Below are 56,380 nucleotides of genomic sequence, written 5' to 3'. Positions count from 1 at the left end.
CTCCCGCCCGACCCCGTGCGAGGGGTGGGATCTCGGGACGCTGCTCGCGCACATGACGGTGCAAAACCAGGGATTTGCCGGGTCCGGGTCGTGGGAGATGCCGCCGGGTGGTCGCTTTCCCGATTCCGTACGCACGTACGCCGCATCCGCCGAGCTCGTGATGGCCGCCTTCGCGGTGCCGGGAGCGCTCGACCGGCCGGTGTCGCTCCCCGAGATCAGCCCGCAACCGTTCCCCGGGCGGGTCGCGATCGGGTTCCACCTGGTCGACTACGTGGTGCACGGGTGGGACGTGGCGACCGCCCTCGGGGTGCCGCTCGAGCTGCCTCTTTCTGTCGTGGAGGCGACGCTGCCGCTGGCGCGGGCCGTGCCGGACGGGCCGCTGCGCCTGGAGCCGGGCGCCGCGTTTGCTCCCGCACTGCCCGTTCCCGCGGATGCCGAGCCGCTCACCGAGATCCTGCTGCGGCTGGGGCGCAAAATTGTCGGAGGGTCCTGATAGCAAGGACGCATGACTCTTCGGTTCGGTGTGATCCTCCCCGGCGGCACCGCCCCCGAGCAGCTCGAGCTGGCCGTCCAGGCCGAGCGGGCGGGGTGGGACGGGGTGTATGTGTGGGAGGCCGGCTACGGCGTTGATGCCTGGTCGCTGCTCGCCGCGATGGCCGTCCGCACCACCCGCGTCCGCCTGGGCACGATGCTGACGCCGCTGCCGTGGCGCCGCCCGTGGAAGGTGGCGAGTCAGGTGGCCACGCTCGACCAGCTCTCCGGCGGCCGGGCCACGCTGGCGATCGGGGTCGGCGCGGTCACCGACGACCTGCCGGTCACCGGCGAGCCGACCGACCTGCGGCTGCGGGCGTCGATGATGGATGAGGGCATCGACCTGATCCGCGGCCTGTGGTCGGGCGACCGGTCCTACCACGGCGAGCACTACCACTACGAGGTCCACAGCGACGCCGCGGCCACGGCCGTCCACCCGGTGCAGGAGCGCATTCCCATCTGGGTGGTGGCCATCTGGCCGCGCCCGAAATCCATGCGCCGGGTGCTCCGGTGCGACGGCGTGATCCCGGGCCACGAGCCGAGCACGTCGGCGGTCGTCGAGATGCGTGCGTGGCTGGATGCGCAGGGCGCGTCCCCCGACCTGGACATCCTCTCCGAGGGCGAGACGCCGGCCGACGACCCCGCCGAGGCCGCGTCACTGGTCAAGCCCTGGGCCGACGCGGGCTGCACGTGGTGGATGGAGACCCGCTGGGAGATGCCCGACCACACCGGCGATCGGCTGGCCGAGATCCGGTCCCGCATCGCGGCCGGCCCACCAAGCCCATGAGCGGCGTGTTCTTACGCTCCGGCCCTCTTGTTCTGAGGCGTAGGCGCTGTCGTTCTTAGGCTCCGGCCCTCTCGTTCTTAGGCTCCGGCCCTCTCGTTCTTAGGCTCCGGCCCTCTCGTTCTTAGGCGCGGGCCCTCTCGTCGCCTTCGTGCGGTTTGAGAGCGAGGACGGCGGTGCCGCCGTGATGCTCGGCGACGGCCGGGTGCGGGGTGCCCATCACTTGAATGCCGTTGCCGGAACCGCGGCGGGCGTCCTGGCCGTGCTGGGCGACCACAACGAGAAGGACGGCGAAGGCGGCGAGGAGGACCGCGACGACCGCCACAACCGCGCGGGCCAGTTGGCGGGCGGGGCGCGTTTCGGGCGCGCGGGCGGGGACGGGCCAGCTGGGTGGCCCGTAGCTCGCGGGCGGCCAGCCGGCCGGTCCGTTGGCCGCGGGCCAGCCAACGTGTCCGTCGCCTGCGGGCGTCCAGTCCGCCGATCCGTTACCAGCGGGCCGCCAGCCAGCCGGCCCGTTGGCTGTGGGCATCCAGTCCGCCGATCCGTTACCAGCAGGCCGCCAGCCAGCCGGCCCGCTGGCCGTGGGCGGCCAGCGGGCCGATCCGTTGCCGGCGGGCGGCCAGCCAACTGATCCGTTGCCGGCGGGCGGCCAGCCAGCCGATCCGTTGCCGGCGGGCGGCCAGCCAGCCGATCTGTTACTTGCGGGCTGGAGCCAGCCTGCGGCGCCCCCCGCACCCGGCACGGCATAGGCCGATGTCACCGGCAAGGCGGCTTGCCCGATCGGGGCAACGCCGTTCACCCACGGCGGCGCTGGGAGGGCAGTGGCGATGGTCGGCCCAACAGACGGCGTTGTGGTCTCGCATGAGGGCGGCGTTACGGTCTCGCCAGCAAGCGGCGTTACGGTCTCGCCAGCAAGCGGCGTTACGGTCTCGCCAGCAAGCGGCGTTACGGTCTCGCCAGCAAGCGGAGCAATCGTCTCGCCGGCCGCTGGTCGCGGCGCGGGAATCGTCGGCGCCGTGGAAACGTCCTCGTCGTCCCGCACCGTTCCTCCCGGGGTCACCGAGCCGGGCCGCCTTCGGGACGGCCGCCGGCTGCGACACCGGCGACGGCACAGTACACGCGGTTCGCACCCGATCAGCCGCTACGCCGGTCATTCCCGCCTATCGCGTGACCCGCCGAGCCCGAACCACGTCCCGCGGTGCCACGGGCCGCAACGCCAACCGCAGGCCGCAACGCCAACCGCAGGCCGCGCCGCGTGGGCAGGTGCCACGGGCCGCAACGCCAACCGCAGGCCGCAACGCCAACCGCAGGCCGCGCCGCGTGGGCAGGTGCCACGGGCCGCAACGCCAGCCGCCCGACGGTGCCGCGCGAGAAGTGCCGCGGGCGCAACGCCGCCGCAGACTATGCCCCCGAGAGATGCCGCCGGCCGCGAATGCCAACCGCGGCCCGCGCCCTGCGAGAGGGGCCACGGGCGCAACACCAGCCCCTGAGGGTGCGACGGGAGGGCGCTGCGGCGGTTATGCCAGGCGTGGGAGGTAGGCCGACCACACCTTTTTCGGGACTACCATGCGCCAGGCGTCTAGGACCAACTCGGTCATCTGGTCTTCGGTCAGCTCGGACATCCAGGCCTGGACCCAGTTGAACCGGAGGTCGGACTGGCGTGGCAGGTGGAAGGTGCCCGGGTCGGCGGAGACCAGGGCCAGGCGCTCCTCCTTGGGGAAGCCGAAGCCCATGACTGTCTCGTCGCGGGAGAAGGCGACGTAGACAATCTTTCCCACGCGGAACTTGACGCGGTCGCGGATCAGATGTTCCTCACTGCGCGGCAGGTCGCGACAGACCTTGCGCACCTCGTCGACGGTGACCATGCCGGAAAGGTACGCCGGGGGTACGACAACCTTTCGCCGCTTGATCAGGACTGACGGGGCTTGGGAACCCAGATCCGAGTGGTTGGTTCCTCGGGCAGGGTGGGGCGGTCGGTCGACTCCGGAACCTTGGCCCGGAACACCCGGTCGGCCGGCAGCCGATAGGTGGCCGAGCGCACCAACTCGTCGGGCACGGTGTGCCGCCCGGTCGACGCCGGCTCGCCCTCCGCCGCCACGGTCGACGGTTCGGTCGCGGAGGCGGTCGCCGCAGTGGACCCCGTGGACGCGGGCGTCGCGGTGAATGTCGTGGGCGCGGGCGCCGCCGTGGGCGCGGGCGCCGCCGTGGGCGCGGGCGCCGCCGCAGTGGATGCCGCCGCCGTGGAGGGGGTCGCCGCGGTGGAGGGGGTCGCCGAGTTGGGTGCTGCGGGAACTGAGGGGTGCGAACGCGGGTACGGCACGCCGTGCCGGGGGCCTCGGTCGGCGGGTAGGGGCTCGGAGTTGCCGATCAGGCGCGGGTCGGGGAACGGGCGGTAGACGACCCCGCCGAACGCGGCCGGCTCGCCGATGATCTGGGGTGGCGCGGGTGGCGGGACCGGGAAGCCGAGCGAGGTCGCGTTGTACTCCGAGGGGGGCCGCGAATGGCGGGCGGTCGGCCGTGGCACAGCCGGTCGCCGGAGTGGGGCGGCGCTGTCCGGGTATGCCGTTCCAGGCGGCGAGGAAGCGGATGCGGGCAGGGCAGAAGTGGGCAGGGCAGAAGCGGGCAGCGCAGAAGCGGGCAGCGCAGAAGCGGGCAGCGCAGAAGTGGGCAGAGCGGAAGCGGGCAGAGCGGAAGCGGGCAGCGCAGAAGTGGGCAGAGCGGAAGTGGGCAGAGCGGAAGTGGGCGGGACAGAAGCAGGCAGGTCGGAAGTGGGCAGGACGGAGGCGGGTGAAGGACCGACCGGCGAAGGGTCACCGGCGAGTGGATCCACATCGGAGCGGGCCGCTCGGCGGCGGGCCACCAAATGCGCTGCCAGGCTGAACGTGCGGCGTGCGGCGTTGTCGTACCCCTCCTGGTACGCGTCCTCCCGGTCGCGGTCCGTCTGGCGTCTCTGGTGCAAGCGGCCGATGGCGTAGGCCGCGCAGGCCACGAAGACGGCCATCAGGCTGATGACCAGAGCTGAGTTGCCGGGAGCCGTCATGGGGCTGATTGTGGGCAGATTGATCGACAAACAGCTATTGCCCGTTTGACGTACCCCGATCGAAGGAACGCGGTTCAGCCGAGCCCGGCCACCCAGGCGGCGATCTGGGCGCGCCGGGAGACGCCCAGCTTGGTGCGGATGTGCTCGACGTGCGCGGCCGCGGTCTTCGGGGCGATGGTGAGTTCGGCGGCGATCTCCCGGTTCGTCATCCCGGCCGCGACCAACCGCGCCACCTCCAACTCCCGGGCTGACAAAGCGGACAAAGAATGCATAACCGATAAATCAGAAATGGGTGGTGAGACGGGCGATGCCGAAGCATCGGGGGACAACAGGTGAGCGGGAATCGGCGCGCCGCCCCGAGCGTACGACTCCTTGGCGTTTTTCATGAAGGCCGCGGCCTCGGTCGGCCGACGGCTGCGGGCGGCGCACCGGGCCTGGTCGACCAGCGCGGCCGTGCCCTCCCAGAAGCGCCGCCGGCCGCGCCAGAACTCGGCCGCCCGACCGAGCTCGTCGCGCGCCTTCCCGGTCTGCCCCTCGTGCAGGTGCACCAAGCCCTCGGCATGCACCAGCGCACCCAGCGTCCCCGGAATCCCCCGCTCCCTGATCAGCTCGCCGCTGCGCTTGAGCCACTCCCGCGCCGCCGTACTGCCCGACCGGTTGAGATGGGCTCTGACCCCCGTCAGCACGTACGGAAACAGATAAGCCGCATCGCGCACCCGCTCCGACGCCGCGAACCCCTCCTCGCACCGGTCGATCGCCGTGCCGAGATCTCCGCTCTGCAGCGCCACCTCGGCCAGCCCCCACCAGGCCGGCGACACCCGCTGCAGCTCGCGCATCCCGGCGCCCAGCGCGGCCGCCTCGCCCAGGTGCTCGGCCGCGGTGGCCAGCCCGCCCCGGCCCATCGCGACGAAGCCGAGCACGTGCAGCGCGGTGATCCGGGTGGTGATGCTGCCGCCGCCGTCGGCGAGGGCCTGGCGGGCGGCCGCCTCCGCGCCCGCCCAGTCGCCGGTCGCCCAGAGGACGTGGCCGAGGTGGGCGGTCAGGTAGTTGCGGTCGTTGAACTGCTCGGCCCGGTCGGCGTACGCAATCCCCTCGGTCAGCCACCGCAACGCCGGCTCGTACTCGACCAGCATCGACATGCTCGACCCGAGCATCCGGTAGCCGCGTGCTGACTGCCCCTCGAACCGCCAGTCCTGCGCCCGGGCGATCGAGCCCTCGAGCAGCGCCACGCCCTCGTCCAGCCGGCCCGCGAAGAGGAACACCGAGCCGAGCGTCGCGTCCAGGTTGCAGCGCATCGCCCGGTCGCAGTCCTCGACGGCGATCGAGCGGGCCGTCTCGCCGTCCTCGATCGCCTCGGCCAGGCGCCGGTCCAGCATGTACGCCGCCGCCAGCGCCGCGTGGATGTCGGCGCGCACCTCCTGCGCCGGGCCGTCGGCGCGGAACGCGATCAGCGGCAGGGCCCCGCGCAGCATCGCCGCCCGCTCGTCCAGCCCGGCGCCGAGCAGGTGCCGCGCGGCCACCCAGTTGGGCACCAGCGCCGCGGCGGCGAGCGGATCGTCGAGTCGCAGCCGCAGCCGGTACGCCGACTCGAAATGGGCGGCCGCGCCCTCGTTGTCGTCGACCGCCGCCAATTCCGCGGCCAGCGCGGTGTGCAGCGCGGCCCGATCCGCGGCCGGCAGGGTCGCCGGTGCGGTTCGCTCGGCCCGGCGATACAGCTCGACCGCCTCGCGATGCGCCGACATTCCGGCCGCCTCGATCGCCGCGGTCATCGCGTATCGGTACGCCGGATCGGGCTGCGCCGCCCGCTCGTACTGGTCGCTCACGAACGCCGCCGGGAACGACGCGGAAACGGCGGCCGCCGCGGCTCGGGCGTGCAATTCCCGGCGCCGATGCGGGGTCAGGTCGCCGTACAGCGCCTCCCGGATCAGCGCGTGCCGGAAGTCGAACGTCGACCGATCGGGACGCGGCCGCACGAAGAAACGCTCGGTCAATTCCCGCAGGCCTTCGTCGACGGCGGCCGGCCCGTCGCCGGTAATGGCGGTCAGCAGGTCCAGGTCGAACGAGCGGCCGAGCACCGACGCCACTCCGGCCAAGGCCCGCGCGCCCGCGGAGAGCTGTTCGGCGCGGGACAGCACCGCGTCCGCCAGCGTGTCCGGCACGCTCTCCCGGGCCGCCAGGAACTCCTCGACGTGCAGCGGGATGCCGTCACTGCGCGCGAACACCGCCCCGGTCACCGCGCCCGGCAGCGCACTCCCGGTGATGGCGGCCGCCATCGTGCTCGTGTCGGCGAGGCTGAGCCGGGCGAGCCGCACCTCCTCGGCGTAGCGCTGGGTCAGCAGCCGGGCGCGCCACGCCCGCATCGGCACCCGCGGATACAGCTCGTCGCTGCGGTACGTGCCGACCAGCAGCAACGGCAGCGACGGCGCCCGCCGGCCGAGCCGCCCGAGCACGTCGAGGGTGACGTCGTCGGCCCAGTGCAGGTCCTCGATCGCTACCAGGAGTGGCCCGGACGCGGCCACGGCGATCATGTCGGTCAGGTCGGACACCAGCAGGCGGCGCTGACGCTCGGCGTCACCGTCGGCGAACTCCCGCAGCCGCCGGGACACCCGGTCACCCACCTCGGCGATCGCCGCGCAGTGCCGCAGCTCGGCCGCCAGATCGGCGAGCAGGCCGCCGGCCACCTCGGCATCGCCGGGCGACGCCGCCACCGAGATCACGGTGAAGCCCGCGGCCCGCCGGACGATCTCGGCGAGCAGCCGGCTCTTGCCGATCCCCGCCTCGCCGGCGAGGAACAACAGCTCGCCGCGCCCCTCCGCCGCGGTCGCGAGCCGCCGGTCGGCGAGCGCGACCAGATCGTCCCGCCCGACCAGGACCGGACTGCTCAGCGCGCTGTCCACGCCGCGACTTTAGGTCATCGGAGCAGGTCTCCCTAGGTGCAATGACCGATGTCCGACTGCCCGCGGCCCGGCAGTCTTCACACCGACGAGACCGACCGCAAGCGAACGAGAAGGAGCAGGATCGTGGCGAAATTCATGGACGTGCACAACGGGTTCATCGGCGTCACCCCGGAGCAGCTCGCCGACGCCCACGAGGCCGACCTGAAGATCGAGGGCGAGGAGGGCGTACATTTCGAGCGGGCCTGGCTCGACCCGGAATCGGGCAAGGTCTTCTGCCTCAGCACGGCCCCGAGCAAGGAGGCGGTCATGCGCGTCCACGAGCGCGCCGGCCACCCGACGACCGAGGTATACGAATTGACCGCGGAAGTCTGACAACGCTCCTGGTAGGCAACGGCGACATCGATGTCATACTGGGGGCGGTTCCCACCGTCCTAGACCTCGGAGCGCCATGCCCGCCGACGATGCGAACGTCCGCCGGCCGACGTTGACCGAGGTGGCCGCGCTCGCCGGGGTCAGCCTCAAGACCGCCTCCCGGGCGCTCAACCGCGAGCCGAACGTCGCACCCTCCACCGGCCGGCGGGTGCGCGACGCCGCCGACTCGCTCGGCTACCGCCTCAACGGGATCGCCCGCGAGCTGCGCCGGGGGGCCACCAGCTCGCTGGTCGGGCTGGTCAGCGGCGACCTGGCCAACCCGTTCTACTCGGCGGTGGCCAGCGGGATAGAGCGCGAGCTGCGCCAGCACGGCCTGCTGCTGATCACCGCGAACAACGACGAGGACGGCGAGCTCGAGCGCAGCTTGGTGGACGCGTTCCTGGAGCGGCGGGTCCGGGCCCTGCTGGTGATCCCGAGCGCCGACGACCACGAGTACCTGGCGATCGAGGGCAACCGCGGGGTGCCGTTCGTGTTCCTGGACCGGCCGCCGGACGGTCTCGCCGCCGACGCGGTGCTGATCGACAACGCCGGCGGGGCCCGCTCGGCCGGCGAGCATCTGCTGGCCGGCGGGCACCGGCGCATCGCCCTGGTGTCCGACCTCCGGCGGATGGCCCCGCAGAAGGGCCGGATCGACGGGTTCGTGGGCGCGATGCGGGCGGCCGGCAACGACGCCTGGGAGCCGTATCTGCGGACGGATGTGCATGATGTACGCCACGCGGAACGAACCGTACGAGAACTTCTCGCGCTGGACCCACCACCCACCGCGATCTTCACCACCAACAACCGGCTGACCACCGGCGCCCTGCGCGCCCTGCGTGACCAGGAAACCCTCCCGGCGCTGGTGGGATTCGACGACTTCGATCTCGCCGACCTCCTCGGCACCACAGTGGTCGCGCACGACTCGACCGCCATCGGGCGGGAGGCCGCGCGGCTCGCGTACGAGCGGATCAGCGGGCATACTGGCCCGGCTCGCACGATCGTCATCTCGACGTCGATCATTGCCCGCGGCTCGGGTGAACGTTCACCGCACTGACCACATAGGTCCGCTGGTAACGACACGGAAACAGCCGTTGACACGTGCGCGGTCCAGACGGCACGGTACTCCCCGACGTATTTGACAACGATGTCAATCTCTCGATGGGAGATACCTATGCGCTTCACTCGACGGGCCGTTGTGGCCGCTGTCGGAGTCGCCGCTCTGCTGACGGCCACGGCCTGTGGGTCGAGCGACAACAGCAGCAGTGGCGGGTCCGGCTCCAAGAAGGTGGAAGTCTTCACGTGGTGGGCCGACGGCGGTGAGAAGGCCGGTCTCGACGGCCTCGTCGCCCAGTTCGGCAAGGACTGTGCCGGCCAGGAGTTCGTGAACGGCGCCGTCGCCGGTGGCGCGGGCGCCAACGCCAAGCAGGTCCTCGCCTCCCGCCTGCAGACGAACGACCCGCCGGACACCTTCCAGGCGCACGCCGGCGCCGAGCTGAAGGACTACATCAAGGCCGGTCAGATCGAGGACCTCAGCGCCGACTACGCGACCTGGGGCCTGAAGACCGCGTTCCCGCAGGGCCTGATCGACAACCTGACGATCGACGGCAAGATCTACTCGGTGCCGGCGAACATCCACCGGGCCAACGTCGTGTGGACCAACAAGAAGGTCCTCGCCACGGCCGGCATCACCGAGGACCCGAAGGACCTGGCGACCTTCATCGCCGACCTGGACAAGCTGAAGGCCAAGGGCATCAAGACCCCGCTGGCCGTCGGCAAGGACTGGACGATGCTGATGCTGCTCGAGTCGGTGCTGATCACCGACCTGGGCCCGGACAAGTTCATCGGCCTGTGGAACGGCTCGACCGACTGGAAGGGCGCGGACGTCACGAAGGGCGTCACCGACTTCAAGACGCTGCTGTCCTACACCAACACCGACCGCGACGCCCTGGACTGGACCGACGCGGAGAAGCTGGTCATGGACGGCAAGGCCGCGTACCAGCTGATGGGTGACTGGGAAGCCGCCGACATGGACGCGAAGAAGTTCGCCGACTACGGCTGGTTCACCTTCCCCGGCAACGGCCAGACCTACCAGTGGCTCGCCGACTCGTTCGTGCTGCCGAAGGGCGCCAAGAACGTCGACGGCACCAAGTGCTGGCTGAAGACGGTCGGCTCGGCCGACGGCCAGAAGGCGTTCAACACCAAGAAGGGCTCGATCCCGGCGCGTACCGACGCGAGCCCGGCCGACTACCCGAAGTACCAGCAGGCCGCGATGGCCGACTGGAAGACCTTCAAGCAGGTTCCGTCCTGCGCCCACGGCTCGGCCTGCTCGCAGGGCTTCCAGGGCGCGGCGAACTCGGCGCTCGGCGCCTTCTCCACCAAGCAGGACATCGCCGCCCTGCAGTCGGCGATGGCCGCGGCGGCTGCCCAGTTCGGCAAGTAAGCACGTAATTCTTTGATCCGGATCCCGGGCGGGGCGGCCAACAGCCGTCCCGCCCGGGGTGCATTCAAGAAGGAGCCCTGATGCGCCGCCTGAGGCACTGGGGACCGGGTTTGCTCCTGCTCTCCCCCTCGCTCATCCTGCTCGCCGTCTTCGTGTACGGCCTGATCGCGTGGACCACGAAGCTGTCCGTCTCGGACCAGCACGACGCGCTGGGGTCGAAGGGCTTCGTCGGGCTCAAGAACTACCAGAACCTGTTCACCAACGACATCCAGGACCGATTCACCCACTCGCTGAAGAACCTGCTCATCTTCACGGTGGTCTTCCTGGTCGGGACCATGTTCTTCGGCCTGCTCTGGGCGTTCCTGCTGGAACGAGGGGTACGCGCCGAGGGCTTTTTCCGAACGGTCTACCTGTTCCCGATGGCGGTCAGCTTCGTCGCCTCCGGCGTGGTGTGGCGCTGGCTGATGAACCCGGTCGAGGGTGACGGCGCGGGCGGCATCAACGGGCTCTTCGCCGCGATGCACCTCGACTTCCTGCAGAACAAGTGGTGGACCAACCCGAACTGGGGCATGGCGGCGATGGCCATGCCGGCCATCTGGCAGCTCTCCGGGTACGTGATGGCGCTGTTCCTCGCCGGGTTCCGCGGCATCCCCGCGGAACTCAAGGAGGCCGCCGCGGTCGACGGGGCGAGCACCTACCGGCTGTACCGGAACGTGATCTTCCCGCAGCTCACCCCGGTGGCGCTGTCCGCGCTGATCATCATCGGCCACATGTCGATGAAGATGTTCGACCTGATCATGAGCGTCTCGGGCCCGCAGTGGCTCACCGAGGTGCCCGCGGTATACGTCTGGCAGACGCTGCTGACCAGCGACTACGCCAAGGCCGCGGCGATCTCGATCGTGCTGCTCGTGCTGGTCGCGCTGGTCATCGTCCCCTACCTGATCTACACGAACCGGGCGGAGAAGAACTCATGACCACGGTTGCCGCTCCGCCCGCCGCGGTCGAATCGCTCGCCCCGCGGCGCAAGACCCGCCGCCCGTTCGGACCGGGTTCGATCGTCAAGTACGCGCTGGCGATCCTGTTCCTGCTGATCGTGCTGATGCCGCTGTACGTGCTGATCGTGACCAGCTTCAAGTCCGGCGGCGACATCGGCGTGACCAGCCAGTGGAACCTGCCCGACCACTGGACCACGGCGTCCTGGGTCAAGGCGTGGTCGTCGCTGCGGGACTCGTTCTTTCGCACCTTCCAGCTGGCCATCCCGGTCGCCCTGATCTCGTCGGTGATCGGCGCGGCCAACGGCTTCGTGCTGTCCCGGTGGCGCTTCCCCGGCGCCGACGTGGTGTTCACGCTGATCCTGTTCGGCATGTTCATCCCGTACCAGGCCGTGATGATCCCGCTGCGCGAGATCGTCACCACCATCGGCATCGCGCCGGGCATCCCCACCCTGGTGTTCGTGCACTGCATCTACGGCATCCCGATCTGCACGCTGATCTTCCGGAACTACTACGCCACCACGGTGCCGGAGGAACTGGTCGAGGCGGCCCGGGTGGACGGTGCGGGGCTGCTGCGCACGTTCGGCTGGATCATCCTGCCGATCTCGATCCCCGGCTTCGTCGTGACGATCATCTGGCAGTTCACCTCGGCGTGGAACGACTACCTGTTCGCGATCTTCCTCTCCAACACCCGGAACGGGCCGATCACGATCGCGCTCAACGCGCTGGCCGGCGCCCAGTCCCCGGACTACGCCGCCTCGATGGCCGGCGCGCTGATCACGTCGCTGCCCACCCTGATCGTGTACGTGCTGCTCGGCCGCTGGTTCATCGGCGGCCTGATGGCGGGCTCGGTCAAGAGCTGATAAAGACTCGCCCGGCACGTCGGTAACGGCGTGCCGGGACGGGTGAATTGCCCGTAGCGAAGGAGGCGCGAACCGGCCCGGACCAATAGGGTCGAACTCGTGACCACCGAAGACCAGCCGGCCGAGGGCTTCGCCGCACGGATGGACTTCGCGCTGCGGAAAGACCCGCTCGAGGCCCCGCGCCGTACCCACCTGCACCTGAAACTGATCGCGATCACGCTGGCCTGGCTGGTGGCCGTGCCGCTGCTGGTCGTCTACGGTCTGACCGGCCCCGGCCGCACCGACGACGTGCTCGACCTGGCCGCCTTCGGCACGCTGCTCGGCCCGTTCGCGGCCGCGGTCCTCGCCACCAAGAACCGCCGCTTCGGCCTCGGCGGCGGCTACATCGTGCTGACCCTGCTGATGGTCCTGCCGGCCGCCGCGATCAGCCGGCTGTGAGAGCCGCGGTGACCTCCGAGCGGTGGGCGGTCCACCAGCGCAGATAGTCGCCGCGCCGGGCGAGCAGGTGGTCGCCGCTCCGGTCGTCGTGCTCGTAGTGCCGCTCGAGCTGCCACGTCTCGGTGAGCAGCGTCCACCATCGACGGTCCGCGGCGTCGGCCAGCTCGGCGTCGCCGATCGGGACCTGCGCGCGATAGCCGGCGACGAACGCGGCGATCCGATCCAGCGCATGGCCATACATGATCGTCGCGGTCCGGACCACCTCGAGGCCGTACGGGCGCACGCCGAGCCGATCCCAGTCGAGAATGCCGGAGACCCGCCCGTCCGCGTCCACCAGCAGGTTGAACGGCTGCAGGTCGCCGTGGGTCCAGCCGCAGGGCGCGAGCTCCGCGTCGGCGGGCCGCTGATCGGCCAACTCGGCCAACATCTCGCGACGCCACTCGATCTCCTCGGCGGCGCAACGATCGAAATCGTCGGCCGGCGGCCTTCCGGCGTACACCGCAAGCTTTTTTATGCTTTTGAACGGATTTTCCGGGACGTCGGGCAGGCGCCTCGGCGCCGGCGGGCAGAGCGTCGCCAACGCGACATGCAGGCGTCCGACCAGGTCTCCGAGATCCTCACGCAGGGTCGCGTTTTCCGGGTGTACGCCGTCGAGCCAGGCGGTCGCGGTGTACCAATCGCCGCCGATGCGCACCGGATCGCCGCGCGGCGTGGGCACCGGGAAGCCTTCGCCGGCCAGCCTCGGCAGCAGCTCGTTGACCACCCGGACCTCGTCGGGGGTGCGGTCGCGGAGGCGCTTGACCGCGAAGACCCCGGCGTCGGTGGTGAGGCGCCAGCTCTGGTTCATGACGCCGGTGGCGATGGGGCGGCAGTCGCGCACCCGCCCGAGCCCCAGCGCCGCCCACTCCACGGGACGAGCCTAGAGGCTCCACTCTGAGGCCTTTCGGAGGGCGCCGCTCAGCCACCGGTCGGCGGCGGCGTGGCCGCGGAGGCGGACGATGGGCAGATCCGGGCGGCGGATCCGCAGCTCCTCGACGCGGGTTGCGGTCGTGGCGCGGGTCTGCCACGCCCAGCGCACGATGTGCTCGCGGTCGGTCAGGACGGTCCACAGCGGCGGTTCGGTGTTGCCGTTCCACAGCTGTTGCCGGCGCAGGCGGCGCACGAGGGTGCGCCACGCGACCTGCCGCATGACCGTGGCCACCGGCGGGTCGATCCACACCATCAGGTCGGCCCGGTCAGCGAGGTGGTCCCGCACCGAGCCGTACTGCCACTCGGTCACCCAGGCCGGGGTGGCGCTGAAGCGGTGGACGTCGTCCTCGAACGAGGGGCGCTTCACCCAGCCCGGCCCGTGGAAGAGACTGTCGATCTCGATGTGCGGCGCGTCGAGCACGGCCGCGATCCGGGCGGCGAGCGTCGTCTTGCCGGATCCGGAGGTGCCGGCCACGAGCACCCGGCGCGGGGCGAGCGGCAGCGGGTCGGCGGCGCCCAGCAGCGTCACGGCCGGCCCGCGCGAATCGATAATTGGTGCGACCGCACACGAAGACTCCCGGTCATCCGCCGACCGTAGCGGGCGTCGGGCCGCGCCTTCACCCGATATCCGCGAGGATGGGGCCATGGCGGACAAGGAGGAGCGGGACGGCGTCTCGCTGAGCAACCTCGATCAGGAGCTGTTCGACGGCGCCGAGGCGACCAAGCGCGACCTCATCGACTACCTCGACGCGGTCAGCGGGCGCATCCTGCCGGTGCTGCACGACCGGCCGCTGTCGGTGATCCGGCTGCTGCGCGGGCAGGACGCCTTCATGCAGAAGAACCTCCCGAAGTACACCCCCGACTGGGTGCCGCGCGCCCAGGTGTGGGCCGAGGCCTCGCACCGGAATGTCAGCTACGCGCTGTGCAACGACCGGCGGACGCTGATCTGGTTCGGCAACCAGCGGGCCATCGAGTACCACCCGGCGCTGACGCACGCGGGCGACCACCACCCGACTCACCTGATCATGGACCTGGATCCGCCGGAGGGCGGCGGCTTCGGCGCCGTCGTCGCGGCGGCTCGGCTGATCAAGCAGGTGCTCGACGACATCGGCATGGCCGGCGCGGTGAAGACCAGCGGCTCCAAGGGCGTGCACGTCTTCGTACCGCTGGACGGGAAGTCCGCGCCGGAGGACGTGGCCGCGGCGACCCGGGCGGTGGCGGCCCGCGCCGAGCGGCTCGACCCGGCGCTGGCGACGACCGCGTTCATCCGCGAGGACCGGCACGGCAAGGTGTTCCTCGATGCGACCCGCTCGGGCGGCGCGACCGTGGTGGCCGCGTACAGCCCGCGGATCCGGCCGCATCTGCGGGTCTCGTTCCCGCTCGCCTGGGACCAGTTGGACGACGTGACGCCGGAGGACTTCACCATCCGCACCGCGCCGGGCCTGCTCGGCGACCGGGACCCCTGGGCCGAGAGCATGCCGGGGCCGCAGCCGCTCGACCCGGGGCTGGTCGCGGAGGGACACACCGTCCCGGTCGCCCGGGTTGCCGCCATGCACGAGGGCAAGCGCCGGGCCCGGGCCAAGCGCGCGTCAGAGCAGGTCGCGCCAGAAGGCGACGCTGGGGCGGACGGCTGAGGCGGCCGGCGAGCCCAGGCCGAATTCCCGGTTCAGCCAGTCGAGCAGGTCATTGCCGTACGTGATGACGTCGGTCTGATAGATCGACAGCACCGGGTGCCCGGCCAGGCCGGCCGGCAGGTAGCGGTGGGCGTAGACCGGGATCACGCGGGGGACGGTCATCAGGTGGCGGCGGGCGGCGACGACCGCGTCGGCGGACGAGTGCGGGCGGGGGCCCCACCCCTCGTACCAGAAGGAATTTTGTCCGACGTCGTAGAGCACGCCCTCGATCGGCGTCGCCAGCAGCGATCGCAGCGCGCCTCGATCAGGCGTGCGCCAATCCGGCCAGCCGCGGCCGCACGGGACGCCGCCGGCGAGGAATGCCCGGTGGTCGGCGGCGAACGAGAAACCGAACTCCCGCTCGATGGCCGTCAATTCGTCATCGCTGAGGCCGGGCGCGAGCGGAAAGCGTCCGGAAAGGGCGAGTAGTTCCGCGGCGGTCACCCGGCTACCTTATCGATGTCGGCTACACCGAAAGGTGTACGCGGGTAGTCGGGAGGCGTCGATGACAGTGACGACCGCGGGACGACGCGGGCCCGCCCCGGCCGAAATTAGCGTCCGGGGCATGACGAAAATCGCTGTTGCCCTCACTCTCGTCGGGGTTCCGGCCGGACTGGCGATCACCGGCGGAAACCTGCACACCGAGATCACCATGGCGCTGGCCATTCTGCTGGCCGTGTTCGTCCTCCTCGTGCGGCGGTGGCCGCTGACCGTGTTGATCGTGTCGATATTGACCGTCGTCGTCGCGCGTGGCGCCCTGCTGATCGGATCGGGCTGGGTCTGGCCGGCCAGCGTCGCGGCCGTCGTGCTCGCGCTCGGCGGGCGCCTGCGGGCTGCCACGATCACCGTCGGCGTGGCCTTGCTGTACGGCTTCCTGTGGGACGGCTTCGTCGATTTGCGGCACCCCGGCGGCACCTGGGCGCTCGCGCACGTCGGCGGCGAGACACTGTGGATGGCCGCGCTGCTGGCCGCCGCGACGGCGTACCGGAACACGGCGCGCTGGCGCGACGAGGTGGCGCACCGGCTCGCGCAGGACGAGCACGAGCGGGAGATCGACGCCCGCCGCCGCCGGGCGGAGGAGCGGGTGGAGATCGCCCGCGACCTGCACGACGTCGTCTCGCACACCCTCGCCGTGGTGGGCGTGCACCTGAACGTGGCGCTCGACGCGTTCGACTCCGACCCGGACGAGGCGCGCGAGTCGCTGCGGCTCGCCCAGGAGGTGCGCGGCCGCGCGATGACCGACCTGAAGTCGCTGGTCGGCGTGCTGCGCGAGGGCGCGCCGATCGACGACCTGGACGGCCTGGAGCGGCTCGCCGAGCAGGTGCGGGCGGCGGGCATCGAGGTGTCGCTCAACGAGTTCGGCGACCGGGCCGACGTGCCCGCGCCGGTCGCGACCGCGGTCTACCGCGTCGTGCAGGAGTCGCTGACCAACACCGTGCGGCACGCGCGGGCGAGCCGGGTGACGGTGACCGTGCGCTACGCGCCGGCCAGTGTGGTCGTCGACGTGCAGGACGACGGGTCGGGCGCCGGCCCGATGGCCGACGGCCACGGCATCTCCGGCATGCGGGAGCGGGTGGCCGCGCTGGGCGGTGCGCTCACGGCCGGTCCGGGCAAGACCGGTTTCGCCGTACGGGCAACCATCCCGATCACAGCGTGACCGCAACGCGAAGGGCACCCCGATGACGATCTCCGTCCTCCTCGCCGACGACCAGCACCTCGTCCGCGCCGGGTTCCGCAGCCTGCTGCGGCGCGACCGGGACATCGCGGTCGTCGGCGAGGCGTCCACCGGCGACGAGGCGGTCCGCACCGCGCGGCAGCTGCGACCGGATGTGATCCTGATGGACATCCGGATGCCCGGCATGGACGGCATCACCGCCACGAAACTGATCCTGACCGAGCTGCCGGCGACAAGGATCGTCATCCTGACGACCTTCGAGACCGATGAGTACGTGTTCGCGGCGCTCGCGGCCGGGGCCAGCGGTTTCCTCACCAAGGAGATCGGGCCGGATCGACTGCGCGAGGCGGTACGGGTGGTGGCCGGTGGGGACGCGCTGCTCTCGCCGAGCGTGACCCGCCGGGTGGTGGGCCAGTTCGCGCACCGGCCGGTGCCGGCGGCCGCCGCCGGGGGCGATCGCCTGGCGGTACTGACCGACCGCGAGCGGGAGGTGGTACAGCTGGTCGCGACCGGCCTGTCCAACGAGGAGATCGCCCGCGAGCTGGTGATCAGCCCGCTGACCGCGAAGACGCACATCACCCGGGCGATCGCGAAGCTCGGCGTCCGCGACCGGGTCCAGCTGGTCATCATCGCCTTCGAGGACGGCCTGGTCAGGTGATCGCCGCGATCCCGCCGACCAGGACGCTGCCGTCGGGCTGGGCCGAGGCGGTGACCGTGGCCGGGCTGCCGAGGCTGTCGCCCATGTCGACGCGCAGGTCGGTGCCGAGGTGGGCAGCCAGGCAGGCGGTGCTGTTGGCGTTGGCGATGTCCTCGGGGACGCCGATCGACGGGGCGAACATGCGGGCGGCGGCGCGGCCCTCGGCATCCGGAACCGTGTAGACATAGCAGCCGAGCAGGCCGAATCGATCCGTCGCCGCTCGTAACCGGTCGATGTCGGGCCGCAGCGCCGCCAGCTTTTCCCGGTCGGCGATCGGGAGGAGCATCCGGGGCCGCCCGAGCGTGGCGACGCAGGCGTTTCCGGTCGCCTTGATCATCGCGCCTATTTCCGACATTTCTGATTTATCGGGTGGGCGAATCGTGATCGCCCCGGGGTCGAAGGCGGCGTCGAACAGGCCGTCCCCGATCGGAATCGCCCGACCCCAGAAGGTACGGCCGGAAACGCGCAGCAGGTGTTCCGACCGGCCCGTCCGCTGGGCGAGCAGCGCCAGCGCCGCCACGGTCCCGTGCCCGCACGCCGGCAACTCGCCCTCGGCGGTGAAGAACCGGACACCCCCGTCCGGCGCCACGAAGACCGCATGCGACGCCCCGGCCCGCCCCGGCGCCGACCGGCGCTCCTCATCGGACATCGCCGATTCGTCGAGCACGGCGGTCGGGCTACCGCCGCGGCCGTCCCGCAGGCAGGCGTGGACAACGGTGAGCACGAGAAAATCGTACGGTCGCCCCTCAGGCCCCGGCCAGCCGTAGCCGATCGACGGCCTGGGAGGCCACCGCGTCCAGGGCGATCGGCGTGCTCCCACGCAGCGCCTCGGCCCGCGCGTTGTGCAGCGCCGGCCACAGGCTCGCCGCCCAGGCCACCTCGATCTCCTCGGCGGTGAACGGCCGCCGCGCCCGCTGGTACGCCTCCAGGAACGCCGCCGACGACGCGACCGGCGCGAGCGTCGGCTCGGCATGGCTGGCGAACGCGCCGGAGGCGGCCCCGGCGATCGCGGCCTCGGGCAGCCAGGCCAGGCTGTCCCAGTCGTGCACCGCCCAGAGCGTGTCGCCGTGCCAGCGGAGGTTCTGCGACTCCCAGTCGGCGTGGCCGAGCACCCGCGGCAGGTAGATCCCGGCGAGCCGGTCGCGCAGCCGCTCGCCGGCCTCGACCACGAACCCCGGCACCCGGGAGTGGTCGTACCCGTCCAGGTACGGGATACGCGGCCAGACGCCCGGCTCGTCGTGGTCCCAGCGGGTCCACTCCGGGTTGGGCAGCGGCGGCTCAACCGCGCCCGGCTCCGTCCCACCCACCTCGATGTCGGCGGCCAGGTCGACCAGCCGGGCCAGCGGCGCCGCGAACGCCTGGGCGGTCGCCGGATCGTCGCCCCGCCGCGTGTCCCCGCCGGGCCGCCACTCCTCGGCGTGCACCGCCTTGCCGCCGTGCAGCGTCACCCCGGTCAGCGGCGCGGCCGCCGGATAGCCGTTGAGCACGGCGAAGCGCTGCACCTCGACGCAGGTGGCCTCGCGACCGCTCCGATCGGGCCGGGCCTTCACGGCCACCTCGCGCCCGTCGGTCAGGCGTACGCCGTAGACCTCGGACATGTGCGCCGACTCGTGCAGCACGTCGGCCGGGACCGCGCCCAGGTGGGTACGACACCACGACACCAGCCACTCAGGGACCATGCCGGAGAAACTACCGGTGGACCGACAGCGCGGCCGGGAGGCCGGTGATCGTGGTGTCGGTGCCGTGGGTGACGTCGATCGCGTGGCCGGCGATCTGCAGGCCGCGCGCGGTGACCGGGCCGAACGGCGAGCCGGGTAGCGGGTTCAGCCGGACTCGGCCGTTGGGTACGTCGGGTTCCAGGCCGAGGATGGTCTGCAGCAGGAGGACGACGGCGGCGGCCGACCAGGCTTGCGGCCGGCAGGCGGCGGGGTAGGGCATGGGCCGGGCGTACGCGGCGCGCGCATCTCCGGCGTGCAGTTCGGGCATGCGGTAGTCGAAGGCCTCGGCGGCGGTCAGGAGCCCGTCGATCAGGGTGGTGGCCTCGGTGGGGAAGCCGGCCCGGGCGAGCCCGGCGGCGACGATCGCGGTGTCGTGGGTCCAGACCGAGCCGCAGTGGTAGGACAGCGGCGCGAAGCCCGCGTCACCGGTGGACATGGTGCGCAGCCCGTAGGCGCCGGACATGGCGTCGCCGCCGAGGACGGTGGCGACGGCTCGTTCCTCCGCGGGGTCGAGGAGGCCGGTACCGAGCAGGTGGCCGATGTTGCTGGTGAGCGAGTCGACGGGGCGTTTGTCGCGGTCGAGGGCCAGGGCCGGGTAGCCGCCGTCGACCCAGAATTTCGCGCGGAAGCGGTCGGCAAGGACGGCGGCGTAATCGCGCCACCGGTCGGCGCCGGGCCGGCCGAACGCGTCGAGCAGGGCGGCGCCGTCCAGGGCGGCGCGGTGGGCGTATCCCTGGACCTCGGCCAGCGCGATGGGCGGTTCGGCGAGCCGGCCGTCGTGGTGGCGTACGGCGTCGCCGGAGTCTTTCCAGCCCTGGTTGGCCAGGCCGTGTCCGCTGGTGTCGAGGTATTCCAGGAAGCCGTCGCCGTCGGGGTCGGCGTCGCCGGCGAGCCAGTCGAGTGCGGCTTGCAGATGCGGCAGCAGCGCGGCGACCTGCGCCTCCGCGAGTCCCCAGCGCCAGGCGTCGTGCAGCAGGCTGATCCAGAGCGGGGTGGCGTCGATGGTCCCGTAGTACGTCGCCGGCAGGTGCGGGCCGCCGGCGAGGACGAACTCCTGCCGGCGCAGCTCGTGCAGGATCTTGCCGGGCGCCTCGCCGGAGGCCGGGTCCACCTTGGTGCCCTGGCGGCGGGCGAGGACCCGCAGCGTCCCGGCGGCCAGGTCGGTACCCAGGGGCAGCAGCATGCGGGCCGCCCAGATGCTGTCCCGACCGAACAGGGTGAGGAACCAGGGCACCCCGGCGCCGAGGAAGGTGTCCTCGCCGTCGGTGAGCCGCAGCGCCTGGAGGTCGTCGAGGGAACGGGCGACCAACCGGCCCAGACGCTGGTCGCCGGAGCTGACCCGCGCGGCGCTCCAGTCGCGGGCCCGGACGGGCGGATGCACCACGGCGGCCGGGTCGTCCGCCCGTACGGTGAAGGTCAAGGTTTGGGAAGTGCCCGGGGCGAGGGTGACCGGCCAGTTCAGCTCGGCGGTGGCCGTGACGGTGATGTCGTCGCGCTTCCAGATGAGGACGCCGTCGGCCGTGGACGCGGGCAGGGGTGCCGCCCGGCCGCCGCTCTTGACCACCTCGATCGGGGCGAGGTCGGCCGCCAGCTCGACCGTGACGGTGGTGCTGACCTGCGCCGACGCGGTCGAGGTGAGGGTGATGCGCTCGTCGATTCGGCCCGGGGTGACCGTGCGGGTGCGCTCGACGCGCAGGGTGGGGTCGGGGCCGGGGTCGCCGAGCCAGCGGGCCAGCGAGACGAAGTGGGTGGTGCCGGCGCCGGCGCTCGCGTGGCCGATCGGCTCGGTCTCGCGGCCATCGAGGCGCAGCACCGCCGCGGAGAGCACGCGGGCGTCGCCGTGGTAGGCACCCTGCACTCCGGCCGCGCGGATCTGCCCGTCGGGGCCGGCCAGCACGGTGGTGGGCGCGGCGATGGTGGCGACGAGGTCGTGCAGCAGCGGCTGTAGCCGGTTCATGGAGTTCCCCTCGTGATCGGGCTGATGGCCGTGCCGGGCGTGCGCGACGCCAACGAAGGCGCCGAAAAGGGCTAGCCATCCTCGCGGAGGATTTCCACCCGCGGGTCGTAGCCGAGCTCGCGGATGATCGCCGCGATGCGCGCCGGCTCGACGAATGGCATGACCTGGCAAGCGGTGTAGCTACTCACGTTCTCCAGGACGACGGCCGCGACCACCGGAGCCGCCCAGCCGAGGAACCGGGCGATACTCAGGGTGTCGTGACCCCGCAGCAGCTGGACCACGTACCGCGTGACCACCGGGTCGTCCAGGAGGGCGACGTCCTGCACGAGCCACTTCACGACCGCCGCTCGCCGGGTCCGCTCGAACCCGTCCAACACGACATGGAGCCAGTAGCCCTGCGGCCTCATCGCGAGTATCAGGGCGGCGATCTCCTTCGAGCGGAAGTGGTTCTCCAGCCGGGCTCGGGCTATCTGCGGGTGGAGCTTGCCGATCGAGCGCGCCACCTGGGCCAGATCGCCCGGCGTCGGCTGATCGGGCTGCGGCGATTGCTGGGCCGTCCGGCGCATCGCGTCCGCTTCCTGGTGGCGGCCGGCCGCGGCGAGGAGGTCGGCGCCGATCGCCCGCGCGGTCAGGATCAGCCGGTCCCGAACGCTTTGGTACCGGGGCGCCCGGGCCATCTCGATCGCCTCGTCCAGGGCGCCGAGGGCCGCCTCGGTCCGGGTTCCCGCGTCGCGGCAGATGCCGGCGAACCGGATCAGCGCGCGGATGAGGCCGAGCCCGTGCCACTCCGCGCTGATCCGGGCCAGGCGGCGGTGGATGGCGACGGTCTCGGCCTGCGCGTCGAGCGCCTCCCGCCACCGCGACCGCCCGGCCAGCACGTCCGCCTGCACCTGGCGGGCCTGCGCCAGGTCGTGGTCGTAGCGGACGTTCACCTCGGCCAGCCGCCGGAACACCGTCACCGCGCCCGAGGCGGCGAACTCGGCCTCCTCGAGCCGGTCGAGTGACTGCAGCGTCTTCGCCCGCCCGAGCAGGGTCGCGGCGAAGTCCAGCTCGAGCCCCGAGCCGGCGCTTCCGGCGACCGCCTTCAGCAGCTCCAGGGCCTCGTCGAGCGCGTCGAGGGCGTCCTCGTTGCGGTCGCCGCGGCGTAGCTGGTCCGCCTGCTGCACCAGCACGCGGATCAGCGTCGTCCGGTGCCGGCCGTCGACCGCCACCAGGCGGCGCAGCTGGGCGATCGCCCGATGCCGGGTGGACAGCGAGGACGCGCCGCGGCCCTGGTGCCACAGCGCGAGGCTGAGATCGGCCAGGCAACTGGCGACGTCCTCCGACGGCGGCGTGCACCGGCCCCCGTTGTCGGCCCACAGCCCGACCGCCTCGCCGAGCGCCTCGGCGGCCGGCGCCCAGTCCTTCGCGCGGGCGTGGGCGCGGCCGAGGCTGCGCAGGGCGAGCTCCAACTGGGCGACGTGCGCGGCTTGATCGCCGGCCGCCAGCCGCCGCGCGATCGCCGCCGCCTCGGTGAGCAGGGCGATGCCGTCCTTGACGCGGCCGGAGTCGAGCAGGCGCCAGCCGAGCTTCAGCGCGAGGGCGGCCGCGCGCCCCGGATCGTCGGTGTGGCCGGCCAGCTCGGTCGCGAGCCGCTCGGTGATCGCGGCGACGCCCGCGTGCAGATCGGCCGGTGGCTCGGCGGGAAACGCGGACTCGATCGCCACCAGCACGTCCAGCGGCATCGTCGGGGCGGAGGCGATCGCCGACAGCGCCGCCGCCCCGGCCCGGACGGCGAGCTCGGGCCGCTCCCGCAGGACCGGCAGCAGTTGGTTCGCCGCAAGGTGGGGCCACCGGCGCGCGGACTCGATCAGCAGCGGCAGCGCGGTGCCGGCGCTGCGGGCGTCGTGGGCGAGCAACGCGGCGAGCGCGCCGCCGGCCCAGGGGTCGGGCCGGAACTCGCCGATCGCGTGACCCGGGGTCTGCAGCGCGATGAAGTCCTCGGCCAGCCGGTCCGGGTAGAGCGGTTCCAGCACCGTCCCGGGATCGTGCGGCGGGTAGCACATGGCGTGGTCGCCGAGCACTCGACTGGCGTCCTCGGCACCGTCGGCGACGGTCACCGCCTTCAGCACCGGGACGGCGGACGCGTAGTCGAGCGAGCGGGTCAGCGCGGCCACGTACACCGCCCGGCCCAGCACCTGCGGGGTGGACTCGACGCGCCGGTCGTTGTCGTACATCGACTGCCAGTGGCTGCGCTCCCGGGACAACAGGTACGCCGAGAGCTGAGCCGGATCCGTCGGCGGTGTCTCGCCGTGCCGGACGGCCAGGACCTGGGCCAGGGCCGCCATGTGCACGGTCAGGAAGGAGCCTTCGAGCTCGGGCGCCGGATGACCGGGCTCGGCGATGCCCAGAGCCGTCGCGAAGCACGCGCGGGCGACCTCGAACACCTCCCGCGGGCCGATCCGGGCGGTGTCGAACGCGGCCAGTTCGGTGCTGTCGGCGCGCACCCCGAGCGCCTCGGAGAGGCGGTACGTCAGCGCGTCCCACCAGGCGCCGAGCGGCCGGGCCAGCAGGAGCACCCGGAGCGCCCGGCCGGCGTGCAGGCGCCGGTCGAGCAGCAGCGCCAGCAGGTCGGACAGCGGCCAGCGCTCGGCGTAGTCGACCAGCACGAGCAGCGGCTTCACCTCCACCAGGGCGTTCCCGGCGGCCACCGCCACCGGCTGCACCACGGCGTCGCGGCTGTGCCGGGCCCGTACGGTGATCCACCCGGCCGCGTGCGCGAGCTCGGCGAATCGGTGCGCCAGCCGGGTCTTGCCCTGCCCCGCGCCACCGTGGACCAGCCGGACGGCCATCGCGGCGCCGCTCTCCCGCCACCCGGTCAGCTCGGCCAGCTCCTGCTCCCGGCCGATGAAGCGGACGACCCGGTTGCCCGCGTTGAGCAGCCGGCTCGGCTGCTCGCCGGAGGGCACCGCGACCGCGCCGAACGACAGCTCGTCGATGAAATGCGTGCCGATCCGCTGGTGCACATGCAGGTCACCATTCTGGACGGCGAGCAGCGTCGCGGCGTCGCCGGCGATGTTGACCTGCCGGGCCGACACCTCACGTCTCATCGGGGCCCGTCACTCCCCCAGTATGGCCGACCGGGCCCCACGAGGAACCCGGCCGGCTTCGCGGATCGGTCGAGCTGCCCGGTCGGGAGCCGTGGGCCGACCACGTGCTCCAGCGCCCGGGAGGACGCCGCGATCGCCGCGTTGTCACGGCCCTTTCCACTGGACTCGTCGGACTCCGGCCGCGCGGCCGAGTGACGCGCCGACCGGGTGCTCGGCCGGGCGTGGGCCGACACGGTGCGGCTGTACGTGCGGGACAACCTGTACGCGCCGTGATGGCTGATCCGGATCGGCTGGGACACGCTGCGGCTGACCGGGCGGATGTCCCGCTCCACCCGTGAGGCCCAGCAGCTGCGCTTCTACGACTACGGCGCCCGGTTCAGCGTGCGCGACCGGGCCGGCCGGGAGACGAGGAAGTTCATGCAGAAGCTGGACGGCGCGAAGTACATCAAGCTCGTCGACAAGACCGTCACCGAGGCCGTCCTGGGCTTCCTGCGGGACTCCGGCGTGGACACGTCCGAGTTCGAGAACCAGGTCATCAACAACACGTACAGCAATCTGACCTTCCACGGCGGCGTGCAGAACTTCGGCGGCACCAACACCGTGCGGCAACGGAACACCGTCAGGAGCGGAGCACGACCTTCGGCGACCTGAACTTCCAGGGCGGCATCCAGAACTTCGGCGGAAAGAACAAAAACCGGCAAACCACGATTGTGTACGGCGAATGGCCGGCGAAGCAGCTCAAGAAGATCGAAGCCCAGCTGGCGGTGCTGCGCGACACCTACCCCGATCCGGCCCTGCTCGATCAGGAGCGTCCCGCCATCGAGCAGGCCATCCGCCAGCCGACGCCGGAGAGCCGTAAGGGGCTGGACCGGGCCCTCGAGCGCCTCTCCGCCAACGCCGGCAACGCGAGCAAGGCGGCCGAGGCGATCGCCGCCATCGTCGCCCTGGTCGGCAAGCACTGGCCGTTCTGACCGTCCTAGATGAACTGGGTGCTGCGCGACTTGAAGCCGAGCTGCCCGGCCACCGGGTTCCACACGTCGACCAGCTGCTGCTTCGCCGCCTGGGCCTGCTGCGACGAGGCCAGCCCGGCCGCCCACGCGGACTGACGGGCGGCGGTGTCGGCGCAGCCGCCGGCGACCGTGGGCTGCGCCCAGGCCACGAAGTGCTGGTCGGCCGCGAGCGCGAAGCCCAGCGCGGACTTCAGGGTGGAGCGGATCTTGTCGCCGTTGGCGAGACCCGAGACGTCCGCCGCGTCGGCGTCGGCGATCTCCTTCGTCCGCTCGGCGCCCACCTGCTGCATGTCGGCAACCGCGCGGGACAGGTCGGTGCAGCTGTTCACCTTCTCGATCGCCTTGTTCAGCCTGGTGCGGCTCGCGACGCTCCGGTCGAGCAGCTTGTCGATCACCGAGGCCTGCTCCTTCGGCGAGCTCGCCGCCACCTTGGTGGTCGGGTCGGGCTGCGCGGAGGATTTCACCGGGTCGGGCGCCGCCGCCGCGGTGGTACCGGTCGGGCTCGTGCCCTGGTGGGCGACCGGCGTCGTCTTCGGCTTCCCGGTCAGCACGACGATCACGACCGAGCCGGCGATGCCGACCAGCAGGACCAGGACGGCCGCGATGAGGATGAGCCGCCACGGGACCGGCGCCGGGTTCGGGCTCGACGGCACGCCCATCTGCGGGACCGTGGGCGGCTGCCCGGTCGGGTGCCCCGGCGGGTAGGGCGACGCCTGGCCCGGCGGGTAGGTCGCCGGGTGCTGGGCCGGATAGTTCTCCGGTGGCGGGTTCCCGAGCGCCAGCGATGTGTTGCAGCGCGCACAGAGGACCGCCGACGGGTCGTTGTCGAGTGCACAGACGGGGCACACCATGCCGCAAGATTATCGATGGTCGGCCACCGTCGGTTCCCCCATCTGTGCGATGCGTGATGTCTGGTAAGCGACGGATTCCGGATCGCTTTCGCGTTCCGCGCCTTCAGGGCCGCAGCGGGCCGGCCAGCTCAGCGAAGCGCCTCGCCGTGGCGGCCTCGTCGGGCAGGCCCAGGATCGGGCCGAGCGCCGCCGCCCAGCCATGACAGAACAACTTCCAGCCGTCGTACGCCTCGACGCCGCGCTCCCGGGCCTGCCGCAGCAGCGCCAGGTCGCCGCGGTAGTTCAGCTCCCAGACCACGGCGCCCGGCGGGAACCCGGCGCCGGCGGTGAGCGGGCTGCCCGGCCGGTCCTTGCCCAGGCCGGTCGCGTTGACGACGAGACTCCCGGGCGGCGCGGCGGCGACGAGGTCGTCCCACGGGCCCGGGCCCACCCGCACGGTGATCCGCTCCGACCAGCGGGAGAGCACCGCGCGGAGGTGCCCGGCGGCGGACTCGTCCCGATCGGCGAACACCAGCCGGGCCGGCGGCTCGGGGCGGGACATCAGGTGCCGGCCGAGGGCGATCGCGCTGCCCCCGGCGCCCAGGCAGGCCACCTCGTCGCCGCGCGGCCAGATCTCGTCGACCACGCGGCCGACCGACAACGGGTCGCGGGCGAAACCGGCCAGCCCGTTCGGCGTACGCAACAGGGAATTGACCTCGCCACACTCGGCGGCGAGCGGATCCAGCTCGTCGATCAGGTCGCCGGCCGCCCGCGCCACCGCCACCTTGTGCGTCGTGATCACCGCGCCGACAGCGTCCTGGTCGGCCCGCAGGGCGGCCACCAGCGCGCGGCAACTCGCCCGCGGCGATCCGGGCGGCAGATCATGGCCGACCAGGCGGAGGTCCCGGCCGAGATCCCCCATCCAGACCGGGAAGGCCGCGTTGACCAGCGACCCGCCGGTGGACACTCCGATGAACCACAGGGCCGCCGTCATCCGGCCCACGCCTCGACCGTCGTGGTGACCGGGCGGTCGAGGCCGGCCGCCTCCTCGATGGCCAGCGCGACGAGCTGGTCCTGGGCGGCCTCGGCCAGCGGGTACGGCGGCGGACCGGCGCCGCGCACCCAGGCGGCCATGGCGGTGAGCAGCGTCGCGGTCGCGATCTCGTCGTCGTTCCACCGCCGGCCGGGGAACGGGTTGCGGTAGAGGACATCGCCGCCGAGCGTGATGGTCTGCGTGTCGAAGCCGTCGAGGTCGAGATCGTGCCCGGTCTGCCGGCGCACCAGCGGTGTCGTCGTGATCGCCCGCGGGCCGGCGAGGTGCACGATCTCGTCGTCGCGCAGTTCGCCGTGCGTGCCGCGGACCAGGAGGCGGCGGAACCGCAGCAGGTTGCGCGTCTGGTTGTCGGTGAAGTCGTAGAGGCCGCTGCGCCCGTCGCCGAAGTCGACCGTGGCGATGGTCGTAGTGGCCGGTTTGGGCGCCGGGTCGTCGGTCCAGCCGCCGCGGTCGAGCGGGTTGACCAGCGGAGCGGTGGTGCGGCTTGCTCGTACGGTCGCGGGGGTGTAGCCGACGCCCAGCAGGCCGCGGATCAGCGCGACCGCGTGGTACTGCTGGGTCGACGACACGTGCACCTGTGTGGGCGTGCCGATGGTGCCGCCGCGGACGGCGGCCAGGCGGGCGGCGTGCGAGGGCATCAGCAGGTACTGCTCGGCCACCTGGACCAGCCCGCCGGCGCCGGCCGTCTGCCAGAGGCGCCGCAGGTCGGGGACGGTCGGCGCGGGCGGGGTCTCGGCCAGCACCGGGATGCCGCGCTCCACCGCCTCGGCGATGACCGCCGGGTTGGCCGCCCGGGGTACCGCGGTGACCAGGAAGTCGGGCCGGGAGTCGCCGATCGAGGCGAACCGCGGCACCGGCAGCTCGCGCGGCGACCGGACCACGGCGCCGAGGCAGGTCAGATCGGGCAGGCCGGCCGCGACCCGCCAGAGAGCAGCCGCCCGGAAACCGAACCCGACCAGCGCGAACGTCGTCATCGCCGGTCCTGGGTGAGGCCGACGCGCTCGCAGCGGCTGAGCAGCCAGGGCAGGTGCGGTGTGCCGATCCGCCCGGTGCCCACCGCGGCGAGCACCAGGATGACGCCGTCGGCCCGCATGACGACGTGATGGCCGCTCGCGTACGCCTCGTCGCCGATGCCCGGCAGCGGCGTCACGATGCCCCGGGCGTTGGCGCGCCACGCGATCCGGCCGGCCACGCCGCCCGCCCACTCGGCGCGCAGCACGACCGCGTTGTCGGCTTCGGAGCGGAAGGTGACGCGCTGCGGCTGGCGTTCGGCGCGTACGGGCTGCCCGACGACCTGGGCGACGTCGTCGACGGACACCGGGAGCGGCCCGGCCGGCTCGTCGCGGACCTCCCCGAAGAAGTCCGTGACCGGCGGGGCGGGCGCGGCCGCTCTCCGGCGCGGCCCACGGGACTGCTGCGTGACGGCGACGACCCGCCGGGTCCAGGGCCGGACGGTGATCGTCACGACGTCGCCGTCCTCGCAGCGGCGGCCCCACTCGCTGGGCAGGCCCCAGGCCGTGGTCCGGTCGGCGGTGCCGTCGTCGAGCACGAGGTGGTCCAGCCGTGGGTGGCCGTCGCGCGACCGGCAGGTGGTACGGGCGAGCACCTCGCCGGTGACCTCCCGCGACCGCGTCAGATCGGCGACGGCGCGGATCAGCAGGTAGCCGCCGGCGGCGAGCAACACGTACCCGGGCAGCGCGTACCGGCCGGCGACGCTCACCACGAACGTGCCCGCCATCAGCACCAACAGCACCTGGACCAGCAGGGTGCGGGTGGGGTGGCCGTACCAGGGCGCCCGCGGGTAGCGCACCCGGATCCGGCGCCAGCCGCCGCCGTACGACGACCAGAGCCGCCGCCGGTTGCCGAGCTCGAGGTCGAGCACGTCGCTGGCCCGCCGGGTCACGCCCAGGGCGGCGCCGTACGCGAGGTAGCGGTCCCAGATCGCCACCGCCGAGGGCGGCAACTCGGCGAACTGCTCGTGGTTCCGCAGCCACGCCTGCACGCCGAGCCAGCGGGCGGCGGCCTCCCGTCCCGCCGGGGTGTCCCGCTCGCCGATGTGCTGCACCAGACCGGCCAGCGCCCCGCCCACCGTGAGGAAACTGAGGAACAGCCAGCCGACGTGGGTGTGGTGCACGGCCGCCGACCCGCACACCACGCCGACCGCGAGCGCACCGACGTACAGCGCCGTCATCGTCGTCCGGCCGAACCGGCGCCGGGACAGCCCGGCCGCGCGGGCGTCGGCGACCACCGCGACGCGCAGCCGCCGGTTCCAGGCCTTGGACTCGTTCTCGTCGCGGAAGCTCAGCGCGGTCAGCGGCACCACCCCGCCGACCGCGAGCCCGCGGATCCGGTCGAGGACCTGCCGCTCGTACGGCCGCAGACCGCCGGCGTCCGGCGGGTTGGGGGCGAGGTGAATGGTCGTCCGGTACGGGTCGGCATCGGGCTGGCGCAGCTCGTAGTGACCGGCCACGGCCAGGTCGAGCACCGTCGACTCGGCCGTGTCCACGCTCGTCGACCAGCCGTTGACCAGCATGCTCACGATGGCGGGTGGCTCCGGCCCCAGCTCCATGGTGGCCGGTCCGGCGGGCGGCGGCACGATGCGGGTGGCGGCCCGGCACGCACCGTACGCGATGAGCCACAGCCCCACGCCGGCGACGCTGACGACGACGTCGAGCATCATGGAGCGCAAGATAGCAGCCCTGGAAAGGCGCCGCGGGAAGCAGACGACCCTCCTCATCGTCCTGTCGACGGTGGCGGTGGTGGCGGCCGGGAGGCGACCTGCCACGCCGCTTCTCGTGGTAGACAAGGCTCCGTGTTCACGGCTCAGGGACCGACCTTCGGCGAGCTCTGCGTGCAGGCGCTCTCCTCGGTCGAGCGCGGCTACGACCTGCTGGCGCCCAAGTTCGACCACACCCCGTTCCGGACGCCGCGGAGCATCCTCGATGCCACCGCCGCGGCGCTCGGCGAGTGGGGGCCGTTCGAGGACGGGCTGGACGTCTGCTGCGGGACGGGCGCGGGGATGCTCGCGCTCCGGCCGGTCTGCGACGGGCGGATCACCGGGGTCGACTTCAGCGCCGGGATGCTGGCGCAGGCCCGGGCGGCCCACCCGGATGCCGCCTGGGTGCGGGCCGATGCCCGGGCGCTGCCGTTCGCCGCGGGTTTCGATCTCGCGGTCAGCTTCGGGGCGTTCGGGCATTTCCTGCCCCGCGAGCGGCCGGCCGTGTTCGAGGGAATCCACCGGGCGCTGCGGCCGGGTGGGCTGTTCGCCTTCGCGATCGCGGCGCCGCTGTCGCTGACGTCGCCGGCCTATTGGGTCGAGGCCGGCTTCGATCTGGTCATGCGGGTGCGCAACGCGGTGTGGCGGCCGCCGTTCGTGATGTACTACCGGACCATGCCGCTGGGGGCGGTCCGGGCCGACCTGACGGCGGCCGGCTTCGAGGTGACGGTCAAGTCGCTCGGCGACGCGCGGTGGGGCCTGATCCTCGCCCGTAAACCGGTAGGTTCGGGGCATGTCTGAAGAGCTCCTCTGGAGTGTCATCGCGGCCGGCAACCTCGGCACCGTTGCCACGATCAAGAAGGATGGGCGGCCGCAGCTGTCGGACGTCAGCTACCACGCGGCCGGGCGGCTCGTCCGCTTCTCCACCCGGACCACCCTCGCCAAGGTGCACAACCTGCGCCGCGACGCCCGGGTGAGCATGAAGGTCACCGCCCCGGACGGCTACGGCTACGCGGTCGCCGAGGGCAAGGCCGAGCTCAGCCCGGTCGCCTGGGCGCTCGACGACGCGGTGGTCGAGGAGCTGATCGAGATCTACCGGACGATCCGGGGCGAGGAGCACCCGGATTGGGACGACTACCGGCGCGCCATGGTCGCCGACGGCCGGCTCATCGTCCGTTTCCGGGTCGATCACCTATACGGCTGGGTGAACTAAGGCCTGTTTCATGACTGGGGTGGGAGCGAGGCGGGGTCCAGATTTCGTCTGGTGGTGGCCCGTGGAAGCCCGGCTCCCGGTGTTGGAACCGGGCTTTCGCGGGACGCCGCCAGACGGGATCTGGGCCCCCTCCGCAGCCCCGCCTCAGTCATGAAACAGGCCTTAAGGTCGCGGCGTACACGAAGAGGTTCGGCGCCGGCGGGAGCGTCAGCGAGCGCACGTCGGCGCCCACCGGGACGGTCACCTGGAAGAGGCTGACCGGCGGCCCGTCGACGCCCTGCCCGGCCTTGATCCGGTGGTCCATGGCCAGCGCGACCGAGGTGCCCGGCGTCGCGCTGCCACACCAGTCGGCCACGGTGAGCGGCACGTCGATGCTGGTCCCGTCGGTGTGGCCGATCGTCAGCCCGCCGCTCACCGGCCCGTTGTGCGAGGTCACGATCAGGTGCAGCGAGCCGGCCGAGCTCATCGGCGGCAGCAGCAACGCCTGCCCGTTCGCCTGCACGAAGTTGAGCGCGCCGCCCGCCGCCGACGGCGCGTTGTAGGCCACTCCGCCCCAGGTCACCGGGCCGGCCGCGGGCAGCAGCGCGGCGTCGTAACTCCAGCCGACCCCGTCGAAGTCGCCCTCCGACGGCGAGTCGACGGTCGCCGTCCCGTCTCGGGTGAACTCGCTCCCAAGATCCAGAGCGCACTGCCCGGAGGCCTCGAAAGCGCAGGTCAAAGGCTTCCTGACGACCAAGCTCGCCGTCGTTTCGACCGGCTGGGCGCCGCTCACCTGCACCGAGATCGCGTACGAGCCGAGCGCCGCCCCCGCCGGCGCGGTGACGGTCAGGGTCGCCGTCCCGGCCGTCGGCAGCCGGTGCGAGACGATCGGCCGAGGCTGGCGTACCGAGACCGTCCATCCGGCCGGCGCGGTCGCCGCCACCCGCGGGTGCAGCACGCCCGGCGCCTGCCCGACCAGGTCCACGGTCAGCGTCACGCTGCCGCCCGGCGCGAGCGCGGCCGACGCCGGCCGGATCGACGCGTCGAGGTGCGTCCGCCCGTCGGCCGGCGCCTGGTCGACCGAGGGCGGCTGGTCGGCGACCGCGGTCCCCCAGGACGACGGCACCGGGCCGAGCGTGTGCGCGATCGTCCCGCCCGACCCGATCGCCGACCACGGGATCCAGTTCCGGGTCTGCCCGCGCCCGTCGACCTTGACCCGCTGGATGTAGCGGTTGTCGTCGGACGCGCCCGGCGCGGTGATCGTCAGCGGGTGCCCGCCGACCGAGACGACCGCCGACGGGAACTGCGGGCTGGAGACGGCCAGGAAGTTCGCGCCGCTCATCGTCGGGTAGAGCCCGAGCGAGGAGAAGACGTACCAGGCGCTCATCGTGCCGAGGTCGTCGTTGCCGGTCATCCCGTCCGGCCCGGTGGTGAACAGCGTCATCGCCGCTCGCACCACGGTCGCGGTCTTGGCCGGCGCGCCCGCCCAGTGGTACAGGTACGGCGCGAGCAGGTCGGGTTCGTTGTTCGGGTTGTAGGTCGGCTTCGCGTAGTAGTCGTAGGGGCTGGCGATCCAGTCGTTCCGGGCGGTTCCGGCCGGGTCCGAGAGCAATTTGCCGTACACGAAGAACGAGTCCAGCCGCTTCTCGGTGGCCGGCCGCCCGCCCATCAGCCGCACCAGACCGGCCGGATCCTGCGGCACCAGCCACTGGTACTGGTACGCCCCGCCCTCGTGGAACTGCTGGTCCGCGCCGACCGGGTCGTACGGCGTGAGCCAGGTCCCAGCCACGGTCCGCGGCCGGAACTGCCCGGTCGAGGTATCCCACAGGTTGCGGTACCACTGGCCGCGCCGGGCGAACATCGCCGCGTCCGCCTTCCTGCCCAGCCCGGCCGCCATCAGCGAGAGCGCCGCGTCGGCCGCCGAGTACTCCAGGGTCGCCGAGGCCGGATGCTCGCAGTCGTTGTCGCCGCCCTTGGCTGCGCAGTCGGTGCCCAGCCGCAGCCCGGACGGGAGGTAGCCGCGGGCCGAGTAGTAGTCCACGCCGGTGCGCCCGTTGTACGGCGACGTCGCCGGTGGCCGGCTGGTCGCGTTGGCGCGCAGTAATGCGTACGCCTCCTGCTCGTGTCCTTTCAACAGCCCCTTCGACCAGGCCTCGACCAGGAACGGGGTCACCGGATCGCCGGTCATGATGTTGGTCTCGCTGTTCACCAGCGCCCACCGCGGCAGCCACCCGCCGTCCCGCCCGATCGCCACGACGGAGAGCGCGACATCGCGGGCCACCGCGGGGGTGAGCAGTTCGAGCAGTTGGTTCTGCGGCCGGTACGTGTCCCACAGCGAGAAGTTCTGGTACGGCGTGTACCCGTTCGCCCTGTGCACCGCCCGGTCGAACCCGGCATACGAACCGTCGACGTCGCCGGCCAGGTTGGGGTGCAGCGAGGCGTGATACAGCGCGGTATAGAAGGCGGCCCGCCGGTCCGGCGTACCCCCGGCAATTTTGATCTTGTCTAGCGCGGCCACCCACGAAGCCCGCAGCGAGGCACGGACCTGGTCGAAGTCGAAGCTGTCGCCGGTTTCGGCGGCGAGGTTGGCCCGCGCGCCCGCGACACCGGTGTAGGACAGGCCGACCTTGACGGTGACCGACGAGTCGGCCGTGGCGTCGAAGGTGACGAACGCGCCGTTGCCGCCGGTTCCGGACGCGTCGCGCGAACCGGTCGCGATGGTCGAGCCGCGCCAGGTGCCGAACGACGCGAACGGGCGGTCGAACTGGGCGGTGAAGTAGACGGTGTGGTCGTCCTTGCCGGCGCAGAAGTTGCCCGCGTGCACCCGGCCCTCGACCGTCCGGTCGCCGACCACGCTGATCGCGGAGTCGAAGACGGACTGATTCGCCTTCCCGGTGTTGAACAGGACGTTCGCGGCGCCGGTGGACGGGAACGTGTAGCGCTGCCAGCCGGTGCGCGGGGTAGCGGTGAGCTCGGCCGAGATCTGGTACTTCGACAGGCCGACCCGGTAGTACCCCGGCGACGCCTGCTCGTCGTCGTGCGCGAACGCCGACCGGTACGCGGCCGGATCCACGCTGGTGACGGCCCCGGTGGTGGGCATGATCGGGAGCTCGCCGGCCACCCCGCAGCCGACGCCGGACAGGTGCGTCTGGCTGAAGCCGTAGATGGTCGACTGCTTGTAGTCGTACCCGCCCTGGCCACCGGTGTCCGGGCTGACCTGCACCATGCCGAACGGAGCGCTCGCGCCCGGAAAGGTGTTGCCGAAGTTCTCGGTGCCGACGAATGGCCTGACCAGGTCAACCGGGTCGGCGGCCGCATGCACCGGCGCAACCGCGAGAGTGGCGACCAGCAAGACGACTCTCATCATGGCTGACAACGTTGTCATAGGCAGCGACGGGAGTCAATGCGGGCGCACCCGTTTTGCACCCCCGGGCACGGAGTCTGCCCGGCGAAACCCTCAAGGGCGCCGCGGCCTACCCGATCTCCGATACGTCCAGTTCACCCCGGGACGGGCGCACGGAGGCGGAGTTCTTGATGCCAGGCAGGGTCGCACTGAGCCGCTGGGCGCGGCTGTGCCTCGTGGTGGCCGCCGCCGTCCTGCTGTTCGCGACGGTGCTCAGCCTCGGGCTCGGCGGCCCGCGGGGCGCTCAGACGATCTCCAACTTCGGCCTCTGCTACGCCGCGATCACCGCGGCCGTGGCCTGCCTGCTGCGCGGCCACCAGCTCGCCGGCCGGCCGCGCTGGGGCTGGTCGCTGATCGGGCTGGGCGTGCTCAGCTGGGGACTCGGCCAGTGCAGCTGGGTCTACCTGGAGACCTTCCGCCACCAGGAGGTGCCGTTTCCGTCGGCCGCCGACGCCGGCTACCTCGGCATGGTGCTGCTCACCCCGATCGGCCTGCTGGTCCTGCCGAGCGCCGCGCAGGAGCTGGCGAACCGGGTGCGCAGCGTGCTCGACGGCCTGATGGTCGCCACCTCGCTGGTGCTGATCGCCTGGATCTTCGTGGTCGCGCCGCTGCTCGACGGCGGCCACGACTCGACGCTCGGGCTCTACGTGAGCCTCACCTACCCGCTCGGCGACGTGGTCATCGTGACCATCGTGCTCTACATGCTCGCCCAGCAGCGGCGCGGCGGCCGTACCCTGGACCACCTCGCGCTGGTCGGCGTCGGCATCGTCGGGTTCGCGGTCTCCGACATCGGCTACGCGTACCTGAACCTCACCGGCGCGTACTCGTCCGGCGGGGTCACCGACATCGGCTGGTTCGCCGGCTTCTCGCTGATCCTGCTCGCCGCCACCAAACCGATCACCGTCGGCGAGGAGAAGTCCGGGCCGGCCGGGCGCGGCCAGCCGGTCGGCATCCTGCTCCCCTACGTCGCGGTGCTCGCCGCGCTGCTGACCACCGTCGTCTGGTACGCCCGGACCGGGCACAGCAACCTGTTCGTGGCGTACGCCCGATCGACGCTGATCCTGCTCATCGTGGGGCGGCAGTTGCTCACCCTCAAGGAGAACCGGCACCTCACCCGTACGCTCGAGGTGCGCGTCGCGGACCGCACCGCCGAGCTGTTCGCCAGCGAGCAGCGCTTCCACGCGCTCGTCCAGCACAGCTCCGACGTGGTCACCGTGGTCTCCCCCGAGGCCGACGTGCTCTACCAGAGTGAGTCGGTGCAGCGCGTCTTCGGGTACCCGGCGCACCTGCTGACCGGGCGCCGGCTCACCAAGATGCTCGATCCCGAGTCGGGCATCCGACTGGCCCAGGCGCTGCGCCAGGTCGCCGGCCGGCCGTACGCGACGATCGTGCTCGAACTGCCGGTCCGGCACCGGGACGGGCGGATCCGCCAGGCCGAGATCACCATCACGAACCTGCTCTCCGACCCGAGCGTGGCCGGCCTGGTGCTGAACGCCCGGGACATCAGCGAGCGCAAGGAGCTCGAGGAGCAGCTGGTGCACGAGGCGTACCACGACGCGCTCACCCAGCTCGCCAACCGGGCGCTGTTCCGCGAGCGGGTCGCCGAGGCGCTGCGCAAGCGCGGCCCGGAGGACGACGTCACCGTGCTCTTCCTGGACCTCGACGGGTTCAAGGAGGTCAACGACAGCCTCGGCCACCTGGCCGGCGACCAGCTGCTCGTGCAGGTCGCCGACCGGCTGCGCGGCTCGGTACGCGACGGCGACGTGGTGGCCCGCTTCGGCGGCGACGAGTTCGCGGTGCTGATTCTCGCCAGGGACGGCCTTTCCGGGGACGCCGGCGACGAGGCCGAGCGGGTGGCCCGCCGGATCATCGACGTGCTCGAGCGGCCGTTCGCCAGCGACACCCGGGACATCCACGTGCAGGCCAGCATCGGGCTCGCCGCGGCGAGCCGGCTGGGCGAGCCCGAGGGCGACGGCGCCGAGCAGCTGATGCGCAACGCCGACCTGGCGATGTACAAGGCGAAGTCGGCCGGCGGGGGCTGCTTCGCCGCGTACCACCCGGACATGCTCGCCGGTCTGGTCGCCCGCCTCGAATTGGAGGCCGACCTGCGGCTCGCCCTCGAACGCGGCCAGCTGCAGCTGCACTACCAGCCCACCATCGACCTGGCGAGCAGCGAGGTGATCGGCTTCGAGGCGCTCGCCCGCTGGGCGCACCCGCGGCGCGGGCTGATCCCGCCGGCCGAGTTCATCCCGATCGCCGAGGCGACCGGCCTGATCGTGCCGCTCGGCCGCTGGGTGCTGCGCGAGGCGTGCCGCCAGGCCGTCGCGTGGGGCCGCGCGTCGGGCCGCGCGCCGAAGATGGCGGTCAACGTCTCGGTCCGCCAGTTCGACCGGGCCGACCTCGTCGAGGTGGTCGCCGGGATCCTCGCCGAGACCGGCATGCCGGCCGACCAGCTCTGCCTCGAGATGACCGAGAGCGTGCTGATGACCGACACCGACGACAACCTCGAGCAGCTGCTGCGGCTCAAGGCGCTCGGCCTGACGCTGGCGATCGACGACTTCGGCACCGGCTACTCGTCGCTGGCCTACCTGCGCCGGTTCCCGGTGGACACGCTGAAGATCGACCGCTCGTTCGTGGAGCGGCTCGGCGCGTTCACCGACGACACCGCCCTGGCCGACACGATCATCCAGCTGGGCAAGAGCCTCGGCATGGCGACCGTGGCCGAGGGCATCGAGGAGTTCGGCCAGCTGGCCGCGCTGCGCGAGATGGGCTGCCACTTCGCGCAGGGCTACTACTTCTCCCGCCCGGTCCCGGCCGACGAGGCGGGCCGCCTGTTCCTCGACGGCGCCGATTTGCAGAAGGAGCTTCATTGAGCACGGGCACCTTCGCCTCCCCCACCGCGTGGCCGGACTCCCTCGCGCCGGACCTGCTGCGACTGGTCGGCGCGCCGACCCCGTACCTGGCGACCGATCTCGACACGGTCGCCGCCCGGTACCGGGCCTTCACCGCGGCGATGCCGTGGGTCACCGCGTTCTACGCGATGAAGTGCAACTCGTCGGCGGAGATCCTGCGGACCCTGGCGGCACACGGCTCGAACTTCGAGGTCGCGTCGATCGGCGAGCTGCGGACGCTGAAGACGCTCGGCGTCGACCCGGCGACCGTGCTCTACAGCAACCCGATCAAGCCGCCGGACCACATCGAGGCCGCGGCCGGCCTGGGCCTGTGGCGGTTCGCCGTCGACTCCCCCGGCGAGCTGGCCAAGATCTCCGAGCGGGCGCCGGGCGCGGCCGTCTACGTGCGGCTGCGGGTGGACGACAGCACCAGCGTGTTCCCGCTCTCCGGCAAGTTCGGCACGGACGTCGAGGACGCGTACGACCTGATGCTGCTGGCCCGCCGGCTGGGGCTGCGGCCGTACGGGGTGACCTTCCACGTGGGCTCGCAGTGCGAGAGCACCGGGGCGTGGCGCGACGCGGTCCGCACCGCGGGTGAGCTGATGGAGCGGCTGCGACCGGAGGGCATCGAACTGGAGATGCTCGACCTCGGCGGCGGCTTCCCGGCCCGGTACCGCGCCGGCGAGCCGACGATCGAGCAGATCGGCGAGGCGATCGGCGCGGCGATCGACCTGCTGCCGTACCGGCCGGGCCTGATCGCCGCCGAGCCGGGCCGGCACTTCGTGGCCGAGTCGTCGGTGCTCGCGGCGACGGTCATCGGGCGCGAGCTGCGCGGCACGGAGAACTGGCTCTACCTCGAGGTCGGCGCCTACCACGGGATGGTCGAACCGGCCCAGGCGGCGGGCGGCTGGAACTATCCGACGTGGACGTCGCTGGAGAACCACGCCGACCTTCCCCAGCTGCCGTTCACCCTGACCGGTCCGACCTGCGACAGCTCCGACACCTTCGGGTACGAGGTTTCGCTGCCGGCGACCGTGACGGTCGGCGACGTGATCTATTTCGGGTCGTCCGGGGCGTACACCCTCCCCTACGCGACCTCGTTCAACGGTTTCCCCCCGCCCACCCCGATCTTCGTCGGCACGGGCCGCTGATTCGTCCGGACCGACAGCGAAAGCCGCGCGGCAATCGCGCCGCGCGGCTTCGTGGTTCGCCGGGTGACTCCGGTAGTCAGGCGGCCAGCTCGATCTTGCGGGCCGGCGCCTTCTCCCGGACCGGAATGCTCAGCGTGAGCACCCCGTTCTCGTACCTGGCGTCCAGCCGGTCGGTGTCCAGGGTGTCGGACAGGAACACCTGGCGGCCGACCGAGCCGACCGGCCGCTCGGCCACCAGATACCGGACGTTGTCGCCCTCGACGCGCTTGCGCTCGGCACGGACGGTCAGGACCTTGTTGTCCACGGTGATGTCGATGCCGGCCGGGTCGACGCCGGGCAGGTCGATGTCGATGTGGAAGGTGTCGTCGATCCGGTAGGCGTCGAGGCGGGCGCCGGACGTACGGGTGGCGGAATCGAACACGCGGGCCGTGAGCCGGTCCAGGTCACGGACTGTCGCGCGGTGAAGCAACATGGGTGGTTCCTCCAGCTTTCAAAGTTGAGCGTGGGTGGCTCAACCTCTGCTCTCAACCGAGATTCTCGCTGTGGAATTCCCCGGACATGACTGTGGGGCGGGCCATCGTGGCCCGCCCCACAGTGGGAAACAGAGTGCTTACTTGAAGAAGGCCGGACCCGGGACGCCGACGCCGGTCTCGGCGTCATAGCCCCGCGTGCTGTGGATGGTCGTCGTCTGCGTGTCGATCGTCTGCAGCTGGTAGGACAGGCCGTCCTTGGCGTCCACCGTGTTCACGAAGTTGGTGCGGACCTGCAGCACCGGCGACTTCGGGGCCGCGATGTCGTTGATCTTGCTGGAGTAGATCGACCGGTAGTACGCCGGGTTGGCGAACCCGACCGGGTGGTGCTGCTTCTGGCTCTGCACGGCCTGCATGCCGGCCAGCAGCGGGGACGACAGGCTAGTGCCGCCGATGCGGTACTCGTCGTAGTACGTCCCGTCCGGGAACGTCTGGGTCTGCCCGACGCGGAAGCCCGTGTTCGGGTCGCCCGGCATCGAGATGTCCGGCACGGTCCGCATCCGGGTCGTCCCGAAGTACTTCGAGATCGAGTCCGGCACGATGCCGCGCTGGTAGAACGGCTGCGCGAACAGCTTGCTCGTGCCGCCGCCGCCACCGGACGAGTACTTCGGCGCGCCCCAGGACTTGCCGTCGGCGGAGAGCGCGGAGTACGCGTTCTGCCAGCCGTACTCCCAGACCCGCTTGTTGTTCTTGTCGATGCCGACGCTGGTGCCGCCGACGCCGGTAACGTACGGCAGGTCGGCCGGGAAGCTGACCGACTTGGTCGCCGGCGTGGTGCCGCCAGCGGTCTGGTCGCCGTCGTCACCGCTCGAGAAGTCGACGGTGATGCCGGTGAGCGCCGCCTCCAGGGAGAACTGGGTGTAGAAGTCGATCGCGTCCTGGCCCAGGTCGGCCACGGTGTCGACGCCGCTGCCCCACGAGTTGGTCACGATGTCGGCGACGTGGTTGTCGATCGTCGCAGCCCAGGCCTCGTCGAGGCTGCTGTTGCAGTCCGCGGCGCCCACGTAGACGACCCGAGCGCCCGGGGCAATCGAGTGCACAGCCTCGATGTCCAGTGTCTCCTCGCCGTACCAGCCGGCACCGCCACACGCGTCGACGTTGTCGTAGCCGTTCGGGCCGGGGGTGATCTGCATGAACTGGCCACGCCCGAAGGCCGGCAGCCCGTGCTTGCGGCTGTAGGTCTGCACGTCCTGCGCGATGGTCGGCGAGGCGAACGCGTCGGTCACCGCCACCGTCACGCCACGGCCGTCGATGCCGCGCTTGATCTGGTCGGTGGCCCCGTACGCCGCCTGGTACTGCTTCGGCTCGTAGCCGCAGACCGCGTACGGCTGCTTCTTGCCGTTCGCGGCCGGCTGGCCCACCGCGGTCTTCTCGCCGTAGTACTTCGAGCACGGCTGGCCCGGGCGGAAGCCGGTGTCCGGGCCGGGCAGCGTGTCGGCCGGGGTCTTGATCGCCTGTCCCTGGTCGAGACCGAGGATGCCGGAGACGACGCCGATCACCGCGGACGGGGTGCCCTCCGGCAGCGAGAGCGCGGTGCTGTTCGCGTGCACCGTCTGGCCCTGGTACGAGTAGTTCTTCAGCGTGGTGCCGAAGACCTTGTCGATCTGGGCGGTGGTGCCGGACGCCTCGACGTACATGCCGCCGAGCGTGTTCCGCAGCGCGAAGCCCGAGCCCTGCAGCCAGGTGCGGACCGCGGCGACGTCGGCCGAGGCCGGCGCGTACTGCGATTTGAACTGGCTCGTGGTGAGCCACTTGCCGTAGTTCGCGCTGGCCGGGTCGGCGATCGAGGCCAGCTTGGCCTCGGCCGACGCGGAGTCGCGCAGCTTGAGCAGAACACCGAACTGAATCTGGTCGGCGGCGGCCGGTGCGCCGCCGGTGGCCCGTGCCTTGCCGAGCCAGCGTGGCTGGCTGCCGGCCAGGGCGTGCCGTCCGGGACGGGCCGCGGCGGTAGCCGGGCCGGCCCCGAGGACCGAGGCCGCTGCGGTGCCGAGCGCGACAACCAAGGCGAGCCGCGACCTCATGGTCGTTTTGGTCACTTTGCCTCCACATTGAGTGGCCAGTGAAGTGGATGAACGCCCCAGATAACCGCGCGACATGTTCACTGGTCAATGCCCAGCGGGTAACTTTCTCGATCTTATTTAGTTGCCTAGATGGATGTCTCCGCAGGTGGATGGCGGTGCTCGAACAGATGTTCTAAACTGCCCCGCGTGGCCATCCTGCACGCCGATCTGGATGCGTTCTACGCGTCCGTCGAGCAGCGCGACGACCCGGCGTTGCGCGGGCGTCCGGTGCTGGTCGGCATGGGCGTCGTGCTGGCCGCGAGCTACGAGGCCAAGGCGTGCGGCGTCCGCACGCCGATGGGATTGACCCAGGCCCGGGCGCTCTGCCCGCGCGCCGTCGTGGTTCCACCCCGCATGCGGGCGTATGCGGAGGCCAGCAAAGCGGTGTTCGAGATCTTCCGCGACACCACCCCGATCGTCGAGGGCATCTCGATCGACGAAGCGTTCCTCGACGTGACCGGCCTGTACAAGATCCGGGGACCCGCCCGGGAGATAGCGGCCGGCCTGCGTCACGACGTACGGGAAAAGGTTGGTCTGCCCATCACGGTCGGCATCGCCGGCACCAAGTTCCTGGCGAAAGTCGCCAGCGGCGTCGGCAAGCCGGACGGCCTGCTGGAGGTGCCGCCCGGCAAGGAGCTGGAGTTCCTGCACCCGCTGCCGGTCGAGCGGCTCTGGGGCGTCGGCCCGGTGACCTCGGGCAAGCTGCGCAAACACCAGATCACCACGGTCGGCCACGTGGCCCGGGTCGGCGAGGCGGCCCTGGTCAGCCTCCTCGGCGCGCACCACGGCCGGCATCTGCACGCGCTCGCGCACAATCGAGACCCCCGGCGCGTACGGGTCGGCCACCGCCGCGGCTCGATCGGCTCGCAATGCGCCCTCGGCCGCCGCCCCCGCCCGTTCGCCGAGATCGACGCCACCCTGGCCGCCCTGGTCGACCGGGTGACCCGCCGGATGCGGGCGGCCCACCGGGCCGGCCGCACGGTCACCCTGCGGCTGCGCTTCGACGACTTCGGGCGCGCCACCCGCTCCCGCAGCATGCTCAAGGCGACGATGCAGACCCGAGCCGTCCTGGAGACGGCGCGCGCCCTGCTGCTGGAGGCCCGCCCGCTGATCGAGTCCCGCGGCCTGACCCTGGTCGGCGTGGCGGTCAGCAACCTGGATTCCGACGGCAACGTCCAGCCGTCGCTCTTCGACGAGCTGACCGACGACAGCCTGGATGTGGCGATGGACGCGGTGCGCGACCGCTTCGGCTCGAAGCTGCTGACCCGCGCCGCCACCCTGGGCCGCGACCTCAACCCGTCGGTCCCGATCCTGCCGGATTAGAGATGCCGGATCAGAGGTGATTGTCGTGCCAGGCGAGGACCCGCATGGCCCGCAGGGTGTTCCACCGGCTGGGCCGGCCGTCGCCGTCCTCCAGCGGGAAGTGCACCTGGCCGCGGTGCGTGTTCTCCAGCGGCCAGCTGCCGTCGGGCCGCCGCTTCGAGCGGACCACCTCGACCGCCTCCTTCAGCCGCGGGTCCGGCGCGTCGCCCGCCGCCCGGAAATGCTCCAGCCCGCGCAGCACGTCGTAGTGCCAGCGCGGCGGGAAGGAGAGCTGGAGGTAGCCCTCCTTGGCCGGCTCACCCGTGCTCCGGCGCCGGAAGAGGCTCCGCTCGAGCAGGTATTCCTCGCCGTGCCGCCGGGCCGCGGTCACCGCCGGCGAGGGGATCGCCCGCTCGTACGCCAGCAGCCCTTCCAGCACGTTGATCGTCGAGTCGAACGACGAGCGCACCGACCCGAACTCGGCCTCGCAGTTCCACCCGCCGTCGGCCAACTGCCCGGCCAGCAACCGCTCGACGATCCCGCCCACGTCATGTCCGAAATAAACCCCAAGGCTGACCGTACGGCCATTGATGCACGGCTCGGCCTCGCCGTGGAAGATCGGCTCGCCGTTGTAGTCCCACCGGCTCCCCGCGGCGGCCCGCGCCACCGCCGCGCGAACGCGCTCGTCGGCCGGGTCCGCCCCGAGCAGGGAAAGCAGCGTCAGGGTCGGCTCGGTCGCCGTCCAGGGCTGGCCGTCGGGGCCCGGGCCGCCGCTCCCGGCCGGGAAGAGCGACCCGCCGGCCCACTGCCCGTCCGCGTCCTGCAGCTCCAGGAGCCGCGCGCCCCAGCCCTCGGCGGCGACCCGCGCCCGCTCGGCGGCCACCACGTCGTCCGAGGCGCCGGCGAGATCCCGCAGCACCTGCCACCGAACGGCCGGGTCCGACTCGAGCAACCACTCCAGAACGGTCATCGCCCGACACTATGCTCCACCGGATGGCGATCGCGCTCGTGTCCCGCTTCGAGGTCGACGACCGCCGGCTCAGCGCCCTGCACGCGCGCGCCTTCGGCGGCGACCCCGCCGCCGTCCGGCCGTGGTCGGCGCGGCTGGCACGGCACGCGCTCACCTGGATCGGCGCCTTCGAAGCGCACCGGCTGGTCGGCTTCGTCCAGGTCTGCTGGGACGGCGGCAGTCACGCCTTCCTGCTGGACACCGCGGTCGATCCCGACCGGCGCCAGGAGGGCATCGCGGCGGCGCTGGTCGACGCCGCGGCCGAAGAGGCCCGCGATGCCGGATGCGAGTGGCTGCATGTCGACTTCGAGCCGCACCTCGAACGCTTTTATCTCGACAGATGCGGCTTCCGCGCCACCCGGGCGGGCCTGATCCGGCTGAGCTAAACGGTCATCCGGGTGCGAAGCGCGTACAGCTCCGCCGCCCCGAGGCCCGCCGCCGCCAGGCACGCCTCGATGTCGACCTCGGTGACCAACTCGGTCAGCACCTCGGCGATCGTCGTCCCGCGCTCGGCCAGCCGCTCGGCGATCGGATCGTCTTGTCGCGGGTGGTTGAAATACCTTTTCAGGCGCTCGCCGCTCACCGCGTAGTCGGCCACGATGGCGTCCGGTTCGACCCCGGCGAGCGCCAGCAGGATCAGCGCGACCAGCCCGGTCCGGTCCCGGCCGATGCCGCAGTGCACGACCACGCCGCCCGGCTCGGCCGTCGCCACCGCGGCGATCGCCGCCACGCACCGTTCCGCCTTGTGTTCGAGGAACGGGCGATAGTAGAGCGGTGTCCCGTCCGCGTCGTCGTCGAGGCACCAGGACCAGAACGCGGTGTCGGCGTTGTCGTCGAGCGGGACGTGCACCACCGTGATCCCGTCCGGCCGGGTCACCGTCGTCGATCGCTCCTCGTCCTCGCGCAGGTCAACCACGGTCCGGATGCCGTACGCGTGCAGCGCCGCCCACCCCTCCGACGTCAACCGGTCCAGGCTGTCGGCCCGGACGACGGCCGCCGGCCGGGTCGCCCCGCCGCCACGGATCGGCAGCCCGCCCAGATCCCGGACGTTGTAGCAGCCCGCCCACTCGAGATGCCGCTCGGCCGCCATCAGGCACCGGCCCGGTCAGCCGGCCGCCGGCGGCTTCGGGTCCCAGGCCAGGGTCACCTCGAAGTTGCCCTCGGTCGCGGCCTTCGCCACCAGCCAGTTCATCGTGCCGGTGACCTTCACCCCGAACTTCACCTCGACCCGGTCCGGCGCCATCTCCTTCACCTGGTCGAGCACCGCCCGCGCGGCCGCCACGGCCGGTCCCAGCGCGACCCGCACCCGGCCGATCACCTCGTCGGCGGAGGTGGCGGGCACGAACCCGTCGACCGGCTGGATCTCGAACGAGACCGCGACATCATCCACCGAGTACGTGACGACCTGTGACGTCATGACCACCATCCATCGAGTTTCGGTCAGCGTACAAGTTCCCGGGCGAACGGGACTGCTTCACCCGGCCGGGGAGCCCCGGCTTGACAGACCGGATAGCGTTACGACGGTCGTACGCGGTGGCCTTACCGTTTTGGAACTCCCGGCGCAGTTCCAAACAGAGCGGTTGAAGGGGTTTGCAACTCCCGCCTTGATCATATTCGTTCGGTAGAGTCCCACTCTTCTCGATGCCGTTGGCCGGGCAGCGGAACGGGAGATGTCCATGCCCTCCATCGATCTTGCGGCATTGCCGAGTGTCTTGGCGCGCCCTCTGATAGTGGCGATCGCTCACGTGCCGATCCTGATCATCGCCTGCTGCGCCATGCCGCTTTGGCTGGTCTTCCTTCTCCGCCCCGCCGTCCACGGTGAAGCGGCGTTCCGGCTGGTCCGGGAGCTCCGGACCTGGAGTCGTGACGTGGTTCAGGCCGCCGGCGGGAATCCGCTACGGTGAGCAGGTCGAATCGCAAAAGCGATGTGCGGCGGCGGATCCAGTTCACCGGCGAGCCGCACCAACTCGCCTACGACGAAATCGCGAAGCTGGTCCGGGGCGAACCGCAGATTCCGGATGCGCGCACCGCTGGGCAACGCTGGATAGAGGCGGCCGTCATGCATTGCCTGCTGCTCGGCGCGCGGGGCCGGGCACGCGGCGGCGGCTGCCCATTGCCGGTAAGGGCGGCCCACCCCACGGTCAGCGGACTGCGCCTCGTGGTTCCGCTCGGCAATGCCTCGACCTTCGGGCTGGCACTGGGATCGGGCCACGACACTGGTGGCTCGCGTCCGGCCGCCGGGATCGCCATTTCCGCTAAAGGGCCGACTGCGCTCGTCGTGACCGCCGAGGATCCCGCCGCGACGGACGGTGCGGTTACGTTGCAGTGCTCCTGGCGGCAGCTGCGTGCCGCCATCGAAGTGGGCAGCGACGTCGTGGCGTCCTCCGGTCAAGTCCTGATCCTTCGAGCCGACCGGATCGTCGATGTCCCCGATGACGCGCGGGCGGTCCTCAGCGGCCTGCTTCGCAGGGCCGCTCTGTTCGCCGAGCCGGCCGCGGCCGACTGGTTGTTCGGTTGGCATGATTGGCTCGTGCGCGGGCGTCCCAGCAGCCCGCCGCAGCCACCCCACGATCTGCTCGCGGCGTTGTCCGACCATGTCTTTGGTTTGTCGTCGGCGCAGCTTCACACCCTGGGGGTCAGCCCGTCCGGGCGGCACGCCCATCTTCCGGACTCGGGTGCCACTGCTCGCCCGACGGTCGCGCACGAGATCCTCGGTGGCTGGCTGCGCCGGCTGCGGCAATCCCATGGGCTGGCAGTCGACGTCGTGGCTCGGGCTGTTCAGCGGTCGGCGTCCCAGATCGCCCGTATCGAACGGGGACGTGTCCGGGTGAAGGCTGATGAGCTGGACCAGCTGTTGGCCCTCTATCGCGTGTCCGAAGGCGAGCGGCGAGATATGCGCACACTGAACGGGCGCCTGAACGAAGAGAAATGGTGGCGGCCCTTTTCCCGGGTCATGGACGAAGGGCTCGCCTCCCGGCTCGGGTACACCGCCGCGCGTAGCGTCCGCGTCCCCGGACCACACGGCCGGCCGGGGGCGCTAACGTGGCGGGGTGACGTTCCGTGGCTGGCCGAGCGAGGCACTCGAGTTCTACGAGGGGCTCGCCGCCGACAACTCGAAGACGTATTGGACCGCGCATCAGGCCTTCTACGAGGAGCGGGTGCGCGAGCCCATGCGAGAGTTGCTCGCGGCGCTGGAGCCGGAGTTCGGGCCGGGGAAGATTTTCCGGCCGTACCGTGATGTGCGGTTCAGCAATGACAAGTCGCCGTACAAGACGCATCTCGGGGCCTGGCTCGAGGCCGGCGGCTATGTCCAGCTGTCGGCGGAGGGGCTGGCGGCCGGCTGCGGCATGTATCAGATGGAGCCCGACCAGCTGGACCGCTACCGCAAGGCGGTCGCCGGGGACCGCACCGGCAAGCAGCTCACCGACGTGATCGCCACGATCGAGGCGGCCGGGATCGGCGTACACGGGCATGGCAGTTTGAAGACCGCACCCCGGGGCTATCCGAAGGATCACCCGCGGGTGGACCTCCTACGGCACAAGGGACTCACCACCTGGCAGGAGTGGGCGCCCGCGGCCTGGCTCGGCACCGCGAAGGCGCAGACCAGGCTGGTCGACTTCCTGCGTGCGAGCCGCCCGCTCCGCGCGTGGCTCGACGACCACGTCGGCCCACACCGCCCCTGATGCCGGAGACGACCGAAACAGGGAAAGCCGCGCGGCTTCCCCTGTTTCCTGTCGGTCAGCAGTCGCGCAGGCAGCGGAGGTACAGGTGGCGGAGGCCGTCGCCCGGGTCGGCGCCGAGATCCGTCGCCGCGGACACGAAGACCACCCGGCTGCCGTTCGCCGAGGCGGTCGCGTCGAAGCTGTCGCCGTTGCCGGTCGCGCCGGTGGCGGTGGTGCTGACCGCCGTCGTCCGCCCGGTGGTGAGGTCCCGCACGAAGACGTCCTCGAGACCGTTGCCGTCGCCGGCCACCAGGTCCGAGGCCGACGAGGAGAACGCCACGTAGCGGCCGCCCGCCGCGAGCCGTCCGGCGCTGCTGTAGCCGTTGCCCGCGTTCGTGGCCGTTTGGTTCGCGGTGACCAGGGTGGTGGTGCCGGCGATCAGATCCCGGACGTAGACGTCGCCGGTCTCGTTGGTGTCGGCCGGCACGTACGGGTCGTACGACTGCCATGACACCCTGGTTCCGTCCCGGCTGATGCTCGGGTTCGTCCCGTCCGGCAACGCGTCCCCGCTGCCGGGCAGGTTGGCCCGGACCGTCGCGCCGGACGCCAGGTCGTGCACGAAGATGCCGGTGGCGGCCCCGCCGTCGCCGATCCAGTCGCCGAACCCGCTGAACACCACCCGCTTGCCGTTGCCGGAGATCGCCGTCTGGAACACCGGGAGGTCGGTGCCGCCGCCGGCCTGCCCGCTGACCCGGGTGGTCTGGCCGGTCCGCATGTCGTGCACGAACGCCGCCTGGCCGTACAGCGGGAGGCCCTGGTCGTCCGTCCCGTTGAACGCGGTGACCAGGAAGGCCACGTAGCGGCCATGGTCGGAGATCGTGCCGCCGCCGCTGGTGCCGGGGATCTGGCGGTTGCCGGCGAAGACGCTGGCCCGGGTCGTGACGCCGGTCTGGCTGTCGTACACGAAGACGTCCCGCTCGGCGTTGGTGTCGTCGGCAACCAGATTCGAGGCGTACGAGGTGAAGACCACGTACCGGCCGTTCCCGGAGATCGTCGCACCGAACTCGGTCCCGTCGTTGGCCGGCTGCCCGCCCAGGCCCCCACTGACCAGCCTCGTGGTTCCGGCCCGGGTGTCCCGCAGGAAGACGTCGGTGACACCGTTGACGTCGCCCGGAACGAGGTTGTCCGAGGTGGAGGCGAAGGCGACGTACCGGCCGTCGTCGGAGACGTCCGAGCCGCCGATGCCGCCGTTGCCGGGCGTTCCGTCCGGGGCCACGTCGACCAGCGCGATCGGCCGCGCGGCGGCGGCCTGCGCGGCAACGGGCGAGACGAGCAGCACGGTCACCCCGGCGGCGGCCGCGGCGGCGCGGACAATCCTGGAGGTACGCATGCCCGCGATGCCAACCATCCAGACCGATCGATGGCGCCCCGTCGCTGTCGGCGACCGGTCGGGTGGCCGAGCTATGGTGCCCACCGATGGCCCTGATCGACCTCGGTGACGTCGCCGGGGCGGCCGCCGAGCCGGTGGCCGCCCCCGTCGACGTGCCCAGGCTGGGCCGGGTCGCGCTGGCCATGGTCGCCGTGGGTGGGCTGCTCGCCCAGGCCGCCTCCGCGCCACCGGCGCCGGCGCTGGTGCGGCCGCTCTGGAGTGCCGCGTACCAGCCGAGCGACACCATGGCGCTGGACGGCCGGACCGTCTACCTGAACCGGAGCGGTCCGGCGGGGCCACCGACGGTGACCGCCTACGATCTGGCCACCGGCAAGGCTCGGTGGAGCACGCCGAGCGGCGCGGAGGTGACCGACTACGGCGTGCTCCCGGCCGGCGACGTCCTGCTGGTGCCGACCGGTGGCGGCACGACGGCGCTCGACGCGGCGACCGGCGAGCGGCTCTGGCGGTCGGCCGGCGAGGCCGTGCCGTCGGTGGTGCGCGGTGACGCCCTGGTCGCCGGCGCCGATCAGTCCGGCCTGACCACCGAGTTGCGGCTGGTCGGGCTGCGTGACGGGCGCGAAAGGTGGCGACGCGCGATCGCGCCGGCCGAGCAGTGGATCACGCTCGCCGAGGGCGGCCTGCCCACCGCGATCGTCGCGGTGACCAGGACCGGTGACGCCACCGTCTACGGATATGCCGACGGCGCCGTACGAGCCCACGCCCGCATCCCCTGGAACGGGGTGTACTCGGCGGCCCTCTTCGCGGCCGACCCGTACGTCGTCGTGGTCCGAACCGCGTCCGCGCAGAGTGTCGGCACCGTCTATCGCACCAGCGACCTGCGGCCGTTGTGGCGGACCCGGGAGCTGATCGGCTACGTGACCGGCTGCGGCGCGCTGATCTGCACGGCGGATGTCCGGGGCGTGGCCGGGCGGGATGCCGCCACCGGCCGTGAGGTCTGGCGGCGGGACGACCTGAACTACGTGTGGAATCTCGGCGGGGACCGTCTGCTGCTCTCGGCCGCCGCGAACCTGGCCTCGGCCACGACGGTGCTGGTGGACGCCGCCACCGGCCGGACGATCGGCCGTCCGGTCGGTGGGCAGCAGGCGTTCTCGGCGGGCGTGGCCGGGTCGCTGCTGCTGCTCCGGGAGAGCCGGACGCCGCCCGGCCGGACCGTGGTGAGCCGGCTCGATCTGGCCACCGGCCGGCAGACCCCGCTCGGCACCGTCGAGCGGATCGCCGACCAGGACTGCCGGGGTACGCCCGGCTACCTGCTCTGCCCGCGCGGTGACACGCTGACCGTCACCGCCGTCAGCTGACGGAGGCGGTCGAGGCGACGGAGAGTGACCGGGTCAGTGGGCGAACAGCAGCCAGTTGATGTTCAGGAACTCCTTGTCGTCGTTCCGGGCGAAGGTCAGGAACACCGTGTGCAGGCCGGTGACCGGCTGCAGCGTGACCTCGTCCGTACGCCAGTTCTGCCATCCGCCGGTGCGGGTCACCCGCAGGAAGCCGATCGGGGTCGCGTCCGCGGAGTCCAGGCGGATGTCCATCCGGCCGCCGTCGTCGGCGTCCGAGGCCACCCGTACGTCCACTTTGGTCGCCGGCACCGGGCCGAAGTCGATGTCGTCGAAGCGCAGCGAGTCGCCGTTGGCGATCCAGCCGACGTTCTGCCCGCCGCCCTCGTCGTCGGTGTCCTGGGTCTGGATGCCGTTCAGCGCGTCGGCCGCCTCGGCCTGCAGCTTGCGGTAGACCGTCGGAGAGGGCGGCGGCGAGGCCGACGGCGACGGTGACGGCGCCGCGGAGGCCGACGCCGCCGGCGGGTGGGCGGCCGCGGGCGTGGCCGGCGTGTCCTGCCACCGCCCGATCAGGTAACCGACCAGCACCAGGCCGACACCCGCCAGCGCGTACAGGACGCGCTGGCGGGTGCGGTAGGCCCGGGTGCGGTAGACGGACGGACTGGGCGGCGAGGACACGTCCACCACTCAGCGGTCGGTCACGAGGTGCCGGCCTCGTGCGACACCACGATCTCGCGCGCCTCGGCGAAGTGGCATGCGCTCGGGTGCCGGTCTTCGGCCCGATCGATCAGCTCCGGCTCCTGCGTCGCGCAGATCTCCTGGGCCTTCCAGCACCTCGTCCGGAAGCGGCAACCGGATGGCGGGTTCACCGGGCTGGGCACGTCCCCGACCAGCCGGATGATCTTCTTGGTCTGCCGGCTCATCGGGTCCGGCACCGGCACCGCGGACAGCAGCGCCTGGGTGTACGGATGGGTGGGCCGCTCGTAGATCTGATCCTCGGTGCCCGTCTCGACGATCTTCCCGAGATACATGACCGCGACCCGGTCGGACAGGTGCCGCACCACGGACAGGTCGTGTGCGATGAAGATGTAGGCCAGCCCGAAGTCCTTCTGGAGCCGGCCCAGCAGGTTCATCACCTGCGCCTGGATCGACACGTCGAGCGCGCTGACCGGTTCGTCGCAAACGATGATCTCCGGTCGCAGCGCCAGCGCCCGGGCGATCCCGATTCGCTGCCGCTGACCGCCGGAGAACTGGTGCGGGTAGCGGTTGATGTGCTCCGGGTTGAGCCCGACCACCTCCAGCAGTTCCTGCACCTTGCCCCGGCGATCGCGCTTCGGTGCCACGTCGGGGTGGATCTCGAACGGCTCGCCGATCAGGTCGCCGACCGTCATCCGCGGGTTCAGCGAGGTGTACGGATCCTGCATGACCAACTGGATCTGCCGGCGCATCTTCTTCAGCTCGGCGCCGCGCAGCCCGAAGATCTCCTTGCCCCGGTACTTGACCGAGCCACTGGTCGGCTTCTCCAGGTTCATCAGGACCCGGGACAGCGTCGACTTGCCACAGCCGGACTCCCCGACGACGCCGAGCGTCTCGCCCGCCTTGAGCTCGATCGTCACGCCGTCCACCGCGCGCACGTGCCCGATGGTCCGCTGGAACACGACGCCCCGGGTGACCGGGTAGTGCTTGACGAGGTCAGTGACCTGCAGAATCGGCTCAGTCACGAGCCATCACCTCCTCGGCGAAGTGGCAGGCGCTCTGCCGGCTCGGTCCGACCGGACGCAACAGCGGCCGTTCCTGGGTGCAGATCTCCTTCGCCCGCGGACAGCGCGGATGGAAGGCGCATCCGGACGGGATACGCAACAGGCTCGGCGGCAGGCCCTTGATCGAGCGCAGCTCCTGGCCCTTCTCGTCGATCCGCGGGATCGACTTCAGCAATCCTTCGGTGTACGGATGACCGGCCGCGCGTACAGGTCGTGGACGCTGGCCTCCTCCACGATCCGGCCCGCGTACATCACCGCGATCCGGTCCGCGACGTCGGCGACGACGCCCAGGTCGTGCGTGATCAGGATCATGCCCATCTGGCGCTCGCGCTGGAGCTCGGCGAGCAGGTCCATGATCTGGGCCTGAACGGTCACGTCGAGCGCGGTGGTGGGCTCGTCGGCGATCAGCACCTCGGGGTCGAGGGCCAGCGACATCGCGATCATCACGCGCTGCCGCATACCGCCGGAGAACTGGTGCGGGAACTCGCTCACCCGCTGCTTGGCATGCGGGATCTTGACCTGGTCGAGCATCTCGATCGCGCGGCGCTTGGCATCGCGCCGGCTCATGCCCTGCCGGATCCGGAACTGTTCGCCGATCTGGAAGCCGACGGTGAAGACCGGGTTGAGCGCGGACAGCGCGTCCTGGAACACCATCGCGATGCCCTTGCCCCGGATCTTCCGCCGCTGCTCGGCGTTCATCTTGAGCATGTCATCGCCGTGGAACCGGATCTCGCCGCCGGTGACGTACCCGGGCGGCATGTCGAGGATGCCCATGATGGTCTGCGCGGTGACGCTCTTGCCGGAGCCGGACTCGCCGAGCACGGCGAGCGTCTCGCCGGCGTTGACGTGGTAGCTGACGCCGTTGATCACCTTGGCTACGCCGTCCCGGGTACGGAACTCGACGTACAGGTCATCGACCTCGAGCAGGCGGCCGGCGGGTTTGCCGTCCGCCGAATACTGCGGGTCGGATACGGTCACATTGGACAACGGAGGTTTCTCCTACCGCAGCTTGGGGTCGAGGGCCTCGCGTACGGCCTCACCCATCGTCACGAAACTCAGCACCGCCACCACCAGGAACGCGGCCGGGAACAGCAGCAGCTGCGGGGACACCCGGAGGTAGTCCTGCGACTCGGCGACCATGATGCCCCAGGACTGCGTCGGCGCCTTCAGCCCGACGCCGAGGTAGGACAACGTCGCCTCCGCGCCGATGAACGAGCCGAGCAGGATCGTCGAGTAGACCAGCGCCGGGGCCAGGCAGTTGGGCAGCAGGTGCCGCATGACGATGCGGGAGGTGCTGGCGCCGAGCGCCCGGGCCGCGACGATGTAGTCGGCGTTTCTGGTGGCGAGGACCGACGCCCGCATGACCCGCATCGAGACCGGCCAGCTCAGCACCACCAGCGACGTCACCACGATCATCAGAACCGTGAACTCGCTGCGGTTGGCGCCCGGCGGGTTGAGCGTGAAGAGGATGACGATCGCGCCCAGCAGGAACGGGATGCCGAAGAAGATGTCGGCGATCCGGGACAGCAACGAGTCGGGCCAGCCGCCACGAAAACCGGCGATGATGCCGATCAGCGAGCCGAAGACCACCGTGCCCACCGTGCTGAGCACCGCCACCAGGAGCGAGGCCCGGGTCCCGTAGATCACCCGGGCGTAGAGGTCGGCGCCCTGCACGTCATAGCCGAACCAGGCGCTGCTGGACGGGCCCTGCCGGCTGCGCTCGAGCACCGCATACCCCGGGTCCTTGGAGGTGAACAGGCTCGGGAACGCGGCCATCACGATGAACAGCAGGATGAAGGCCCCGGCGATCCAGAACATCGGCTTGCGCCGCAGGTCGTGCCAGGCGTCGCCGAGCAGGCCGCGGGGCTTGTCGGTCGAACCGCCGCCGCCGGTGCCGGTCGGGGTGGCTTGGCCGGCCGAGAGCTCCTCGGCGGTGGTGGAATCGATGGCCAGTCCGATGGCAGCGGGGTCACTCATAGCGGATCCTCGGGTCGAGGGCGGCGTACAGCAGGTCGACGATCAGGTTCATGACCAGATAGACCAGCACCAGGATGACGACGATCGAGACGACCGTGGCACCCTCCTTGCGGGTGATGGCGCGGTAGACCTCGTTGCCGATACCGTGAATATTGAAGATACCCTCGGTCACGATCGCGCCACCCATCAGCGCGCCGAGGTCGGTACCGATCAGGGTGATCACCGGGATCAGCGAGTTGCGCAACAGGTGCACGCCGATCACGCGGCGGTAGGGCAGGCCCTTGGCGATCGCCGTCCGGACGTAGTCGGCGCGCCGGTTCTCGGCGATGCTGGTCCGCGCCAGCCGGGCCACGTAGGCCAGCGAGATGCTGCCGAGCACGAACCCCGGCAGCAGCAGATCGAGGAACGACGGGCTGGCCGCGGTGACCGTCGGGGTGACCCAGCCGAGCTTGAAGCCGAAGAGCCACTTGAGCACGAAACCGGTCACGAAGGTCGGCAGCGCCAGCAGGAACAGCGAGCTGACCAGCACCAGGTTGTCCAGGAAGCCGTTGCGGCGCAGGCCGGTGAGCACGCCGGCGGTGATGCCGATGACGATCTCGAAGCCGAGGGCGACCAGCGCCAGCTTGACCGTGTTCGGGTAGGCCACCGCGATGATCTCGTTGATCGATCGGTTGTTGTACGTCGTCCCGAAGTCACCCTGCAGAACGTTCTTGATGTACGTGAAGTACTGAACGAGCAACGGCTTGTCGAGGTTGTACTTGTGGGTCAGGTAAGCCACGTACTGCGGCGGGCAGGCCCGCTGGCCGCACTTTCCGGCGAATGGGTCACCGGGGACTTTGTAGACGAGATAGTAGATGAGGAAGGTGGTTCCGAAGAACACCGGGATGAGTTGAAGCAGACGCCGCACCACGTAACGGCCCATGAAGTCCTCCCAGGGCGCGGGCGGCCGGGCCCGCGCGAAGCTCGTGCTATGCGCCTCAGGCCCGGCCCACGTCGTGGACCGGACCTGAGGATGAGGTTACGCGGTCAGCTGGAAACTTCGACCGAGGAAAGGTCGAGTTCGCCGACGTTGGTCACCACTGCCTTGGTGAGCTTCTGGGAGGTGCCCCACTGCTCTTCGTAGAAGTAGACCGGGATGGCCGGGACCTGCTGGTCGATGACCTGCGTCGCCTTGGCGAAGGCGGCGTTCGCCGCGTCCAGCGAGGCAGCGGAGGTGCCCTCCTTGTAGAACTGGTCGACCTGCGGGTTGCTGAACTGGCCGTCGTTGGACGAGCCGTTGGTCACGTACAGCGGGCCGATCCAGTCCTCGACGCTGGGGTAGTCCTGCTGCCAGGCAGCGCGGTACGGGCCCTTCATCGAGTGCGCCTGGATCTGCTGGCGGAACACCGCGAACGTCGGGACGCCCTCGGCACGCGCGTTGATCCCGAGCGTGTTCTTCACGCTGTTGGCCACCGCCTCCATCCACTCCTTGTGGCTGGAGTCGGCGTTGTAGTAGAAGACCATGTCGCCCTTGAAGCCGCCGGCCGCCGCCAGCTCGGACTTGGCCGTGGTCGGGTCGAACTTGCAGACCGTGCAGTCGGTCGGGTTGCCACCCGGGGTGAGCGGGTTGGACCAGCTCGTCGCCGGCTTGCGGGTGCCGAAGAAGATCTTGTCAGTGATCGACTGCCGGTCGATCGCGAGCGACACCGCCTTGCGCAGGTGCACGTTCTGGAACCGCTTGTCGTACATCGGGAAGGAGATGATGCCCGTGGTGGGCGTCGGCGCCGTGTGCGCCCGATCGCCGAGGTCGGTCTTGTACTTGTCGCCGGCCAGCGCCGCCGTGGGGATCTGCGGCATGAAGTCGAGCGAGCCCGAGACCAGGTCGTCGTACGCCGCGCTGTCCTGGTCGTACAGCTTGATGTCGACGTCCTTGATCTTCACCTTGTCCGAGAGCGTGTAGTCGTCGAACCGGGTCAGCTTGATGTCCTGGTTGTCGACCCACGAGACGAACTTGACCGGGCCGTTGCCGATCGGGTGCTTGCCGAAGGCGTCCGGCGTGGTGGTGAAGAACGCGTCCGGCAGCGGCATGAAGGCGCTGTAGCCGAGCTTGGTCGGGAAGATCGAGAACGGCGCGTTCAGGGTGACCTGGAACGTGGTGTCGTCGATGACCTTGAGGCCGGACATCTCCTTGGCCTTCGGCGCCGGCGCCTTGGTGCTGCCCGCCGGCGGCGACGGGTTGACGTCGCTGAAGCCCTGGATGTCGCTGAAGAAGGAGGCGTTGGACTGGTTGTTGGTGGCGAGCGCGTCCCAGTTCCAGGCCTTGACGAAGTTCTCCGCCTTGACGATCGTCCCGTCGTGGAACTTGGTGTTCGGCTTGATCTTGATCGTGTAGACCTTGGAGTCGGTCGTGTTGATCGAGTCCGCCAGCGCGTTGACCGGCGCGCCACCGTCGTCCGGGTAGCTGACCAGGCCGGTCCACAAGTAGTCGATCACCTTGCCACCGTTGGTCTCGGTGGTGTTGGCCGGGAGCAGTCCGTTCTCGGGCTGTCCGCCATAGATGGTGATCGACGCATTCGAGGTGCTCGCCGTCGACGTGTTGGTGCTACCGCCGTCGCTCTTGCTCGAACACCCTGCCGCGACGAGCGCAACGGTCGCGGTGATCGCGACCGCCCCCGCGCGCCTCGAGACTCTCATTTCCAAGGCCTCCTCATATACCTCTGCCGGGCTATCGTGTGGGCCCGTATCTGCCACGGGCCGGTCATCGCAGACGGAGTTTCCGCACAGCTCGCCGGACCACGCGGCAACTCGGCACAGTCCTCAGCGGATCGTGCCCAGCTTGGTCTGGATTCCCGCACACTGTGACACCCGCGGGTGGGCACAAAAAAGGCGTGTTATCAACCCGATATCGGAGTGATCCTCCAACCCGCGTGATCGCCGCCCGTAAACCCCATTAAGTACG

General features: G+C 71.4%; 50 protein-coding genes and 2 pseudogenes (1 of these 52 cut by a window edge). 23 read left to right on the top strand and 29 right to left on the bottom strand.

Annotated elements, in window-relative coordinates; all coding sequences use genetic code 11:
- Positions 1-493: the 3' portion of a TIGR03086 family metal-binding protein gene (locus tag IH26_RS0101820; protein ID WP_030434313.1), read on the top strand. It extends 83 nt beyond the left edge of the window; only the last 493 of its 576 coding nucleotides appear in the window; its start codon lies off the left edge, out of view; its stop codon occupies positions 491-493.
- Between the two features lie 12 nt (positions 494-505).
- Positions 506-1,318, top strand: a complete 813-nt coding sequence (locus IH26_RS0101815; protein ID WP_030434312.1) for an LLM class flavin-dependent oxidoreductase — start codon at positions 506-508, stop codon at positions 1,316-1,318.
- 121 nt (positions 1,319-1,439) lie between these two features.
- Here the strand turns inward: IH26_RS0101815 and IH26_RS0101810 are convergent, their stop codons facing one another.
- The 4 genes from IH26_RS0101810 to IH26_RS0101790 form a co-directional block, all read right to left on the bottom strand.
- Positions 1,440-1,640: a hypothetical protein gene (locus IH26_RS0101810; protein WP_030434311.1), complete on the bottom strand. Its 201-nt coding sequence runs from the start codon at positions 1,638-1,640 to the stop codon at positions 1,440-1,442.
- A 1,192-nt stretch (positions 1,641-2,832) separates the two neighbouring features.
- Positions 2,833-3,180 (bottom strand): MmcQ/YjbR family DNA-binding protein, encoded by a 348-nt coding sequence (locus tag IH26_RS0101805; protein ID WP_030434310.1) that lies wholly within the window; start codon positions 3,178-3,180, stop codon positions 2,833-2,835.
- Positions 3,181-3,224: 44 nt separating this feature from the next.
- Positions 3,225-3,839, bottom strand: a complete 615-nt coding sequence (locus IH26_RS59385; protein ID WP_157436980.1) for a hypothetical protein — start codon at positions 3,837-3,839, stop codon at positions 3,225-3,227.
- Positions 3,840-4,429: 590 nt separating this feature from the next.
- Positions 4,430-7,252, bottom strand: coding sequence for an ATP-binding protein (locus IH26_RS0101790; RefSeq protein ID WP_030434307.1), 2,823 nt, complete (start codon positions 7,250-7,252; stop codon positions 4,430-4,432).
- A 123-nt stretch (positions 7,253-7,375) separates the two neighbouring features.
- Here IH26_RS0101790 and IH26_RS0101785 point away from each other — a divergent pair, with 123 nt between their 5' ends.
- The 6 genes from IH26_RS0101785 (at position 7,376) to IH26_RS0101760 (ending at position 12,396) form a co-directional block, all read left to right on the top strand.
- Positions 7,376-7,624: an SCO4226 family nickel-binding protein gene (locus tag IH26_RS0101785; protein ID WP_030434306.1), complete on the top strand. Its 249-nt coding sequence runs from the start codon at positions 7,376-7,378 to the stop codon at positions 7,622-7,624.
- A gap of 76 nt (positions 7,625-7,700) precedes the next feature.
- Complete coding sequence (locus tag IH26_RS0101780) at positions 7,701-8,717, top strand: LacI family DNA-binding transcriptional regulator (protein ID WP_030434305.1); 1,017 nt, start codon at positions 7,701-7,703, stop codon at positions 8,715-8,717.
- A gap of 117 nt (positions 8,718-8,834) precedes the next feature.
- Positions 8,835-10,103 (top strand): ABC transporter substrate-binding protein, encoded by a 1,269-nt coding sequence (locus IH26_RS0101775; RefSeq protein WP_030434304.1) that lies wholly within the window; start codon positions 8,835-8,837, stop codon positions 10,101-10,103.
- An 80-nt stretch (positions 10,104-10,183) separates the two neighbouring features.
- Positions 10,184-11,077, top strand: a complete 894-nt coding sequence (locus IH26_RS0101770; protein ID WP_425394359.1) for a carbohydrate ABC transporter permease — start codon at positions 10,184-10,186, stop codon at positions 11,075-11,077.
- Entirely contained in the window at positions 11,074-11,958 is an 885-nt protein-coding gene (locus tag IH26_RS0101765; protein ID WP_030434302.1) for a carbohydrate ABC transporter permease, read from the top strand. The genes IH26_RS0101770 and IH26_RS0101765 overlap by 4 nt, the downstream gene beginning before the upstream one ends.
- A 99-nt stretch (positions 11,959-12,057) precedes the next feature.
- The gene (locus IH26_RS0101760; RefSeq protein ID WP_030434301.1) at positions 12,058-12,396 is read left to right on the top strand and encodes a hypothetical protein; all 339 of its coding nucleotides are present in this window, start codon (positions 12,058-12,060) and stop codon (positions 12,394-12,396) included.
- On the opposite strand, the gene IH26_RS0101755 is transcribed toward IH26_RS0101760, so the two are convergent.
- Positions 12,383-13,306, bottom strand: a complete 924-nt coding sequence (locus tag IH26_RS0101755) for a phosphotransferase (RefSeq protein WP_051807224.1) — start codon at positions 13,304-13,306, stop codon at positions 12,383-12,385. The genes IH26_RS0101760 and IH26_RS0101755 overlap by 14 nt on opposite strands.
- A gap of 9 nt (positions 13,307-13,315) precedes the next feature.
- Positions 13,316-13,894, bottom strand: a complete 579-nt coding sequence (locus IH26_RS0101750; RefSeq protein ID WP_034213208.1) for a P-loop NTPase family protein — start codon at positions 13,892-13,894, stop codon at positions 13,316-13,318.
- A gap of 115 nt (positions 13,895-14,009) precedes the next feature.
- Here IH26_RS0101750 and IH26_RS0101745 point away from each other — a divergent pair, with 115 nt between their 5' ends.
- Complete coding sequence (locus IH26_RS0101745) at positions 14,010-14,999, top strand: DNA polymerase domain-containing protein (RefSeq protein WP_030434298.1); 990 nt, start codon at positions 14,010-14,012, stop codon at positions 14,997-14,999.
- Here the strand turns inward: IH26_RS0101745 and IH26_RS0101740 are convergent.
- The gene (locus tag IH26_RS0101740) at positions 14,955-15,482 is read right to left on the bottom strand and encodes a hypothetical protein (RefSeq protein ID WP_030434297.1); all 528 of its coding nucleotides are present in this window, start codon (positions 15,480-15,482) and stop codon (positions 14,955-14,957) included. The genes IH26_RS0101745 and IH26_RS0101740 overlap by 45 nt on opposite strands.
- Positions 15,483-15,603: 121 nt before the next feature.
- Between IH26_RS0101740 and IH26_RS0101735 the strand changes: the two genes are divergently transcribed.
- Positions 15,604-16,695, top strand: a complete 1,092-nt coding sequence (locus IH26_RS0101735) for a sensor histidine kinase (RefSeq protein WP_030434296.1) — start codon at positions 15,604-15,606, stop codon at positions 16,693-16,695.
- A gap of 22 nt (positions 16,696-16,717) precedes the next feature.
- Positions 16,718-17,371: a response regulator transcription factor gene (locus IH26_RS0101730; RefSeq protein WP_030434295.1), complete on the top strand. Its 654-nt coding sequence runs from the start codon at positions 16,718-16,720 to the stop codon at positions 17,369-17,371.
- Here the strand turns inward: IH26_RS0101730 and IH26_RS0101725 are convergent.
- The 4 genes from IH26_RS0101725 to IH26_RS0101710 all read right to left on the bottom strand — a co-directional run bounded on the left by IH26_RS0101725 (position 17,364) and on the right by IH26_RS0101710 (position 24,174).
- Positions 17,364-18,134 carry a PhzF family phenazine biosynthesis protein gene (locus tag IH26_RS0101725; protein ID WP_030434294.1) on the bottom strand — a complete coding sequence of 257 codons (771 nt, stop codon included), beginning with the start codon at positions 18,132-18,134 and terminating at the stop codon, positions 17,364-17,366. The two genes, IH26_RS0101730 and IH26_RS0101725, sit on opposite strands and share 8 nt — an antisense overlap.
- A 22-nt stretch (positions 18,135-18,156) precedes the next feature.
- Entirely contained in the window at positions 18,157-19,089 is a 933-nt protein-coding gene (locus IH26_RS0101720; protein ID WP_030434293.1) for an aminoglycoside phosphotransferase/kinase family protein, read from the bottom strand.
- 10 nt (positions 19,090-19,099) lie between these two features.
- Entirely contained in the window at positions 19,100-21,085 is a 1,986-nt protein-coding gene (locus IH26_RS0101715) for an amylo-alpha-1,6-glucosidase (protein WP_034213205.1), read from the bottom strand.
- Between the two features lie 71 nt (positions 21,086-21,156).
- Positions 21,157-24,174 (bottom strand): P-loop NTPase family protein, encoded by a 3,018-nt coding sequence (locus IH26_RS0101710; protein WP_157436979.1) that lies wholly within the window; start codon positions 24,172-24,174, stop codon positions 21,157-21,159.
- A 318-nt stretch (positions 24,175-24,492) separates the two neighbouring features.
- Between IH26_RS0101710 and IH26_RS0101700 the strand changes: the two genes are divergently transcribed.
- Together IH26_RS0101700 and IH26_RS0101695 are read left to right on the top strand one after the other, a co-directional pair.
- On the top strand, positions 24,493-24,825 hold the full coding sequence (locus tag IH26_RS0101700) for a hypothetical protein (protein WP_030434289.1): 333 nt from the start codon (positions 24,493-24,495) through the stop codon (positions 24,823-24,825).
- A 59-nt stretch (positions 24,826-24,884) separates the two neighbouring features.
- On the top strand, positions 24,885-25,145 hold the full coding sequence (locus IH26_RS0101695; protein ID WP_030434288.1) for a hypothetical protein: 261 nt from the start codon (positions 24,885-24,887) through the stop codon (positions 25,143-25,145).
- A 5-nt stretch (positions 25,146-25,150) separates the two neighbouring features.
- On the opposite strand, the gene IH26_RS0101690 is transcribed toward IH26_RS0101695, so the two are convergent.
- The 4 genes from IH26_RS0101690 to IH26_RS0101675 form a co-directional block, all read right to left on the bottom strand.
- Positions 25,151-26,035, bottom strand: coding sequence for a hypothetical protein (locus IH26_RS0101690; RefSeq protein WP_030434287.1), 885 nt, complete (start codon positions 26,033-26,035; stop codon positions 25,151-25,153).
- Between the two features lie 103 nt (positions 26,036-26,138).
- Positions 26,139-27,008: a shikimate dehydrogenase family protein gene (locus IH26_RS0101685; RefSeq protein ID WP_063763634.1), complete on the bottom strand. Its 870-nt coding sequence runs from the start codon at positions 27,006-27,008 to the stop codon at positions 26,139-26,141.
- Positions 27,005-28,042, bottom strand: coding sequence for a Gfo/Idh/MocA family oxidoreductase (locus IH26_RS0101680; RefSeq protein WP_034213201.1), 1,038 nt, complete (start codon positions 28,040-28,042; stop codon positions 27,005-27,007). Before IH26_RS0101680 ends, IH26_RS0101685 begins: the two co-directional genes overlap by 4 nt.
- Positions 28,039-29,748, bottom strand: a complete 1,710-nt coding sequence (locus IH26_RS0101675) for a DUF2207 family protein (RefSeq protein ID WP_169789698.1) — start codon at positions 29,746-29,748, stop codon at positions 28,039-28,041. Before IH26_RS0101675 ends, IH26_RS0101680 begins: the two co-directional genes overlap by 4 nt.
- Before the next feature lie 132 nt (positions 29,749-29,880).
- On the opposite strand from IH26_RS0101675, the gene IH26_RS0101670 reads away from it, so the two are divergent.
- Positions 29,881-30,585 carry a class I SAM-dependent methyltransferase gene (locus IH26_RS0101670; RefSeq protein WP_030434283.1) on the top strand — a complete coding sequence of 235 codons (705 nt, stop codon included), beginning with the start codon at positions 29,881-29,883 and terminating at the stop codon, positions 30,583-30,585.
- Positions 30,578-30,997 carry a PPOX class F420-dependent oxidoreductase gene (locus IH26_RS0101665; RefSeq protein ID WP_030434282.1) on the top strand — a complete coding sequence of 140 codons (420 nt, stop codon included), beginning with the start codon at positions 30,578-30,580 and terminating at the stop codon, positions 30,995-30,997. The genes IH26_RS0101670 and IH26_RS0101665 overlap by 8 nt, the downstream gene beginning before the upstream one ends.
- Positions 30,998-31,145: 148 nt before the next feature.
- Here IH26_RS0101665 and IH26_RS0101660 read toward each other — a convergent pair whose 3' ends face one another.
- A complete protein-coding gene (locus tag IH26_RS0101660) occupies positions 31,146-34,343 on the bottom strand; it encodes a GH92 family glycosyl hydrolase (RefSeq protein ID WP_051807222.1) in 3,198 nt (1,065 codons plus the stop codon).
- A gap of 167 nt (positions 34,344-34,510) precedes the next feature.
- On the opposite strand from IH26_RS0101660, the gene IH26_RS55325 reads away from it, so the two are divergent.
- A complete protein-coding gene (locus tag IH26_RS55325) occupies positions 34,511-37,252 on the top strand; it encodes a putative bifunctional diguanylate cyclase/phosphodiesterase (RefSeq protein ID WP_051807220.1) in 2,742 nt (913 codons plus the stop codon).
- The gene (locus IH26_RS0101650; protein WP_030434279.1) at positions 37,249-38,421 is read left to right on the top strand and encodes a type III PLP-dependent enzyme; all 1,173 of its coding nucleotides are present in this window, start codon (positions 37,249-37,251) and stop codon (positions 38,419-38,421) included. The genes IH26_RS55325 and IH26_RS0101650 overlap by 4 nt, the downstream gene beginning before the upstream one ends.
- Before the next feature lie 76 nt (positions 38,422-38,497).
- On the opposite strand, the gene IH26_RS0101645 is transcribed toward IH26_RS0101650, so the two are convergent.
- Positions 38,498-38,893 carry an Hsp20/alpha crystallin family protein gene (locus IH26_RS0101645; protein ID WP_030434278.1) on the bottom strand — a complete coding sequence of 132 codons (396 nt, stop codon included), beginning with the start codon at positions 38,891-38,893 and terminating at the stop codon, positions 38,498-38,500.
- Between the two features lie 138 nt (positions 38,894-39,031).
- A complete protein-coding gene (locus IH26_RS0101640) occupies positions 39,032-40,987 on the bottom strand; it encodes a S53 family peptidase (RefSeq protein WP_245664869.1) in 1,956 nt (651 codons plus the stop codon).
- Between the two features lie 114 nt (positions 40,988-41,101).
- On the opposite strand from IH26_RS0101640, the gene dinB reads away from it, so the two are divergent.
- Positions 41,102-42,334: a DNA polymerase IV gene (gene dinB, locus IH26_RS0101635; RefSeq protein ID WP_425394358.1), complete on the top strand. Its 1,233-nt coding sequence runs from the start codon at positions 41,102-41,104 to the stop codon at positions 42,332-42,334.
- Between the two features lie 10 nt (positions 42,335-42,344).
- Here the strand turns inward: dinB and IH26_RS0101630 are convergent, their stop codons facing one another.
- Positions 42,345-43,283, bottom strand: a complete 939-nt coding sequence (locus tag IH26_RS0101630) for a hypothetical protein (RefSeq protein ID WP_030434275.1) — start codon at positions 43,281-43,283, stop codon at positions 42,345-42,347.
- Between the two features lie 23 nt (positions 43,284-43,306).
- Here IH26_RS0101630 and IH26_RS0101625 point away from each other — a divergent pair, with 23 nt between their 5' ends.
- Positions 43,307-43,708, top strand: a complete 402-nt coding sequence (locus IH26_RS0101625) for a GNAT family N-acetyltransferase (RefSeq protein ID WP_030434274.1) — start codon at positions 43,307-43,309, stop codon at positions 43,706-43,708.
- Here IH26_RS0101625 and IH26_RS0101620 read toward each other — a convergent pair.
- Positions 43,705-44,412: a tyrosine-protein phosphatase gene (locus IH26_RS0101620; RefSeq protein WP_030434273.1), complete on the bottom strand. Its 708-nt coding sequence runs from the start codon at positions 44,410-44,412 to the stop codon at positions 43,705-43,707. The two genes, IH26_RS0101625 and IH26_RS0101620, sit on opposite strands and share 4 nt — an antisense overlap.
- A 15-nt stretch (positions 44,413-44,427) precedes the next feature.
- Positions 44,428-44,739, bottom strand: a complete 312-nt coding sequence (locus tag IH26_RS0101615; protein WP_030434272.1) for a CU044_2847 family protein — start codon at positions 44,737-44,739, stop codon at positions 44,428-44,430.
- A gap of 259 nt (positions 44,740-44,998) precedes the next feature.
- On the opposite strand from IH26_RS0101615, the gene IH26_RS64400 reads away from it, so the two are divergent.
- On the top strand, positions 44,999-45,226 hold the full coding sequence (locus IH26_RS64400; protein ID WP_030434271.1) for a hypothetical protein: 228 nt from the start codon (positions 44,999-45,001) through the stop codon (positions 45,224-45,226).
- Here IH26_RS64400 and IH26_RS61095 read toward each other — a convergent pair.
- Positions 45,196-46,068 carry a hypothetical protein gene (locus IH26_RS61095; RefSeq protein WP_169789693.1) on the bottom strand — a complete coding sequence of 291 codons (873 nt, stop codon included), beginning with the start codon at positions 46,066-46,068 and terminating at the stop codon, positions 45,196-45,198. The two genes, IH26_RS64400 and IH26_RS61095, sit on opposite strands and share 31 nt — an antisense overlap.
- An 18-nt stretch (positions 46,069-46,086) precedes the next feature.
- Here IH26_RS61095 and IH26_RS64395 point away from each other — a divergent pair.
- Both IH26_RS64395 and IH26_RS0101605 read left to right on the top strand, forming a co-directional pair.
- Positions 46,087-46,155, top strand: a pseudogene (locus tag IH26_RS64395) (hypothetical protein); the annotation flags it as partial.
- Between the two features lie 217 nt (positions 46,156-46,372).
- A complete protein-coding gene (locus IH26_RS0101605; protein WP_030434270.1) occupies positions 46,373-47,005 on the top strand; it encodes a DUF2461 domain-containing protein in 633 nt (210 codons plus the stop codon).
- A gap of 55 nt (positions 47,006-47,060) precedes the next feature.
- Here the strand turns inward: IH26_RS0101605 and IH26_RS0101600 are convergent, their stop codons facing one another.
- Complete coding sequence (locus IH26_RS0101600; protein ID WP_030434269.1) at positions 47,061-48,374, bottom strand: TolB-like translocation protein; 1,314 nt, start codon at positions 48,372-48,374, stop codon at positions 47,061-47,063.
- An 86-nt stretch (positions 48,375-48,460) separates the two neighbouring features.
- Here IH26_RS0101600 and IH26_RS0101595 point away from each other — a divergent pair, with 86 nt between their 5' ends.
- Positions 48,461-49,729: an outer membrane protein assembly factor BamB family protein gene (locus tag IH26_RS0101595; RefSeq protein ID WP_030434268.1), complete on the top strand. Its 1,269-nt coding sequence runs from the start codon at positions 48,461-48,463 to the stop codon at positions 49,727-49,729.
- 33 nt (positions 49,730-49,762) lie between these two features.
- Here IH26_RS0101595 and IH26_RS0101590 read toward each other — a convergent pair whose 3' ends face one another.
- The 6 genes and pseudogenes from IH26_RS0101590 to IH26_RS0101565 all read right to left on the bottom strand — a co-directional run bounded on the left by IH26_RS0101590 (position 49,763) and on the right by IH26_RS0101565 (position 56,115).
- Entirely contained in the window at positions 49,763-50,392 is a 630-nt protein-coding gene (locus IH26_RS0101590; RefSeq protein ID WP_245664868.1) for a carbohydrate-binding protein, read from the bottom strand.
- An 11-nt stretch (positions 50,393-50,403) separates the two neighbouring features.
- Positions 50,404-51,426 carry an ABC transporter ATP-binding protein gene (locus tag IH26_RS0101585; protein WP_030434266.1) on the bottom strand — a complete coding sequence of 341 codons (1,023 nt, stop codon included), beginning with the start codon at positions 51,424-51,426 and terminating at the stop codon, positions 50,404-50,406.
- Positions 51,419-52,443, bottom strand: a pseudogene (locus IH26_RS52935) (ABC transporter ATP-binding protein). The gene IH26_RS0101585 and the pseudogene IH26_RS52935 overlap by 8 nt, the downstream one beginning before the upstream one ends.
- Positions 52,444-52,464: 21 nt before the next feature.
- On the bottom strand, positions 52,465-53,442 hold the full coding sequence (locus IH26_RS0101575) for an ABC transporter permease (protein WP_030434265.1): 978 nt from the start codon (positions 53,440-53,442) through the stop codon (positions 52,465-52,467).
- On the bottom strand, positions 53,435-54,364 hold the full coding sequence (locus IH26_RS0101570; protein ID WP_030434264.1) for an ABC transporter permease: 930 nt from the start codon (positions 54,362-54,364) through the stop codon (positions 53,435-53,437). Before IH26_RS0101570 ends, IH26_RS0101575 begins: the two co-directional genes overlap by 8 nt.
- Before the next feature lie 104 nt (positions 54,365-54,468).
- Complete coding sequence (locus tag IH26_RS0101565) at positions 54,469-56,115, bottom strand: peptide ABC transporter substrate-binding protein (RefSeq protein ID WP_030434263.1); 1,647 nt, start codon at positions 56,113-56,115, stop codon at positions 54,469-54,471.
- Positions 56,116-56,380: the final 265 nt, after the last annotated feature.

This window comes from Actinoplanes subtropicus (genome assembly GCF_000721705.1).
In the GTDB taxonomy this organism is placed as follows: domain Bacteria; phylum Actinomycetota; class Actinomycetes; order Mycobacteriales; family Micromonosporaceae; genus Actinoplanes; species Actinoplanes subtropicus.
This window is presented reverse-complemented; position numbering and strand designations above follow the sequence as displayed.

Coding starts and splice junctions, on each gene's coding strand:
- IH26_RS0101720 (WP_030434293.1), bottom strand. CDS start 19,089: ATGGTCCCTGAGTGGCTGGTGTCGTGGTGTCGTACCCACCTGGGCGCG.
- IH26_RS0101615 (WP_030434272.1), bottom strand. CDS start 44,739: ATGACGTCACAGGTCGTCACGTACTCGGTGGATGATGTCGCGGTCTCG.
- IH26_RS0101805 (WP_030434310.1), bottom strand. CDS start 3,180: ATGGTCACCGTCGACGAGGTGCGCAAGGTCTGTCGCGACCTGCCGCGC.
- IH26_RS0101780 (WP_030434305.1), top strand. CDS start 7,701: ATGCCCGCCGACGATGCGAACGTCCGCCGGCCGACGTTGACCGAGGTG.
- IH26_RS0101765 (WP_030434302.1), top strand. CDS start 11,074: ATGACCACGGTTGCCGCTCCGCCCGCCGCGGTCGAATCGCTCGCCCCG.
- IH26_RS61095 (WP_169789693.1), bottom strand. CDS start 46,068: ATGGGATTGCCGCAGCCGGCGCAGCCAGCCACCGAGGATCTCGTGCGC.
- IH26_RS0101570 (WP_030434264.1), bottom strand. CDS start 54,364: ATGGGCCGTTACGTGGTGCGGCGTCTGCTTCAACTCATCCCGGTGTTC.
- IH26_RS0101660 (WP_051807222.1), bottom strand. CDS start 34,343: ATGATGAGAGTCGTCTTGCTGGTCGCCACTCTCGCGGTTGCGCCGGTG.
- IH26_RS0101775 (WP_030434304.1), top strand. CDS start 8,835: ATGCGCTTCACTCGACGGGCCGTTGTGGCCGCTGTCGGAGTCGCCGCT.
- IH26_RS0101600 (WP_030434269.1), bottom strand. CDS start 48,374: ATGCGTACCTCCAGGATTGTCCGCGCCGCCGCGGCCGCCGCCGGGGTG.
- IH26_RS0101690 (WP_030434287.1), bottom strand. CDS start 26,035: ATGGTGTGCCCCGTCTGTGCACTCGACAACGACCCGTCGGCGGTCCTC.
- IH26_RS0101680 (WP_034213201.1), bottom strand. CDS start 28,042: ATGACGACGTTCGCGCTGGTCGGGTTCGGTTTCCGGGCGGCTGCTCTC.
- IH26_RS0101630 (WP_030434275.1), bottom strand. CDS start 43,283: ATGACCGTTCTGGAGTGGTTGCTCGAGTCGGACCCGGCCGTTCGGTGG.
- IH26_RS0101565 (WP_030434263.1), bottom strand. CDS start 56,115: ATGAGAGTCTCGAGGCGCGCGGGGGCGGTCGCGATCACCGCGACCGTT.
- IH26_RS0101700 (WP_030434289.1), top strand. CDS start 24,493: ATGTCCCGCTCCACCCGTGAGGCCCAGCAGCTGCGCTTCTACGACTAC.
- IH26_RS0101675 (WP_169789698.1), bottom strand. CDS start 29,748: ATGATGCTCGACGTCGTCGTCAGCGTCGCCGGCGTGGGGCTGTGGCTC.
- IH26_RS64400 (WP_030434271.1), top strand. CDS start 44,999: ATGCCCTCCATCGATCTTGCGGCATTGCCGAGTGTCTTGGCGCGCCCT.
- IH26_RS55325 (WP_051807220.1), top strand. CDS start 34,511: ATGCCAGGCAGGGTCGCACTGAGCCGCTGGGCGCGGCTGTGCCTCGTG.
- IH26_RS0101710 (WP_157436979.1), bottom strand. CDS start 24,174: ATGAGACGTGAGGTGTCGGCCCGGCAGGTCAACATCGCCGGCGACGCC.
- IH26_RS0101595 (WP_030434268.1), top strand. CDS start 48,461: ATGGCCCTGATCGACCTCGGTGACGTCGCCGGGGCGGCCGCCGAGCCG.
- IH26_RS0101665 (WP_030434282.1), top strand. CDS start 30,578: ATGTCTGAAGAGCTCCTCTGGAGTGTCATCGCGGCCGGCAACCTCGGC.
- IH26_RS0101645 (WP_030434278.1), bottom strand. CDS start 38,893: ATGTTGCTTCACCGCGCGACAGTCCGTGACCTGGACCGGCTCACGGCC.
- dinB (WP_425394358.1), top strand. CDS start 41,102: ATGGATGTCTCCGCAGGTGGATGGCGGTGCTCGAACAGATGTTCTAAA.
- IH26_RS0101625 (WP_030434274.1), top strand. CDS start 43,307: ATGGCGATCGCGCTCGTGTCCCGCTTCGAGGTCGACGACCGCCGGCTC.
- IH26_RS0101575 (WP_030434265.1), bottom strand. CDS start 53,442: ATGAGTGACCCCGCTGCCATCGGACTGGCCATCGATTCCACCACCGCC.
- IH26_RS0101730 (WP_030434295.1), top strand. CDS start 16,718: ATGACGATCTCCGTCCTCCTCGCCGACGACCAGCACCTCGTCCGCGCC.
- IH26_RS0101770 (WP_425394359.1), top strand. CDS start 10,184: ATGCGCCGCCTGAGGCACTGGGGACCGGGTTTGCTCCTGCTCTCCCCC.
- IH26_RS0101815 (WP_030434312.1), top strand. CDS start 506: ATGACTCTTCGGTTCGGTGTGATCCTCCCCGGCGGCACCGCCCCCGAG.
- IH26_RS0101685 (WP_063763634.1), bottom strand. CDS start 27,008: ATGACGGCGGCCCTGTGGTTCATCGGAGTGTCCACCGGCGGGTCGCTG.
- IH26_RS0101620 (WP_030434273.1), bottom strand. CDS start 44,412: ATGGCGGCCGAGCGGCATCTCGAGTGGGCGGGCTGCTACAACGTCCGG.
- IH26_RS0101735 (WP_030434296.1), top strand. CDS start 15,604: ATGACGAAAATCGCTGTTGCCCTCACTCTCGTCGGGGTTCCGGCCGGA.
- IH26_RS0101715 (WP_034213205.1), bottom strand. CDS start 21,085: ATGAACCGGCTACAGCCGCTGCTGCACGACCTCGTCGCCACCATCGCC.
- IH26_RS0101745 (WP_030434298.1), top strand. CDS start 14,010: ATGGCGGACAAGGAGGAGCGGGACGGCGTCTCGCTGAGCAACCTCGAT.